This is a genomic window from Streptomyces adustus (genome assembly GCF_009377175.1).
Lineage (GTDB): Bacteria > Actinomycetota > Actinomycetes > Streptomycetales > Streptomycetaceae > Streptomyces > Streptomyces adustus.
In genome coordinates, this window is sequence record NZ_VJZD01000020.1 from 1 (window position 1) to 56,130 (window position 56,130).

Annotated in this window: 48 protein-coding genes and 8 pseudogenes (1 of these 56 only partly in view); 34 read left to right on the top strand and 22 right to left on the bottom strand. The window is 68.9% G+C overall.

Annotated features, from left to right (window positions below; genetic code table 11):
- Positions 1–138: 138 nt before the first annotated feature.
- From FNH09_RS07360 to FNH09_RS48255, 3 genes and pseudogenes are all read left to right on the top strand, one after another.
- A complete protein-coding gene (locus FNH09_RS07360; protein ID WP_152885951.1) occupies positions 139–597 on the top strand; it encodes a hypothetical protein in 459 nt (152 codons plus the stop codon).
- A gap of 25 nt (positions 598–622) precedes the next feature.
- A complete protein-coding gene (locus tag FNH09_RS07365; protein WP_202919612.1) occupies positions 623–1,966 on the top strand; it encodes an NsdA family TPR-like regulatory protein in 1,344 nt (447 codons plus the stop codon).
- Between the two features lie 91 nt (positions 1,967–2,057).
- Positions 2,058–2,174: pseudogene (locus FNH09_RS48255) on the top strand (IS5/IS1182 family transposase); the annotation flags it as partial.
- A 137-nt stretch (positions 2,175–2,311) separates the two neighbouring features.
- Here the strand turns inward: FNH09_RS48255 and FNH09_RS47015 are convergent.
- Positions 2,312–2,524: a hypothetical protein gene (locus tag FNH09_RS47015; RefSeq protein WP_162468232.1), complete on the bottom strand. Its 213-nt coding sequence runs from the start codon at positions 2,522–2,524 to the stop codon at positions 2,312–2,314.
- Between the two features lie 852 nt (positions 2,525–3,376).
- Between FNH09_RS47015 and FNH09_RS07380 the strand changes: the two genes are divergently transcribed.
- Positions 3,377–3,784 carry a lamin tail domain-containing protein gene (locus FNH09_RS07380; protein ID WP_375984934.1) on the top strand — a complete coding sequence of 136 codons (408 nt, stop codon included), beginning with the start codon at positions 3,377–3,379 and terminating at the stop codon, positions 3,782–3,784.
- 231 nt (positions 3,785–4,015) lie between these two features.
- Here FNH09_RS07380 and FNH09_RS07385 read toward each other — a convergent pair.
- Positions 4,016–4,557: pseudogene (locus FNH09_RS07385) on the bottom strand (IS701 family transposase); the annotation flags it as partial.
- 592 nt (positions 4,558–5,149) lie between these two features.
- Here FNH09_RS07385 and FNH09_RS07390 point away from each other — a divergent pair.
- Entirely contained in the window at positions 5,150–6,763 is a 1,614-nt protein-coding gene (locus tag FNH09_RS07390) for a peptidoglycan-binding protein (RefSeq protein WP_152885953.1), read from the top strand.
- A 312-nt stretch (positions 6,764–7,075) separates the two neighbouring features.
- On the opposite strand, the gene FNH09_RS07395 is transcribed toward FNH09_RS07390, so the two are convergent.
- The 5 genes and pseudogenes from FNH09_RS07395 to FNH09_RS07415 all read right to left on the bottom strand — a co-directional run bounded on the left by FNH09_RS07395 (position 7,076) and on the right by FNH09_RS07415 (position 11,887).
- On the bottom strand, positions 7,076–8,692 hold the full coding sequence (locus tag FNH09_RS07395) for a multicopper oxidase family protein (protein WP_152885954.1): 1,617 nt from the start codon (positions 8,690–8,692) through the stop codon (positions 7,076–7,078).
- Positions 8,693–8,768: 76 nt separating this feature from the next.
- A complete protein-coding gene (locus tag FNH09_RS07400) occupies positions 8,769–9,212 on the bottom strand; it encodes a hypothetical protein (RefSeq protein WP_152885955.1) in 444 nt (147 codons plus the stop codon).
- A 404-nt stretch (positions 9,213–9,616) separates the two neighbouring features.
- Positions 9,617–10,387, bottom strand: a complete 771-nt coding sequence (locus FNH09_RS07405; protein ID WP_152885956.1) for a methyltransferase domain-containing protein — start codon at positions 10,385–10,387, stop codon at positions 9,617–9,619.
- A 29-nt stretch (positions 10,388–10,416) separates the two neighbouring features.
- Positions 10,417–11,223: pseudogene (locus tag FNH09_RS07410) on the bottom strand (IS5 family transposase).
- A gap of 85 nt (positions 11,224–11,308) precedes the next feature.
- Positions 11,309–11,887 (bottom strand): hypothetical protein, encoded by a 579-nt coding sequence (locus FNH09_RS07415; protein ID WP_152885957.1) that lies wholly within the window; start codon positions 11,885–11,887, stop codon positions 11,309–11,311.
- 116 nt (positions 11,888–12,003) lie between these two features.
- On the opposite strand from FNH09_RS07415, the pseudogene FNH09_RS07420 reads away from it, so the two are divergent.
- Positions 12,004–12,532, top strand: a pseudogene (locus FNH09_RS07420) (ATP-binding protein); the annotation flags it as partial.
- Between the two features lie 11 nt (positions 12,533–12,543).
- On the opposite strand, the gene FNH09_RS07425 reads toward FNH09_RS07420, so the two are convergent.
- The 3 genes and pseudogenes from FNH09_RS07425 to FNH09_RS07435 all read right to left on the bottom strand — a co-directional run bounded on the left by FNH09_RS07425 (position 12,544) and on the right by FNH09_RS07435 (position 14,046).
- Positions 12,544–12,900 carry a hypothetical protein gene (locus FNH09_RS07425; protein WP_152885958.1) on the bottom strand — a complete coding sequence of 119 codons (357 nt, stop codon included), beginning with the start codon at positions 12,898–12,900 and terminating at the stop codon, positions 12,544–12,546.
- Between the two features lie 150 nt (positions 12,901–13,050).
- Positions 13,051–13,420: pseudogene (locus FNH09_RS07430) on the bottom strand (transposase); the annotation flags it as partial.
- Between the two features lie 101 nt (positions 13,421–13,521).
- Positions 13,522–14,046, bottom strand: coding sequence for a squamosa promoter-binding protein 15 (locus tag FNH09_RS07435; protein ID WP_238426519.1), 525 nt, complete (start codon positions 14,044–14,046; stop codon positions 13,522–13,524).
- 232 nt (positions 14,047–14,278) lie between these two features.
- On the opposite strand from FNH09_RS07435, the gene FNH09_RS07440 reads away from it, so the two are divergent.
- The 3 genes from FNH09_RS07440 to FNH09_RS07450 all read left to right on the top strand — a co-directional run bounded on the left by FNH09_RS07440 (position 14,279) and on the right by FNH09_RS07450 (position 16,706).
- Entirely contained in the window at positions 14,279–14,521 is a 243-nt protein-coding gene (locus FNH09_RS07440; protein WP_152885959.1) for a hypothetical protein, read from the top strand.
- A gap of 64 nt (positions 14,522–14,585) precedes the next feature.
- Positions 14,586–15,527 carry a DUF6000 family protein gene (locus FNH09_RS07445; RefSeq protein ID WP_152885960.1) on the top strand — a complete coding sequence of 314 codons (942 nt, stop codon included), beginning with the start codon at positions 14,586–14,588 and terminating at the stop codon, positions 15,525–15,527.
- A gap of 528 nt (positions 15,528–16,055) precedes the next feature.
- Positions 16,056–16,706, top strand: coding sequence for a hypothetical protein (locus FNH09_RS07450; RefSeq protein ID WP_152885961.1), 651 nt, complete (start codon positions 16,056–16,058; stop codon positions 16,704–16,706).
- A gap of 31 nt (positions 16,707–16,737) precedes the next feature.
- On the opposite strand, the gene FNH09_RS47560 is transcribed toward FNH09_RS07450, so the two are convergent.
- Entirely contained in the window at positions 16,738–16,950 is a 213-nt protein-coding gene (locus tag FNH09_RS47560; protein ID WP_420802744.1) for a transposase, read from the bottom strand.
- 587 nt (positions 16,951–17,537) lie between these two features.
- Complete coding sequence (locus tag FNH09_RS07465) at positions 17,538–18,044, bottom strand: hypothetical protein (RefSeq protein ID WP_162468234.1); 507 nt, start codon at positions 18,042–18,044, stop codon at positions 17,538–17,540.
- A gap of 539 nt (positions 18,045–18,583) precedes the next feature.
- Here FNH09_RS07465 and FNH09_RS07470 point away from each other — a divergent pair.
- The 3 genes and pseudogenes from FNH09_RS07470 to FNH09_RS50060 all read left to right on the top strand — a co-directional run.
- Positions 18,584–18,820 carry a hypothetical protein gene (locus FNH09_RS07470; protein WP_152885962.1) on the top strand — a complete coding sequence of 79 codons (237 nt, stop codon included), beginning with the start codon at positions 18,584–18,586 and terminating at the stop codon, positions 18,818–18,820.
- Positions 18,820–19,092: a hypothetical protein gene (locus FNH09_RS07475; RefSeq protein WP_152885963.1), complete on the top strand. Its 273-nt coding sequence runs from the start codon at positions 18,820–18,822 to the stop codon at positions 19,090–19,092. The genes FNH09_RS07470 and FNH09_RS07475 overlap by 1 nt, the downstream gene beginning before the upstream one ends.
- 393 nt (positions 19,093–19,485) lie before the next feature.
- Positions 19,486–19,569: pseudogene (locus tag FNH09_RS50060) on the top strand (hypothetical protein); the annotation flags it as partial.
- 63 nt (positions 19,570–19,632) lie between these two features.
- Here FNH09_RS50060 and FNH09_RS07485 read toward each other — a convergent pair.
- On the bottom strand, positions 19,633–22,011 hold the full coding sequence (locus FNH09_RS07485; RefSeq protein ID WP_238426521.1) for a SpoIIE family protein phosphatase: 2,379 nt from the start codon (positions 22,009–22,011) through the stop codon (positions 19,633–19,635).
- Between the two features lie 881 nt (positions 22,012–22,892).
- Here FNH09_RS07485 and FNH09_RS07495 point away from each other — a divergent pair.
- The 4 genes from FNH09_RS07495 (at position 22,893) to FNH09_RS07510 (ending at position 24,296) form a co-directional block, all read left to right on the top strand.
- A complete protein-coding gene (locus FNH09_RS07495; RefSeq protein ID WP_152885964.1) occupies positions 22,893–23,096 on the top strand; it encodes a hypothetical protein in 204 nt (67 codons plus the stop codon).
- Positions 23,097–23,147: 51 nt separating this feature from the next.
- Complete coding sequence (locus FNH09_RS07500) at positions 23,148–23,348, top strand: hypothetical protein (protein WP_152885965.1); 201 nt, start codon at positions 23,148–23,150, stop codon at positions 23,346–23,348.
- Positions 23,349–23,474: 126 nt separating this feature from the next.
- Positions 23,475–23,897: an SsgA family sporulation/cell division regulator gene (locus FNH09_RS07505; protein ID WP_152885966.1), complete on the top strand. Its 423-nt coding sequence runs from the start codon at positions 23,475–23,477 to the stop codon at positions 23,895–23,897.
- A 69-nt stretch (positions 23,898–23,966) separates the two neighbouring features.
- Positions 23,967–24,296, top strand: coding sequence for an NIPSNAP family protein (locus FNH09_RS07510; protein WP_152885967.1), 330 nt, complete (start codon positions 23,967–23,969; stop codon positions 24,294–24,296).
- A gap of 927 nt (positions 24,297–25,223) precedes the next feature.
- Here the strand turns inward: FNH09_RS07510 and FNH09_RS07515 are convergent.
- On the bottom strand, positions 25,224–25,937 hold the full coding sequence (locus FNH09_RS07515) for a TetR/AcrR family transcriptional regulator (RefSeq protein ID WP_338017504.1): 714 nt from the start codon (positions 25,935–25,937) through the stop codon (positions 25,224–25,226).
- 245 nt (positions 25,938–26,182) lie between these two features.
- On the opposite strand from FNH09_RS07515, the gene FNH09_RS07520 reads away from it, so the two are divergent.
- The 3 genes from FNH09_RS07520 (at position 26,183) to FNH09_RS07530 (ending at position 31,531) form a co-directional block, all read left to right on the top strand.
- Positions 26,183–29,398 (top strand): bifunctional cytochrome P450/NADPH--P450 reductase, encoded by a 3,216-nt coding sequence (locus FNH09_RS07520; RefSeq protein ID WP_152885968.1) that lies wholly within the window; start codon positions 26,183–26,185, stop codon positions 29,396–29,398.
- 133 nt (positions 29,399–29,531) lie between these two features.
- The gene (locus FNH09_RS07525) at positions 29,532–30,578 is read left to right on the top strand and encodes a zinc-binding dehydrogenase (protein ID WP_152885969.1); all 1,047 of its coding nucleotides are present in this window, start codon (positions 29,532–29,534) and stop codon (positions 30,576–30,578) included.
- Positions 30,579–30,841: 263 nt separating this feature from the next.
- Complete coding sequence (locus tag FNH09_RS07530; RefSeq protein ID WP_202919614.1) at positions 30,842–31,531, top strand: TetR/AcrR family transcriptional regulator; 690 nt, start codon at positions 30,842–30,844, stop codon at positions 31,529–31,531.
- Positions 31,532–31,567: 36 nt separating this feature from the next.
- Here FNH09_RS07530 and FNH09_RS07535 read toward each other — a convergent pair whose 3' ends face one another.
- A complete protein-coding gene (locus FNH09_RS07535) occupies positions 31,568–32,218 on the bottom strand; it encodes a TetR/AcrR family transcriptional regulator (protein WP_152885970.1) in 651 nt (216 codons plus the stop codon).
- Positions 32,219–32,680: 462 nt separating this feature from the next.
- Positions 32,681–33,316, bottom strand: a complete 636-nt coding sequence (locus tag FNH09_RS07540) for a TetR/AcrR family transcriptional regulator (RefSeq protein ID WP_152885971.1) — start codon at positions 33,314–33,316, stop codon at positions 32,681–32,683.
- 137 nt (positions 33,317–33,453) lie between these two features.
- On the opposite strand from FNH09_RS07540, the gene FNH09_RS07545 reads away from it, so the two are divergent.
- The 6 genes from FNH09_RS07545 (at position 33,454) to FNH09_RS07570 (ending at position 41,196) form a co-directional block, all read left to right on the top strand.
- Positions 33,454–34,599, top strand: coding sequence for a VOC family protein (locus FNH09_RS07545; protein WP_152885972.1), 1,146 nt, complete (start codon positions 33,454–33,456; stop codon positions 34,597–34,599).
- Complete coding sequence (locus FNH09_RS07550) at positions 34,596–35,534, top strand: fumarylacetoacetate hydrolase family protein (protein WP_152885973.1); 939 nt, start codon at positions 34,596–34,598, stop codon at positions 35,532–35,534. Before FNH09_RS07545 ends, FNH09_RS07550 begins: the two co-directional genes overlap by 4 nt.
- Positions 35,531–37,189: a bifunctional 3-(3-hydroxy-phenyl)propionate/3-hydroxycinnamic acid hydroxylase MhpA gene (gene mhpA, locus FNH09_RS07555; RefSeq protein ID WP_152885974.1), complete on the top strand. Its 1,659-nt coding sequence runs from the start codon at positions 35,531–35,533 to the stop codon at positions 37,187–37,189. The genes FNH09_RS07550 and mhpA overlap by 4 nt, the downstream gene beginning before the upstream one ends.
- On the top strand, positions 37,170–39,218 hold the full coding sequence (locus FNH09_RS07560; RefSeq protein ID WP_152885975.1) for an acetoacetate--CoA ligase: 2,049 nt from the start codon (positions 37,170–37,172) through the stop codon (positions 39,216–39,218). The genes mhpA and FNH09_RS07560 overlap by 20 nt, the downstream gene beginning before the upstream one ends.
- Before the next feature lie 113 nt (positions 39,219–39,331).
- Entirely contained in the window at positions 39,332–39,949 is a 618-nt protein-coding gene (locus FNH09_RS07565; RefSeq protein WP_152885976.1) for a malonic semialdehyde reductase, read from the top strand.
- A gap of 539 nt (positions 39,950–40,488) precedes the next feature.
- On the top strand, positions 40,489–41,196 hold the full coding sequence (locus FNH09_RS07570; RefSeq protein ID WP_152885977.1) for a hypothetical protein: 708 nt from the start codon (positions 40,489–40,491) through the stop codon (positions 41,194–41,196).
- Positions 41,197–41,240: 44 nt separating this feature from the next.
- On the opposite strand, the gene FNH09_RS07575 is transcribed toward FNH09_RS07570, so the two are convergent.
- The 5 genes and pseudogenes from FNH09_RS07575 to FNH09_RS07600 all read right to left on the bottom strand — a co-directional run bounded on the left by FNH09_RS07575 (position 41,241) and on the right by FNH09_RS07600 (position 45,888).
- Positions 41,241–41,468 carry a hypothetical protein gene (locus tag FNH09_RS07575; RefSeq protein ID WP_152885978.1) on the bottom strand — a complete coding sequence of 76 codons (228 nt, stop codon included), beginning with the start codon at positions 41,466–41,468 and terminating at the stop codon, positions 41,241–41,243.
- Between the two features lie 177 nt (positions 41,469–41,645).
- A complete protein-coding gene (locus tag FNH09_RS07580) occupies positions 41,646–42,059 on the bottom strand; it encodes an SRPBCC family protein (protein WP_152885979.1) in 414 nt (137 codons plus the stop codon).
- 151 nt (positions 42,060–42,210) lie between these two features.
- Positions 42,211–42,657 carry a hypothetical protein gene (locus FNH09_RS07585; RefSeq protein ID WP_152885980.1) on the bottom strand — a complete coding sequence of 149 codons (447 nt, stop codon included), beginning with the start codon at positions 42,655–42,657 and terminating at the stop codon, positions 42,211–42,213.
- 95 nt (positions 42,658–42,752) lie between these two features.
- A pseudogene (locus FNH09_RS50065) lies at positions 42,753–43,815 on the bottom strand (IS630 family transposase).
- A 309-nt stretch (positions 43,816–44,124) separates the two neighbouring features.
- Entirely contained in the window at positions 44,125–45,888 is a 1,764-nt protein-coding gene (locus tag FNH09_RS07600; RefSeq protein WP_152886000.1) for a S8 family peptidase, read from the bottom strand.
- A gap of 277 nt (positions 45,889–46,165) precedes the next feature.
- Between FNH09_RS07600 and FNH09_RS07605 the strand changes: the two are divergent.
- The 8 genes and pseudogenes from FNH09_RS07605 to FNH09_RS07640 all read left to right on the top strand — a co-directional run.
- A pseudogene (locus FNH09_RS07605) lies at positions 46,166–46,665 on the top strand (radical SAM protein); the annotation flags it as partial.
- A 269-nt stretch (positions 46,666–46,934) separates the two neighbouring features.
- Entirely contained in the window at positions 46,935–47,564 is a 630-nt protein-coding gene (locus tag FNH09_RS07610) for a DoxX family membrane protein (RefSeq protein WP_152885981.1), read from the top strand.
- A 149-nt stretch (positions 47,565–47,713) separates the two neighbouring features.
- Positions 47,714–48,619 (top strand): universal stress protein, encoded by a 906-nt coding sequence (locus FNH09_RS07615; protein ID WP_152886001.1) that lies wholly within the window; start codon positions 47,714–47,716, stop codon positions 48,617–48,619.
- Positions 48,620–48,658: 39 nt separating this feature from the next.
- A complete protein-coding gene (locus FNH09_RS07620; RefSeq protein ID WP_152885982.1) occupies positions 48,659–49,681 on the top strand; it encodes a zinc-dependent alcohol dehydrogenase in 1,023 nt (340 codons plus the stop codon).
- Between the two features lie 5 nt (positions 49,682–49,686).
- Positions 49,687–50,559 (top strand): universal stress protein, encoded by an 873-nt coding sequence (locus FNH09_RS07625; RefSeq protein WP_152886002.1) that lies wholly within the window; start codon positions 49,687–49,689, stop codon positions 50,557–50,559.
- Between the two features lie 184 nt (positions 50,560–50,743).
- On the top strand, positions 50,744–51,757 hold the full coding sequence (gene gap, locus FNH09_RS07630) for a type I glyceraldehyde-3-phosphate dehydrogenase (RefSeq protein ID WP_152885983.1): 1,014 nt from the start codon (positions 50,744–50,746) through the stop codon (positions 51,755–51,757).
- Between the two features lie 151 nt (positions 51,758–51,908).
- Positions 51,909–54,620: a bifunctional acetate--CoA ligase family protein/GNAT family N-acetyltransferase gene (locus FNH09_RS07635; RefSeq protein ID WP_152885984.1), complete on the top strand. Its 2,712-nt coding sequence runs from the start codon at positions 51,909–51,911 to the stop codon at positions 54,618–54,620.
- 12 nt (positions 54,621–54,632) lie between these two features.
- A complete protein-coding gene (locus FNH09_RS07640; RefSeq protein ID WP_152885985.1) occupies positions 54,633–55,370 on the top strand; it encodes a CBS domain-containing protein in 738 nt (245 codons plus the stop codon).
- Between the two features lie 315 nt (positions 55,371–55,685).
- On the opposite strand, the gene FNH09_RS07645 is transcribed toward FNH09_RS07640, so the two are convergent.
- Positions 55,686–55,946 (bottom strand): hypothetical protein, encoded by a 261-nt coding sequence (locus tag FNH09_RS07645; RefSeq protein WP_152885986.1) that lies wholly within the window; start codon positions 55,944–55,946, stop codon positions 55,686–55,688.
- A 34-nt stretch (positions 55,947–55,980) separates the two neighbouring features.
- On the opposite strand from FNH09_RS07645, the gene FNH09_RS07650 reads away from it, so the two are divergent.
- On the top strand, positions 55,981–56,130 hold the beginning of the coding sequence (locus tag FNH09_RS07650; protein ID WP_152885987.1) for a universal stress protein. Its footprint extends 681 nt past the window's final position; the window shows 150 of its 831 coding nt (coding positions 1–150); the start codon lies at positions 55,981–55,983; its stop codon lies beyond the right edge, outside the window.

Consider the following 56,130-nt stretch of genomic DNA (forward strand, 5'->3'; position numbering starts at 1 on the left):
GCTGTGATGCGCTGCGGGTGGTGTGGGTGCTGCATCCTGGTGGGCCGGGGCGGTGTTGGCGGTCATCGCGTCCATGACTCGATCTCACCGCAGACACGTCGCGGGCGGGATCTGACAATCTGTGACACGGAGTTGATCATGCCTGTAGTGGTGGCGATTACCGGCACGCGGCAGACCGCGCACCGCAAGCCCGCCCGGTTTCAGGAGCGGTTCGACGTCTACCTGCGACCCTGGGCGGTCGACGGCGCGCACTTCTACCTCGGTGGCGCGGTCGGCATCGACAGCCTGTGCCTGCTCTGGCTTGCCGAGCATTCCAGGGCAGGGATCACGGTCGTGGTGCCCGGGACGGTTGCCCAGCAGCCCGATGCGGCACGGCAGGCGATCGAGCACTGCCAAGAACGGATCGGAGAGATAGTCGAGCTGGGGGCCGGCGAACTCGACACGTCCGCGTATCACGCCCGCAACAGGTACATGGTCGACCGGGCGCAGATGGTGATCGGGTTCCCGCGCGAAGGGCCGGAGACCGCCTCGGGTACGTGGCAGACCCTCAACTACGCTGCCGGTCATGACAAACCGAGGCTGATCGTGCCCGTGTGAGACGGCCAAGAGGCATGATGGGGGTATGAGCGTGCACGACAGCCGCCTGGGGGCTGCCACTCTCAAACGCCTGCGCCTGGCCCACGGCCTCTCCCTCGCCGCCACCGCCCGGGCCCTCATCGACACGGCTGCCCGGCTGGGACAACCGCTGCAGGCGAGTACCGCGAGCGTGCAACGCTCCGTGGCACGGTGGGAATCCAGTAGCGCCCCCATCCTGCCCGGCGAGCGCTACCAGCTGCTGCTGGCACACCTGTACGCACGCGGTAGCGACGGCCGCACGTCCCTCGGCGCGGGATCCGACTTCGCCGAACTCCTCGACGCCTTGGGCCAGCTTGGCGAAAGCGAACAACGCCGGCAGGAACTGCGCACCCTCCTGGTGCGCACCACGACCAGCACCGGCAGCGGCCTGCTCGCCCTCCTCAGTCCCTCGACACAGCACGCCCTGTCCGCCGCCCTCGCCGACCCGGCGCTCCTGGACGAAGAACTGCTGGCAGCGATGCGCACCGCCGTCAGCGACGTCAACCGGCAGGTCGGCAGCATCCCCTTCGTACGGCTGCAGCTCATGCTCGCCCCCCTCGTCGAGTCATGCCGCCAGCTCCTACATGCAGACGTCCCCGCGCCGCTCCTGGCCGACCTGCAGGCCATCGCCGCACAGACCTACACCCTCGCCGGACGAGCCGCCTTCGAAACCCGCGACGACGACGCCTCCCGCGCACTGTATGCCCAGGCCACCGCGGCAGCAGGCAACACCGGCCTGCCCTGGCAACGCGCGGTCGTCCACATCAGCCACGCCCTGGTCACCCTCTACTCGGCGCCCGGCCTCGAACAGGCCAGACTCCTTGCCGACGCCGCCGTACGTGATGCCCAGGCCGGCCAGAGCCCCACCGTCCGGGCCCGCGCGCACGCTCTGCAAGCCGAGATCGCAGCCCGGTCCGGGGCAGCCAAACACGCCAAAGCAGCCCTCGACCTCGCCTGGTACGACATCACCTCCGACCGGGACGGCGACCCGGCCGGCCAGTCCTTCTCACCCGCCCACCTGCACGGCTTCGAAGGCGTCACCTCGCTCTACACCGGCGACCCCGCCCAGGCCCACGACTACTTCGCCCACGCAGCTCAGGCACTGAACACACCACGCGAGCGTGTGCAGCAAGCGATCGTCACCACCGACCAGGCGCTGGCCCGCATCCGCCTCAACGACCCTCAGGCAGCCGCCCAGCTACTGCACGAATGCATTGACGCAGCTGCCTCAACCTCAGGACGCGTTGCCGCCATACGTGTGCGCCGCGCCCGTAGCGGCCTACGCCCCTGGCGCCGTGAGAACTGGTTCGCCGAACTCGACGACCACCTCATCGACTCCCTCGGCGCCTAGCGTGTGTCTCCTTGGTGGGTTGGTCAGTTGATCGTATGTGTCCGCTCCATTTGTGATCACTGATGTGATGTAGGGCCGGACCGAGCCGCTGATGCCGGCCGATCCGGCCCGTGGGCGATGGTGGGCCGACCGCCGTCGGACTTGTGAGACCACCGCCTGGAACTACGGCACCTGCTCGCCCTGGCGGGACCTGCCAGCTGAACGGGGTCCGTTGTGCTCAGTGGAGTGCTGTGGTGTGTCGAGGAACGGCTTGAACCAGGACGGGGGCTTCTTGTGTCATTTCACCGTGCCGGTGGAGATCGCGGCTTCAGAGTCGTCGTCCGGTGAGACCTCGACCTGCAAGAACTACTCGTTCTTGGGGAGTTCGCACGCCCAGGGGACAGAGAGGGAGCGGCCGTCGAGGATGCGGATGCCGGGGAGGCCGTCGAAGCCGTCGTCGTAGATGGCCTCGCCTCCCTTGCCTTCGTCGCCGTATGCGCAACTGACGCTCATTTGGCTGGCGTCGATCTTGCTGCCCGAGTTGTTGTTGATTTTGATGGTGAACTTGGCGTGGGGCATGTTCTCGGGTGCTGCGTAGGCCGTGTTTTGAAAGTGGTGCGCGATGGGTCGACCGCGTACTGATGGAGAGAAGTCTCGTGGTTGACCTCGTGCTCAAGCATGCTCTGCGCCATCTCCGCTCTGTGAAATCGCAGCAGCCATCCGGTGCGGATTCCGTTGATCTCGCTGACTGGCGGGGGAGGATCGCTGCGGCCTTGGACGCATTGGCCTGTGTGCTGGTCTTCGAGGAGGACCGGGCCAGGGCGAGAGCAGAGGCAGCAGCAGCGCGGGAGCGGGCGGTCTGCCGACGCGGTCGCCGCGTTCGTGGCCGCGGAGCGTGCCTGACGCCCGTGTTGAAACCGTGGTGCAGCAGACACCCGCTCCGCAAACCCGGGTGACGGCTGTTACCCACTTTCGGGTGACCGCGGTGGCGGGGCCGGGTTGCTGCGGCCCTGCGGGATGAGTTCATGTGCGCGGTATGGGGCGGAAGTTGGAGATGCGGAGGCGTCAACCGCGCGCCCTTCGGCGGTGGATGGGTGATGCATCCGACAGTCACGTAAATGTGGGCAAGTTGTAACACGAGCTCTGCATCCCTCGTGACTTTCCGGGTCCGCTTGCAGGGTGTGGGTGTGCGGCCGGCCGGTCGCACACCCACACCAGACACTTCGTGTGGCCTGCGGCTTTCAGTCCGTGGTGTCTTCGAGTGTGTGGTACGCCTTCGCGAAGGAGGACCTTGTGTCTGCTTCCCTTTCCGCAACCGCCCGTCGTCTCAGTGCTGTCACAGCCGTGGCGGCCGCCTGTGTGGGGGCGGCGGCGCTGCCGGCGTCGGCCGCCGAACACCACCAGTCGGGGCGCGGTGACCGTGCCCGGTTGGTGATTTCGGACGTGCAGTACGACGCGCCGGGCCGTGACGACTGTTCCAACCGTTCGCTGAACAGGGAGTGGGTGGAGATCACCAATACCAGCCGCCGGGCGGTCGACCTGGACGGCTATACGCTGTCGGACGAGGACGGCCACACCTACACCTTCGGCGACTTGTGGCTCGGCGGGCGGGACACGGTCCGCGTCCACACCGGCGTCGGCCGCGACACCGACACCGACGTCTACCAGGACCGGCGCAACTACATCTGGGACAACGACGAGGACACCGCGACCCTGTACAACGACCGGGGCCGGTACGTCGACGACGAGTCCTGGGGCCGCTACCACCGTCACGGTGAAGGGCACGGCCACCAGCGCGACGGCGGCTGGTACGGCCACCGCGGCGACCACCGCCGCTGATACGGCCTGGTTCTTCCTTTCTCCCGGCGCTCCCTTCAGGTGGTGCGCTCCTTCCCGGTGAGGAGCGCACCACCGCTTTCGTGTCCCGGCACGGCCGACGACGCTGCACGATCCGCAGACTGCGCCGGCTGCGGGCCACGGCACCGGCCACATGGCCGAGATGCGGCAGTGGGTCGGGGAGTGGGAGGGTGCCGTAGCCCTGGCCCGGCGGGCCGCCGATCACAGGAATATCTACGTCCTGGGCCGCCTGGCGGAGATCCGGGAGGGGGCCGGGGACCGGGAGGGTGCCGAAGCTCTGGCCCGGCAGGCGTGGGCGGCCATGGCCAGGGTCATGTGGCGGTGTCAGCCGGGATAGCGGCGGACCTGGTAGTCGTCCAGGCCGCATTCCTGCTTCGCCGTCTGGAAGCATTCCTCCACCGCCCATCGGCTGCCCGCGATGCGGATCAGCTCGTCCAGCGTGGTGTCGGCGGGACAGAAGGCGATGTAGTAGGAGATCTGCTCGGGCCTGCTGACGCTGCGGCGGGCGAGAACCCAGTGCCGGCGGTCCTCGCGGTGCCAGGGCCGCACCTCGAAGCGGCCCAGTCGTAGATCCGCCGGCCGTGGGCTCCCTCGCCGCAGGAACGGCGTTTCCACTTCTGCCGGGGCAGGCCGGGGAACAGGTCGTGGACGGGGTGGTCGATCGACCAGCGGGTGACGACGATGTCGTGCCGGATGGTGGCCATGACGTGGAAGACGTCCGCCTGTTCCAGCTCGAACCGCCAGCCCTTGCTGAATCAGAGGGCCTGTGCGCGCCCTCTTTCGACACCTGCACGCCCCCTTGGCTCAGCGGCCGGCCGGAGTCCGGGGTGGGGGAGGGCGTCGGCCGGTTCAGGGTGTGGGAAACCGGGAGGGCCGGCGGGGACGATGGCGTCCCCGCCGGCCTCATGGCGGAAGATGGCCCCTCAAACCGGACCACTTGCCCTCCGGTGCTGTGAGAACAGCCCCAGCCTCCCGGGAACGCCCGCTCGCGGATCGGCGATCGCCCTTGCGCGCACCGAAGTGGCAATGAAATCAAGCCAGTTGTACCGCCTGGCATTGCGCGAAGGGGCGCGAGCTGTCACCGTCATGCGCGGAATGAAAATTGGATCATGACATTCCGCAACCCCGGCTTTATGGTTCCGGCTCCACGGGTGGGCAAACCTTGCTCGCCCCATGTCGGAACGGTCAGAAGGGCCGGTTCCCTCATGACATGCCGGTTCCGGGCCCAGGACGGACGTCTGCCGTCGGGCCTGCGGCATCCTCCGCGAACGACGAAACCCGGCGGTGTGCGACGCGTTTCGACCGACCGGTCATCCGCATATCCGCCGAAGGAGACATTTCCCCCTTATGAAGACCATATCCAAGGATTCTTCCGTGAAGCCGGGCCGACGGGCCCGGACCGCCGTGGTGGCGGTGGCCGCGGCCGTCCTGTCGGCGGCCTCCCTGCTCACCGCCGCCCCCGCGATGGCGGCGGCTCCGGCGGCGATCAAGCTGACCTCCGCCTCCTGCCCCACCGAGATCCTGCAGGGTCAGTCGAGCGGCTGCGTCACCGAGCTGCAGAACCTGCTCAACGCCCACGGCGCCGGGCTGACGGTGGACGGCAGCTTCGGCGCCGCCACCCTGTACGCGGTCCGCGTGTACCAGTCCTCCGTCGCCATCGCCGTGGACGGGCGGGTGGGCCCCGGCACCAAGGTCAAGCTCTACGCCACCGGCGGCTCGGCACCCTCCCCGATCACCCTGACGTCCGCCGCCTGTCCCACCGAGATCCTCCAGGGCAACAAGAGCGGCTGCGTCACCGAACTGCAGCAGCTGCTCCGTCACTTCGGCTACGACGTCGGCGTGGACGGCGAGTTCGGGGCGGGGACCCTGGCGGCGGTGAAGTCCTTCCAGTCCGCGAACGGCCTGACCGCCGACGGCCGGGTCGGCCCGGGCACCAAGGCCGAGCTCTACAACACCGACGAGTCCGGGTCGACGGCTCTGGACCTGCGCTCGGCGGCCTGCCCGACGACCATCACGGAGGACCAGAGCGGCGGTTGCGTCCTGACCCTGCAGGCCCTGCTCAACGGTCAGGGGCAGCACGTGGCCGTCGACGGCCAGTTCGGCGCCGAGACCTTCGTGGCCGTGCAGGCGTTCCAGACCGCGCACGGCCTGGAGCCCGACGGCGACGTCGGCCCGGCCACCAAGGCCGCCCTGTACACCAACATCAGCGGTGGCGGCGGCAACGGCGCCCCGTCGCCGATCAACCTGACCTCGGCGTCCTGCCCGAACGAGATCATCAAGGGCCAGAAGAGCGGCTGTGTCACCGAGCTGCAGAGCCTGCTCAACCACCACGGCGCCGACCTGGCCGTCGACGGCGACTTCGGCGCGCTGACCGACAGCGCGGTGCGTGACTTCCAGGCAGAGGCGGGCCTCACGGTCGACGGCAGGGTCGGCCCCGGCACCAAGTCCGCCCTGTACGGCGTGGTCACCCCGCCGGCCACGACCCCGCCCGGCGGCGGGTACGCCAGGATGCTGGAGGTGGCCGAGGCCGAGGTCGGCACGGTCCAGGGCAGCGCCCGGGCGAACAGCTACGGCTCCGCCGTGGGCATGTCCAAGTCGACCAACAAGTACGCCTGGTGTGCGACCTTCGTGAGCTGGGTGGCCAAGCAGACGGGGGCCACCACCTTCAACGACACCTACGTCTCGGGCTGGGTCAACAAGGCGCGGGCCGGCCAGCGGCACCTCTCGGTGACGACCGACCCGCAGCCCGGCGACATCGTGGCCTATGACTGGAACGGCGGCAGCGACTTCACCGGCGGCGAGGAGCACATAGGCATCGTCCGCACGGTGAGCGGCGGTTCCTCCTTCACCGCCGTCGAGGGCAACACCAAGGACGACGACGGCAACGGGCCGTACGCCGTCTACATCAGGCACCGCACCACAGCGAGCTTCTACGACGTGGTCTTCATCCGCGTCCGCTGACCGGGTACCGGACCGAGGCGCCGTTTCCTCCGGGCACGTGATCCCGTGGCACCGGCAGACGGTCGCCCCGTCGACACGATGTCGGCCCGTGATCCGTCCGGCACGACCGGACGGATCACGGCCTAGGCGACACCCCAGAAGGGTTCAAGATCATCCCGTTGCCCCTGTGGCGCGCATCTCGGTCACACCCCAAGAACAGTTTGTGTTGTCGCGGATGCGGATCGCTGCCGGGTCGATGAAACAGCGGTTGCGGTCGCCGCCGTGAACGGTTCGGGCGCACCCGGTCGGAACCCGGTGCGCCCGTTCAGACCGTCAGGCCTTGTAGGCCACGTTCGCCATCATTCCCGTCTCGCCGTGGTACGCGTTGTGGCAGTGCAGCATCCACTGGCCGGGGTTGTCGGCGTCGAGGAACACGGACACTGTCCTCTTGGGCAGCACGATCACGGTGTCCTTGCGCGGGCCGGAGTTGCCGAGCTGGTAGGTGTGGCCGTGCAGGTGCATCGGGTGCCACATTTCGGTGGTGTTGACGAAGTCGAGCCGTACACGCTGGCCCTCCTCGATGACGATCGGGTTCGCCTCGGGCTTCGCCATGTCGAAGGCGCGGCCGTTGATGGACCAGTCGTACTTCATCATGTTGCCGGTCAGCTTGATCTGGTGCGTGACGTCGGTCTTGGCGGACTTGAGCCGTACACCGTCGGCGGCCCGCAGCTGGGACGCTGTCATGATCATGCCGTTGAGTTCCTTCGGGCGGACGGTCGCGGACGGCTTGTTCCCGGACCCCGTGCGCACCAGGGCGAGGCCGTTGGCGTTCTTGCCCTCGGCCAGGGCGACGAGCGGGAAGACGCCGTCGTCGAGGGTGACGAGGACGTCGTAGCGTTCGCCCATGCCTACCAGCAGGGCGTCCACCTCCTGATGCTGCACCGGGAAGCCGTCGGTGTGGGTGATGGTCAGCTTGTGGCCGCCGAGGGCGACGCGGTAGGCGGTGTCCGCGCCGGCGTTGATGATCCGCAGCCGGACCTTCTTGCCGGGCTTGCCGGTGTAGACGTCCGGATCGGCCGCCACGCGGCCGTTGATCAGGTGGTGCGGGTACTTCACGTCGCCGGCGTCGCCGCCGAGCAGCGTGCTGGTGGCGCCGTTGAGCATGAACCTCTTCGACATGCCGCCGGATGAGGAGGCGGAAGCGGAGCTGCCCATGTCCATCCCGCCCATGTCCCCCATGTCGTGGTCCGAGCTGCTGGTGCTCGGGTCGCTGCCCATGTCCATGCCGCTCATGTCCCCCATGTCGGCCATGCCGCGCTTGAGTTCGGTGAAGGCTTCGTCGGGGGTGCCGGTGACACCGTCGAGCCAGTCGTCGAGGAGGACGGCCCATTCGTCGTCGTACGACAGCGGCTCCCGGGGGTCCTCGACGATCAGCGGGGCGTACAGGCCACGGTCGAGCTGGACGCCGACGTGCGGGTGGAAGAAGTACGTGCCGGGGTCGGGGGCGATGAAGCTGTAGGTGAAGGTGGAGCCGGCCCGGACGGCGGACTGGACCGCAGGCGGTACACCGTCCATGTCGTTGCGCAGCGCGATGCCGTGCCAGTGGATCGCCGTGGTGGTCCTGTCCGGGAGCTGGTTGGAGAGTTCGGCGACGAGAGTGTCACCGGCGGAGAGCCGGACTTCCCTGCCCGGGGTGCGGCCTTCGAAGGCCCAGGTCTTGGGCATGACGCCGCCGCCCAGGTCGATCATCGCGGGTGCCGCGGTCAGGGTGATGTTCTTCCGCCGTCCCGTGGCTTTGCGCTTTATGTCGGCGGCGCGGACGGCCGAGGCGGTGGGGCTGACCAGAGCGTTGCCGCCGGCGGCGCCCCCGCTGCTGCAGGCGGCGAGCGCGCCCGCGCCGGCGACTCCGAGGCCTGCGAGCAGGACGGAGCGGCGATTGATGCTGTCCATGACGTTGTTGTCCTCTGTGTTGTAACTGCCGATGCGGTCACGGAGGGACGGCACATCGCGCGCCGTCCGGCGCGGCCTAAATGCGCAGTTGCGAGAGGACGGACAGGTCGGGCGGGGCTCGGCCGACCACACCGGCGGGCGCACGTCCCGCTGCGGCCTCACGAAGATCCGTGAAGGGAGAGGACTCGCTGTCAGCGGGGACGGCAAGCTGCACGGTGGCGACGCTTGCCGCCGCGCAGTGCTGCATGCCGGGCCCGTCACAGCCACAGGTGTCGTAGGCGTTCGGGAAGGAAGGTTCCCAGGCATTCGGCGTGTCCGCGCCCGACACGACGTGGCCGGCTTGGGTGGGGCCCACCATGGATGAGGTGCTCATCACGGACGAGGTGCCCGTCATGGGCGAGGTGCTCATCACAGTGGTCTCGTGATGGACCAGCACGGCCAGCGCGGCGCACAGAGCGATGAACACCCCGTACACCCAGCGGACGGTCGTACCGCCGCTGTGAGCTGTGCGTATCGCCATGCGGTCACCTGTCGGATGTGTTCACCGGAGATGGCCACTATACCCCCAGCGGGTATTTGTCGCCCGGCTGCCTGATGTTGTTCTCCCTTGGCCGGCAGGCCTCCGTACGAGTGCAGACCGGTGATGAAGCGGGCACGCCGCCACCGCTCGTCGAACGGCTCGGCGTCGCCGGCTGTGTGCCCTGGTGGTGGCTCGCCGCGATCGACCTCAACACCATCGGCGACATCGTCGTCGTGACCTTCCAGGTGATATGGATCGGTGCCGTCGCGGTGTGGAAACGGCGCCGCTGCGACGAGCAGTACCCCACTCACATCGACTCGGACCCGAGCCTGTGTCCGCCTGGTCCGCCGGCCGGGCGCCGAGCCGGAGCCCGGGAGAAGGTCTCTCGTACGGCCGTCCACCACTCAGCAGGAAGCGGTGGCCGAGGCTACGAAGAGAGGCAGGGCGAGGAAGAGCCTGTCGGCTTCTGCGCGGGCCCGCTGCTTGGCGAGCCAGGCATCGGCACGGTCGTCGGGTACTGCCCCGGACAACCGGGCTCCCTCGGCCAGCCCCGTGAGCAGCGGCAGTGCGGCTGTCCCCGTGAAGATCCCGGTCCGGACCTGAACGGCCACGTCGATGAAGCCGGTATCCAGCAGCAGATTGCGGTAGCGGCGCGCGGCCCGGGGAGCGGCGACTTGATCGGCTCGGGCGTGAACGATGGCACGAGTCAGGGCCGGATCATCGGAATCGACGACGACCGTGTCCCAGTCCTGCCCGATCAACGCAATCCGGCCGCCACGAACGAGGACCCGCCGCGCTTCCTTCAGTGCCCGCCTTGGAGCGGGCAACTCGTGGAAGACCTTGTCCGCGCGATATCCGCTCATCGATCCGTCCGCAAAAGGCAGTTCGTTCGCGCCCGCCACTCGGAAGTCTGCTTCGGACCACCGTCTGCGAGCGATGGCGATCATCTGCTCGGCAGGGTCGATACCCACAGCCTTCACACCCAGGTCGCGCAGTTCCGCCACCGCACGCCCGGTACCGCATCCGACATCCACGGCAGATGCGCCGGGCTCCATCCGCAACAGCTGGTAGGAGTACTGACGGAGCTCCATGGCTCCGGGGGTCTGTTCCGCCGCATCGAGGACCGCGACGAACTCGTCCACGGATTGTCGATCCTGCTCTGATTTCCTGGTCATGAGCGCCACACTGGGACTTACTGATCGTTTCAGAATGATCTCCGGAGTCGGCGGAGGCAGATGATGCTGGCCGCCAGTTCCAGCAGTCCCTGATGGAGGTCGGCTCTGCGCGCGTAGCGGGTGAGGAGCCGTTTGAATTGGTGGAGCCAGGCGAAGGTGCGCTCGACCACCCAGCGTGTCCTGCCGAGCCCGGAGCCATGCGGCGTGCCGCGACGCGCGATCTGCGGCTTGATCCCTCGGTTCCACAGCAAGCGGCGGTACTTGTCGAAGTCGTAGCCGCGGTCCGCAAACAGCCGCTCGGGTCTGCTGCGCGGCCGTCCACGCAGGCCCCGGATAGGTGGAATGGCGTCCAGGAGCGGGAACAGCTGCGTGACGTCGTGGCGGTTTCCGCCGGTGAGCGACACGGCCAGTGGGGTGCCGTGCCGGTCTACGATCACGTGGTGCTTGGAGCCCGGACGTGCGCGGTCCACTGGTGAGGGACCCACATGGCCCCCCCTTCAGCGCCCCGACGTGGGAGCCGTCAACCGCGCAATCATCCATGTCCAGGACGCCGTTGCCCCTCAGCTCGGTGAGCAGTATCTCGTGCAGGCGGCGCCAGACACCGGCCTCGGTCCAGTCCCGCAGACGTCGCCAGGCTGTCACCCCCGAGCAACCCACGACCTGGGTGGGCACGTCTCACGGGCGACTCCCTTGCGCAACACGTAGACGATGTCCGCCAGTGCCACGCGGTCCGATATTGGCAGCCGTCCCGGGTTCCGATGGCGTCGAGCCGGCCTTGTGGGAAGAAGCGGAGCTATGCGCTCCCAGAGGTCATCAGGAACCAGGTCAGCGGACATGGTCGCAGAGTCTGCCGAGACCAGTCGTCAAACACCAACAGAGCCGTCAAAATCGGCACGTTGAATGATCGGGTAGCTGTCCCCCTCAACGCCAGCCGCCGTGCCGCGGTTCCGGGTACTCGCCGAACGGCGGGCCGAAGAGGTCCCCATCGCCGGTCACCACGTATTCAGGCTCGGTCCTTGAGGCTGCCGCATGCAGGCGGATGACTAGGTCAGAGACAGGAAGGACACGCAGAGACAGAGCCGCAGCCACGCGAGCGCGCTCTTCGGCGATCTCCGGGTTGGCCCTGATCAGACGGGTCTCAAGATGCTGGGCAGAAGTCTGCATGACCTCCAGATCGCCGCCGCCGGAGAAGCCAAGGCAGTCCTGCCATGCCAACCCGATGATGACCTCCAGAGCGCCCGCCAAGTCGTCGGCGATCAGCCCGCCCGCCCCTTCAGAGCTCGCGAACACCACTGCGCGCCGACCGCCTTTCTCGGCGCACAGGAAGTACGCCCCGCCGGTGAAATCTCCAGCGATCGGCTCCAGCGGCTCGCCCGAGGCAAGCCCCAAGCCATCACCGCACCCCTTCCGCTCGATGTCGAACTCGAAGGACGCACGCAGCAGCCCATGGATGTCCGGCATGCTCCGGATGAGATCGAGCAGGTGATCGCTTGAGGCCATGACATCGACGATAGCCAGGGCCGCTGACGTGCTGGGACCTCGGCTACCCCCGGGTGACTGCAGCCGACAGGGCTCGGCGACCACCGCCGCTCAGGTCATTCTGAAACGATCAGTTAGAGCCCGAGCTCGACCCCCGCAAGGTCAAAGACCTCGCCACTCTCTCGTTCGTCGAGGCCAAGGCCAACGCTGCTCTCCTCGGGCCGCCCGGGGTGGGCAAGACACACATCGCCGTCGCTCTTGCGGTCGCGGCCTGGGCCGGTTACTCCATCTACTTCAACAGCCTCGACGACATGGTCCGCAACCTCACCGCCGCCGAAGCCGCGGGACGCCTGACCAATAAGCTCGGCACGTACTTGCGGCCTGCGGTCCTCGTGCTGGACGAGGTCGGCTACCAGCCCCTCGCTCGCGCGGAGGCCAACCTGGTCTTCCAGGTGATCTCCAAGCGCTACGAAAAGGGCTCGATCATCCTGACCTCGAACAAGACCTTCAGCGAATGGGGACAGGTGTTTCGGTGGCGAGGTTCTCGCCACCGCCATCCTCGACCGCCCCCTGCACCACTGCGGAGTAATCTCCATCAACGGCCCCAGTTACCGGCTCAAGAACCGGCTCGCCGCCATCGAACGAGAACGAGACGACGCAGCCTGACCGCCAGGTCTTCACAGGTCAGGCCAGAGGTGTCCTTCGGAGTAGTCGTGCCAGCCCCGGAAGAACCAGCTGGTCAGATCGCTGATTCGTTCAATGCAGTCCTCGTAGTAGGACTCGGGGGTTGGCCTTGGGAAGTTCGGATGTGAGGTCCACGTCGGGACCCACGTCGCGACCTCATAGAACCCCTCGGCCAGCCAGCGATCGAGCTTCTGGTCGCCTTGAGACTGCTCGCACGCAGTCCGCATCGCCCTTTCAAGGCGAGTGAAGGCAGCTCGATCCCACTCCAGATCCCCACGCAACCGCAGCAGGAAGCTTCCCTCCTCTGCGTCGAACTGCCGCTTGAGAGTCTTCTCGATGGCCTCGTCCATGAACGAGATCATGTCAGCCCCTGAACGGAACTTCGGCACGGCCCTCGACGGGCAGTCAACCCCGCCACCTACCAGGTGGTGCACGCAGATCTCTACTTCGTGGAGCACTCAGAGAAGTACGCCGACACCTACCACCCTCGGCCGAGCAGGCGGCTTGACCTCTTGGCCCCTTGAGATGTCTTTGAGGGCCCTGACGTGGAGCTGTCGATCGCGCAGTCGTCCATCTCCAGCAGGTCGGCCTTGCGTAGTTCGGCAAGGAGCTCGGTGTGCAGCCGGGGCCAGACGTCGGCTTCGGTCCAGTCCCGCAGCCGACGCCAGGCCGTAACTCCCGAACAGCCCACAATCTCCGCGGGCACGTCCCGCCGGGCCACACCGGTCCGCAGCACATACAGCGCACCCGCGAACGCCGCCCGGTCGGGAACGCGCAACCGCCCCGGAGGCGGCGCTGCCGCTCAGGAGCAGGAGGCAGCAGCGGAGCAACCCGCTCCCACAGGTCGTCAGGAACAAGATCCGCACGCACCCTCGACACCTTGCTGACCAAGATCGCTGAATGCAAGGCCCACAGCGCAAGACGGCCGGAGACGTTCAGTGAGAACACTGGCCTGACGCCGCTGGCCCAGCTCACCCGTTCAGGTAGAAACCCGCGTCCTCGAAGAAGCCCTCGTCCTCCTCGTTCGGCTGCAGCGGCGCGAACTGCCGCAGTTCGTTGCCTCGGATCATCCATATGCGGAAGAAGCTTTCCTCCTGATCCATCACCAAGAGCTGGACCATGTTGGGCTCGCGCCATGGCGTCTCGAACACTCGCTGCTTGAGGGCGTCGAGGTCGGCATGGTTCAAGACGCCCGCCCACACTGCGCACTCAGGGTTCTTCCAGCCGCCCCATTGATTGGTCTCAGTGCTGGTAAGCAGGTTCAGGAAACCCACCCCGCGGGCCTCTGGTTGAGTACGCCGAGGGGCTTCTGTCCGCAACCACTCGCTCAACGTCTTCACACTCGCGTTGTCGGCCATGTCAACCGAGATCATCACGTTCGCCACCCAACTCATGGCGATAGTTGTAGTGGAACGGCCAGCGGTCCCGCTGACATTTTCCGAGCAGGAGGCGTCAAAGAGACCGAGATGCATCGCCTGCCTGCCTGCGAATTTCATTCTGAAACGATCAGCAAGTGGGATGGACTCGCGCGACTGTCGTGCGCGTTGGCTGCGCAGCCAACGCGCAACTCGATGTGCAAGGCTGCGACCTGCGATGGTCGGACCCATGATCAGGGTCCGAACGGCCCCCACAGGCTCCGTCCGGGGCCGACCATCGAAGTACTGCCCGGCTGCGTACCGCAGTCGGGCGTGGGAGGTCCGCTCCGCGTAGGGCCATGGGGAGCGGCCCGTGACGGTCGGCGGCCACCCCCGCCCTGAGGTGGTGGAACGGACGACGACCCGTACCCGCACCGTCACCGTTCCTGCGCCGCGCCCGGCGGTCAGGAGCCTGATCGAGATCGGCCAAGGCCAGCAACGCGGATGGCCGCGCGAGGTCGAGCAACACACCGCCATCATCGCCCGGATCAAGGAACTCCTGGCCGAACTCGCCGCGCCCACCGAAGAATTCACCGACACCGAAACCTGCAGCTGAGCCGCCAAGTGACTCACCGCTAATCCAGTCGACACTCACTCGGCGGCGCCCCGAAGATGCTCGAATGGATGACCTGCCCGCTCCGGCCGCGCTTGGCGCAACTATCCGACGCTATGTCTCCGTCGACCGCCGTCATCTCGAACTGCTCCACGGCAACATGCAGCGGCGGCGGACGGGGCCGGTGGACCGCACCGCATTCCTTCGCGAGCTGATCGCGGACTCCGAGCGGGTCGACGACCAGGAGCTCGCCGCGCTCCTGGGGCACGGCTCCGGCTGGCGCGAACGCCTCGTCGCCGCGTGGATGGCCGGCATCGGAGGCCACACACGGCAACGCCAGCGAATCGGCGAGTTGCTTATCGAGAGTCGCCAGACCTACGCCGGTCAGGGCTACTGCTTCGCGCTGGCCTGCTTCGGCACACCGGCAGACGCTCAGGTCCTCTGCGACTACCTCGACCAGTATCTGCGCCGGCCAGATCTCTATTACGACCAGCACTGGGCCATCGGGGCGCTGCTCGACATTGACACGCAGCTCGGCAGCGACTACGCCGAACGCTTCACCGTCCCGGACGTGCTCTGGCAGCAGTGGACGCGCGACAGGTCCCCTGAATACCTCGAAGCCCAGAAGGACCAATTTGCCGAGCTCCGCGCCCTTGTCGAGGAAGCACGTCAGACCGACCCAGCGGGCACGGACCAGCGGACTGTCCGCCTGCCAGCTGGATGGGTCCCCATCCCGGAACACGACCGTGCCGTCTTCGAGGCCGAAGTCGTCACGGGGGTCTCAGCCGACCTCAAGCAGAGCCACCCGTTGGCGGGGCGTCCGCTGATGGCGGTCGCGCACTGCAGCCAGCGAGACTACGTGCTCTTTGAAGTCGCCGAGGAGCCGATCCGCTGGGCACTGGTCGAGTTGAGTTGGTCGGGAAAGCCGGAGCCCGGCATCCAACCTCACTGGCACTTCTTCGCCTCGCCCGAGACCGCGGCAGCCGGACTCCGGGAGCACATGCGATAGCTCGAAGGCCGTCCAAGCAACTGGACCGGGAGAACCCTGGCGGTGTCGGTCTGCCCTGAGGCTGCCGCCGGTACGCCGATCACCTGCCGCTACAGCTCCGGCAACTGGCGCTGGACCTACTGACCCACCCCATCCCTGCGGCCGCGCCCGACCTCATCGGGCGCGCCTGCCCGGGTATGGGGTGTGTCTGAAAGATCGTTACGCCTTGGGCATGGAACTGGACGACCCCGAATTCGGCCCTCAGAACCTGATCGTTCTCACCGATAGCCACGGTTCCATTGATCCCCGGGGCCGTCCTCGTCGAGCCCGGGTGCGTCCGGGGCGCGCAGCGGCCTGAGGCCGCCGCCAGCCGAGCGACGTCTTCGTCGCGGATCTCGTGGCCCTCGGCGCGAAGTTGGGCGATGGAGGCGTCGATGAGCGGAGCCCAACGGCCGACTATGCCCCGACCCCGATCTCCAAGATCCCCGGCAGCGTCGATCTTGTGATGTGGGGCAGATACAGTTGCCCTGCGGACTGAGAGGTGTGACGGTGAGCTCAACAGGGTTGTGGGTGGTCGGCGTCATCCCTGACGAGGAGGCCCGCGCACTACCGGATCGCTACATCCACCTCATACGGCCAGGCGACTGGGAAAGGCCGCCAGGTTTTGGTGAGACCCTTGCGTGGTGGTCGAACGGCGGCGACCAAGAGCCTTTCTTCGAGCTTCCCGCAGGGCCTTCAGAACCCTTGGCACCCACGCCGGCCGCCCAGCGATTCGCGGGCTTCGTTGAGGACGCCAACGCGCCTACCGAGGCGGCGGAGGCCATGCGGGACGCGAGCATGACGCTCATGCCCAAGACGGAGGGCGCCGGCCTCTTTGTCGCGACTGCCAGCAAGGCAAACCCGGTCGCGGCCCTGTGCTACGGACTTGGCGCACAGCGATCAGCGTTGCTCCCCGGCTGGTTTGGGGACTTCCTGCTGTCCGCCGAGGAGGTCCGGACCGCCCTGCCCCGGGCCGAGGAAGCCCTCCTCCTCTCCAGCACACAGCGAAGCGCGGCCCTCACTCGGATCACCGCCTGGATGACCTCGATGGGTGACGCCCCCGATTTCGATGCGGTGGAACTCATCGAGGCGCCGCTGCGGGTTATTCGACACGCCACAGAGGCCGGAACCGGCGCTGCTGCGTTCAGCCGCTGGTACTGACCTCAGTTTCCTGCCGTTCAGAAGCAGGCACTCACGGGCTGCTGAGAATGCGCCGCCGAAGGAGGTCAATGTTCGCGCGGCCGTAGCCCATGCGTTTGATGAGCTTGGTCCTGGTGACCTGGCCTTCGACCTGGCCTGAGCTCCATCGGGTCGAGAGCACGGCGGTGACCGCATCCAGCTCCCGCTTCATGCCGTTGACCAGGGAGTGCAGGGCGGGCATGTCATCGGCCAGGACGCGCTCCACCCAGGCGGCCGCGAAGCTGCGCAAGGAGCGGGTGAACCAGATCCTGGACGGCAAGTGGGCTCTCTCCGACCCCTACGAGGAGATGGCCGAGGCGATCGAGGACTCGGTCCGCTGCCCCCGCGGCGCCAGGGGCGGCTGCGGCGCCGCCAAACTCGGGTCCGAACTGGCCGACCTGTTCGGACCCGACCGGGAGGACGTCGAGGAGATCATGGAACGGATCGACGAATCGTGGAAGCGCAAGAACACGAAGCGCTCGGCGAGCGAATTCGGCTTCTCCGACCCTGCGGAGTTCCAGTTGGCCCTCACCCTGGCCGTCATGGGACATGACGTCATGTCCCGCAACGACGACCAGAAGGCGCCCCACGCGGGAGACGCCTGGGTCGACGACAAGCGGGCCGAGTTCAAGGTGCCGCAGGGCCTGAACACCAACCAACTCGCCAAGTACCTGAAGAAGGCCGACAGGGAAGGGCGGGAGCATGTCGGTGCAGGCGGACCGTCTGGCCCCGAGACACGCAGTCATCGTGAGCCGTGTGCACGCAGCCGTGCCCGGCCGCTCCGAGGAGGGGCCGGGCACGGGGTTCTTGGGATCAGGACGATGCCGAGGAGGTGGGCTCTGCGGTGGCCTCGGACTCGTGTTGCTCGAGCCAGGCAGCCAAGACCTTCTTCGGGACGTTTGGGCGCAGGCCGTCTTCCTTGGTGTAAGCCAGCCCCCGGGTGTAGCCGCCGCCACCGCAGTTGTCGGACTGGTGAAGGAGCCTCACGTCGACGGAGTCGTCGATGAGGGGCTTGGCTGCGCCGACGCGGGTGACGCGGAAGCGGACCGGGGCGGTATCGGGGTCGACATCGTCCGGCAGCGTGAGGCTCGCGTCTGTGACGGGCTCCTGCTCGAACTCGCCCCTGACGCACTTGCCGCGCGTGCACAGCTCCCAGGAAGCGCCCGCGAGATCGTCGTAGCCTTTCTGCACGACGTACACGCCGACTTGGGACACCACGCCGACCCCGGCGCAGGCTCCCGTGTCGGCGCACCCGGACAGACCGGCGATGAGGGCGGCGACACCGCCGATCACGCGCGCGTACCTGATCGGTGTCACCACTTCTTCACTCCTCCGGGAAGTGCCTTCTCCGCCAGGGAGATGTCGGTGAAGATTACGCGGCACTTGCCGTCCCAGGCGTCACTGCACTCGCCGTCGTCGAAAAAGGTAACGGGGGGGACACGTGGTCGCCGGCCTTCCTGAAGCGCAGGGTTGCGACGCTGTTGTGCGGGGCGTCTGATGACCTCGATCACCTGACGCTGCCGGGCGTGGAGACGAGCGCGCTGCTGCCGGACTGGCGGGACACCTCCGCTCGCGCGGTGCCGACGACCGGCTGATGAACAATGCGCTGCCCGCCGACGGACACCTCCGCTCGAGCGGAGGTGTCACGCACCCGGCCATGCGGAAAACCCGCGTGCACCTGTTCTCTCCGCGCGAGCGGAGGTGTCCCGCAGCGCGGGGCGCAGCTGGCGGCCGAGGCGGAGTTCCCTCCGCGCGGGCGTCGGTACCCGATGCCCGCGCAGATATCAACAGGCCATCCCCGTTCCGCGTACACAGCGATAACGTGAAGGCATACGCCTATACCGCGCCTGGAGGCCCCAATGAACGAACAGCCGGCCCCCGCCGACGGAGCCGCCCGGCAGCAGCTGGAGCCCGCGGCTGCCGACGCGGTCCGCGCGTATGCGGCTCGCACCCGCGAGCAGGCCGATCAGTTCGCCGCCGTCCTTGAGGACATCGCCGAAAACGGCCTGCCCTCACCCGAGGACTGCACGCCGTGGGAAGACCTGCGGGAGGCGCACCTGGCCCGCCTCGCCGCGCAGCGGCCGGCTGTCGCCTGATGCCTCAAGGACACGGGCCGCGCCGCGCCCGGATCGCCTTCTCCGATGCCGCCGCCAAACAGCTGGAGAACATCACCAGCGAGGCGGACATCCACGCCCTGGACCGCGCCCTGGTCGTCATCTCCGTCGACCCCGACATCGGCACACCGATCCCCGGCGACATCACCAGCCCCCATCTGCGCCAGTACACCGACGACATCGAAGCCGTCCGCATCCTGTATTTCGTCACCGTCCTGCGCACCGTGGTCGTCGTCGCCTACATCGAAGTCTGAACCACGCCCACGCCTGGCCCCCTTCGAGGGCACCTCTCGAGCACGAGCTGGTGGGCAGCAACTGACACGCAGACTCATCCGCAACGGGCCTCGCAGCACCTGGACAAAGAAGCCTTGACCTCCGTCCTCGACAGGGAACGCCCTGTCAGCCTGCCGAGTGCACCCGAGTGAAGTCCTCGGCAAGCATGTTCATCATGATCAGATCATGGTGTCGGCCACCGAAGAACACGCGATCGCGAAGCCGGCCTTCCTCAACGAACCCGACTGGCCGGTGGACACCGATGCGGTCGCCACGCTGAACCGCGACAGTGCCGATCGGGGCGTCTTCACGGTGCGGGGAAGCTGGCGGCGCGCGATCCCAGGTTCGGAAACCCCGCGGCGTTCCTCTCCGGCGTGGACAAGACCAACTTCTACGCGTTCATGGCCACGATCACGGGTGACCGGGCGTTCCATGACCACATGGAGGCCAAGACCGGCTCGGAGGGCCGCACGGGCGGCATGCTTTCGGCCGTCGACTCGAACTGGAAGCTCAACCTTCTTTCAGGGGGAATCCTGGATGATTTGCTCGGACCAGATCGTTTTGCCGTTCTGGCCATGGCGGCAGCCCCATCGTCCGCCGAGTTGAGAGACGAGGAACAGGCCGCGTCCTCCCTCGTCGGTTGTGCGGGCACGCCGCAGGCGGGGTTGGGTGCTGCTGGAGTCGGTGACCTCGCACACCAGGACGTTGTGGCGAATCAGACGGAGTTCCATCGGCGGACGACCGTAGCGGATGGCGTTGGTGATCAGTTCGCTGACGATGAGTTCGGTGGTGAAGAGGAGGTCGTCCAGGCCCCACATGGTGAGTTGGCGCGCTATCCACTCTCGAGCTTGGGAGACGGCGGCCGGATCAGCAGGGATCTCCCAGTGAGCGGTGTCCGCCGCTGGGACGGCGCGGGTGCGGGCCAGCAGCAGGACCGCGTCGTCGCGCGGGGCCTGGTCTGCCAGGTCGGCGAGAAGAGCCCGGCCGGTTTCGTCCAGGGCACGTTCCGGGCGGCAGTGCGCGGTGAGGGCTTCCATCAGGCGCGGCAGGCCTTGGCCGATGTCGGGATCGCCCCGTTCGACCAAGCCGTCGGTGTAGAGAGCGAGGACACTGCCCGGCTCGACGTCGATCACGGTGGTCTCGTACGGCATGCCGCTGAGGGCAAGTGGTGGCCCCGGGGACATCTTTACTGCTTCGGCAGTCCCGTCGGGCCGGACCAGGACGGGTGGCGGGTGTCCGGCACTGGCCATCGCGCAGCGCCCGGTGACCGGGTCGTAGACCGCGTACAGGCATGTGCCGCCGACGATGTCGCGGTCGCCGGACGGGGCTTCGGCCGCGAGGCGCTGGATCAGGTCCGCGAGCCGGGTGAGCAGCTCGTCCGGTTCGAGTTCCAGGTCCGCAAGCGTCTGGATGGCGGCGCGCAGGCGGCCCATGGTGGCGCTTGCGGGCATGCCGTGGCCGACCACGTCTCCGGCGACTAGGGCCAGCCGCAGAGAGGGCAGGGCAATGGCGTCGTACCAGTCGCCGCTGCTGCCCGCTCCGCCGCCTGCGGGCATGTAGATGCCGGCGGTCTCGGCTGCCGGAGTGTCGGTCGTGGCCGGGGGAAGGAGGCTCTGCTGAAGCGCCACGGCCGCCCTGTGCTCGCGCGTGTAACGGCGGGCATTGTCGATGGCGAGCGCACCCCGTGAGGCGATCTGCTTCATGAGATCGGCCTCGTCCTGGGTGAAGGGGTCCGATCGGCCGCAGCGCCAAGCCGATATGGCGCCGAGCGTGAGCCCGCGGGCGTGCAACGGTGCCACCATCACAGAATGGGCGTCCTTCGGGACGAGATACTCGACCAGCTGCGGGTCTTTGAGCATGGCGATGAAGTCGTCAAGGCTGAAGACGACTGGCTCGTCATGGCGGAAGCTGCGCCGCAGGGGGTGGTCGCGAAGGGGCGGGACGGGCTTGCCGCGCTCGATGCCGGCCGGCCACTCTGCGCTGGCCGGCGCAAGGGCCGCGCTGCCCATGTCTCCACTGCCCAGCTGCTTCGAGGGTTCTTCCCCGTCGAAAACGGAGTACGCAAGGTCGACTGCGACGAGATCACCGAACGCAGGCGCGAGAACGTCTGCAAGGTCCTGCGCAGTCCGCCCGATCTCCAGGGATTTTCCTACTCGCTCGGCCACCTCCCGGGCGAGATCCAGATGGCGGCGGGCGCGCATCTGGTCGGCGTTGTCGAAGTACAGGGCTGCGACCCCCGTGGGGTGTCCTCGTGCGTCCTCCAGACGGAAGGCGGACAGCGACAGCGCGTGCTGTCGCGCCGGATCGTGCCGCCAGCTCACTTGCTGGTTTCTGCGGACCACTGGCGCACCCGTCTCGAGTACCTGGCGCAGTACTGCCTGGAGGTTCTCGGCGTCCTTGGCGCACAGCACGTCGCTCAGCCGAGTTCCGGGCTGTACTGGACGGCCGTCGACAGTGCCTGGCGTGGCGTTCGTTTGCACAGTGGTGAGTTCCGTGTCGTGCACAGCGATCGTGATCCGGTTCTGTGCGGACAGTGCGCGCAGGAGTGCTGCGCCCTGCTCGTGGTCGGCGACGTGGTGTGTTGGGGCCGCCAGGACGAGGACCTCCGCCGAGCCCCCCACCTTGGTGGTTCGGAAGGTGACATCGATGGTGTCGCCGCACTGGTGCCACAGCCGTACTCGGCCGGACGCCGGCATCTCTGTGGCGCAGCGCAGGTCGTCCGGGAGATCTGCCACCAGTTCCTGCACGGGGCGGCCGCAGACATCCTCGGCGCGGAAGCCCGTCAGGTCCTCTGCTGTCCCGGTCCACCGCACCACCGCGCCTCGATGGTCGAGCACGGCGGCTGCCGGACCGTCGAAGGCGTACAACCTGTCGCTGGGACCGGAACCGGAGACGTCCATCGATCCTTGGGAGGCGCCTGCCGGGCAGGCGTTCCTGACATTCTCAGTTTCCATCTCGGCTTCCTTTACGAGAGCCTGCGGCTCGAGGGATCCGCATGCTGTGGCGGCCGTCGGCCGCCCGGTCGGCAAGCACGCCACACCGCAACGGCTTCGAGGGCAGATCTTGTTCGGCCCAGACGACCTTGCCGTCCGTCGAGCGGGAGCCCCACCCGCGTCCGGCGCGTTCGACAGTTCCCAGGAGGCGACCTGGGCCGGTTCATCCTTGCGATTCCTCTCATGGGGTCACGGAGTACGAGCGCGACGGCCGAGCGGCCACAAGCGCGGCATCTCGCAGGCTGGGGCATTTTGGCCCAATTTCTGATGAAATCATCAATGACGATTACTTATACGTCAAGACCGCCAAGACTGATCGAGTTATCAGATGCGTACGCAGGCCCGGCATCCTGGGCACCCCAACCCCCTGACCGGCGCAAGGTGCAAACCCGGGCGACGCTGGTGGCGACGTCGCGCACCGCAATCCCCCCCGGGGGTGGTTCGTCGTGGGCGGCGTCCCGGACATTGAGCCAAGGCCGCGCCCGGGTTCCGGTGGCGATCAACAGTCGGTCGCACGGTAGCGACGCTCCGTCGTCGAGCATCACGCGTTTCGAGAGAAGGCCACGCCGATGGCGCGCACTGCCAGTTGCCAGTTGCCAGTCGGCATCCGGGCCCCCTGTATTGGCAGCCCGGTGGTGTCCGCCGGTGACTGGGAGGCACCTGCTTGGACAGCGGCGGCTGGCCGTAGGGCGGGTGCGGCTCATCCGGCGACTACAGCCAGTGAGCCGGTGAAACCCTCTTCACGCAGAGCCTCGGCACCCCTCAACCCCGCCAGGGAGGCGCCGACGATGACGATGGACGCCGAGCTGTTCATGCCGCTGCCGACAGAGGGCCTCTTTCGCCGCCTCGACAGTTCCATACATCGTATGGTAATCCTGATGGGCACTTCCGTACGCCGTATGGAAGATTCGCTCGGAGCGCGCCAGTCGCCGCTCATCGCCTGCATGCAGCCGGTGGCGCAGATTGCTCTGATCGGGAAGGAGAAACCATGAACAAGATCACGAGGCGCGTTGCCGCCGCCGCTTCCTCCGTGGCGGTCGCGGGTGTCGCCGTCCTTCGGTGCCGGGGGCACGGCCTCGGCCGCGACTTCTGCATCCGCGGACGTCCAGCACCCGGCCGTCAGCGTCGACGCCAGCGACTACCGCTGGGACCACGGTGTCGGCTACCTGATCGAACTGGGCTACGCCTGGGACGAGATCTATGGCTGGCACCACGACTGCCGGGATGAGATCAACGGTCGCTGACCGCCGCCCAGGCGGCCGATGCCCCAGCGCCCGGGCCTTGCCGTAACGCCTCTCCCTTCATTGCTCTTCGCTCCCAGTCCGGCGGCGGGGCGCAGTCGAGGCAAAGACACCTTGGAGTGAAAGTCGATGGAGTCTTTCAAGACTGTGACGCAGGAAGTGGCGGTGCAGCTTGTCATCTCGCGCACCTATTCGCTGTCCATGTGCATGAGCCTGCGTTACGAGCCCACTGATCCCTACGTCGTCCGTGCCACCTTTTTCACCGACACTGACGAGCCGGTCGAATGGGTCCTGGGGCGTGATCTTCTGGCCGATGGCCTGAGGGGTTCCGCAGGCTGTGGGGACATCCGGATCTGGCCGGCCATCGGCCGTGGTGACCAGGCGATGTACCTCGTCCTCAGGTCTCCAGCGGGCACCGCCTTGCTCGAGATTCCTGTGCAGGAGGACGTCAGAGCCTTCCTGGAGAACACGGAGGGGCTGGTGCCACGGGGTACGGAGGCCGGGCACATTGACTGGAACCTCGAACTGGCGAACCTGTTCGCGAAAGGTTGAGAGAGCCTCCCAATCGCCGTCCGGATGAGGATCTTTGTCCCGGCATCAAGAGAGAAGGAAAGAGAGTTCATGTCCCAGTACCAACTTCGTGCCTACACACTGCGCAGCCCTGAGGCGCTCATCGCCTACGAGAACATCTGGTCCAAGCACATTCCCGGTCTGGCCAAGCACCGGATCACCACACACGGCGTCTGGACAGTGCCCGCGGGCCCCGGGAGTGGGGCGCCCCAGCTGTACGCCCTCGTGTCCTACCGGGACGCCGACGACGTGCAGGAGCGGCTACAGGCGTACCTGGCCAGCCCTGAGTTCCGCACCGACATGGAAGGCTTCGACATCAGCCAGATCGTTGATGTCGCTGAGCCCGTGCTGACACCCACCGCCGGCTCACCCTTGCGGTGACAGGGATCGAGCCGCTCGGAGTGACCCACGCAGTCGAAGGTCGATCCGCATGCTGCGGTCAGTCGTGATCAAGTCGCCCGTCCGGCTAAAGTGGCGCGCTGAGAAACCGCCTGGCGACAGTTGTGGTCTCCTGATCTTCGCTCCGGTTCTCTCGCCACCCTGAAGACGATGTTGCCCGGGGCGCTGCAGCGTCCCGGGCAATGTGCGTGAGGGCTTGTTCGACGCTGAAGTATTCGACTTCGAACTGCGACGTGGGCAGGCGCAAGAACGGTCCGGGTCAACGGGCACAGGCCGGGGCGCAAGCCGCGCACAAGCGACGATCCCGGGGTCAAGATGACCCTGATGGACACGACGAGCGTCCACGTCGCAACGCCTGTGCCGCGCCATCCGTCGCCGGAGCACGCCAGAGCGCCCGGGACTTCCGCGAAAGCCTCGTGCATCCGATCGCAGCCGAGGCTGGCAACAGCGTGGTCCTGGTCGTCTCGGAGTTCGTCACCAACGCCCCGCGCCACGGCGGCGACACCTGGATCCTGGCCTGAGCGCTCACCCGACTGGCATCGAGGTGGTCGTTTACGACGGCAGCCCGGCCTAACGCCCGCTGGAGTCGACTCACTTCGAGATCCAACACCGGCAATGACAGCAACTGACTGTAGCCGGCGGCGAACGTGACGACGACGCTGCCCTGAGCGCCGATCCGGGTGGCCTCGCGCACGAGCTTGTGAGCAGCGCCAAGGAGGGCTGTCACAGCGCCTCCGAGCGCAGTGCTGCGGGTGGTGGCTGCGGTCGCCACCCCACCCGCTCACACAGATGCCGAGCAACTCACAGGCCAGGGCGCGGGCAGTGTAGGGCAGGTTGTGTCCGTGGAGCGCGCACGTGGATCCGCCGACGTGTACACCATCAGATCGACGCGGCCCGCGGCCGGCAGGGTCAGACTGGGTCCGGCCATCGTGAGCCGGACCCTGATGGCTGCCTTGGGCCAAAGCTCGGCTCGCTCGTCCAGGAGCCGGCCTCGGTCGCAAGGCTTCGGTCGGCGCCCTGGGCGTCACCATCGGTGATGAGTCGGCTCTCCAGGCCGGTGATGATCGTGTCCAGCACCAGGCGGAACATCCGGTCCTCCTCCGGGCCTGCGTCCGCGGGGCCCTCTTCGCCGTCCGCGGGGACGATGGGCTCGAGGTTCGACCACTGGTGAAGCGCGCCGTTGAGTTCGGCGGTGAGGACACCGATGACGACCGCGCACATGAGTGCGGCGATCGGCCGGATCTCTGAGTGCGGCACCCCTGCGGCGTCCAGTGTCGCGGTGAGCGCAGCCCAGAACGGGTCTTCGGGCTGGATGAAGTCCGGCTGGCTGAACGAGTAGGCCATGAGGTTGGGGTGGCGGTGTGCCAGCGTCCGGAAATCTGTGGCGAGCAGGCGGATGCGCTCCTGCCAGGCAGCGTTCTCGAGGGTCACGGTGCGGAACTGGGCGCCGACCGCCCTCGCCACGCCGCGCAGCAGAGCGTCCCTGTTCGGCACGTGGTGGTACAGCGACATCGGGTTCGCATCCAGCGCGGTCGCGAGTTTGCGCATGGTGAGTGCGTCGACCCCGTCTGCGTCGATGAGCCGTAGGGCGGCTGCATAGATCCCGGTCTCGGTCAGAGGCACGTCTCTCTTCCTTGTTCCCCGCGGGGGAAGTTTCGCCTTTGTCATACGCCGTACGGTAGCGGTTTCGTACGGCGTATGGAAATGAGCTGGACCATGCAGTGACGGCGCAGGCACTTTCATGACCGGGGTTGCGTTCGGTGTTCCATACGGCGTATGGTTTTTTTCCATACGGCGTATGGAACTGTGGTGCACCGCGGCAGCGACCGGCACCCTTGCGCATCCCTCTCCGCACAAAGGAGCAAGCCATGACCACGTCGAGCGACCTTCGCCCCATTCGGTCCCCGCGCGGGATCCCGCTGCTCGGCCACACGCCGCAGATCCCCAGCACCAACCCGGTGGAGTACTTCGGCGAGCTGTCCAAGCAGTTCCCCGAGGGCATCTACGGCATGGACATCGCCGGCATCGAACAGGTCTTCGTGTACGACCCGGACCTGGTGGCCGAGGTCTGCGACGAGACGCGGTTCTTCAAGCAGATCGAGAAGACGCCGCTGCATCACGTCCGGGACTTCGCGGGGGCGGGGCTGTTCACGGCCCACCAGCACGAAGAGGAATGGGGCATGGCGCACCGTGTCCTCATGCCGGCGTTCAGCCAGCGGGCCATGAAGGCCTACTTCGGTCAGATGGTGGAGATCGCCCAGAACCTGGTGGGCAAGTGGGAGAGCCGCGAGGGTCAGCCCGTCAACATCACCGACGACTACACCCGGCTCACCCTGGACACGATCGCCCTGTCGGGGTTCGGCTACCGGTTCCAGTCCTTCGACAAGGAGGAGCTGCACCCCTTCCTCAACGCGCTGCTGGGTGCGCTGGTGGAGTCGCTGCGGCGCTCGCAGGAGCTGCCGATGATGACCAAGTTCCGCAAGGCGGACGACAAGAAGTACCGCGAGAACATCCGGCAGATGCAGGAACTGGTCGAGAGCGTGATCAAGGAGCGCCGCCAGGGGGAGGGCGGCGGTGAGGAGGACCTTCTGGGGCTGATGCTGGAGGCCACCGACCCGGAGACCGGCAAGCTGCTGGCCGACGACAACGTCCGCGACCAGGTGCTGACGTTCCTGATCGCGGGTCACGAGACCACCAGCGGCCTGCTGTCGTTCGCCACCTACTCGCTGATGCGCAACCCGCACGTCCTGGCCCAGGCCTACGCGGAGGTGGACCGGCTGCTGCCCGGCGACACCGTGCCGGACTACGACACGATCATGAAGCTGGACGTCATCCCGCGCGTCCTGGACGAGACCCTGCGCCTGTGGGCTCCCATCCCGGCATTCGGCAAGGCCCCGCTGGAGGACACCGTCATTGGTGGCCGCTACCAGCTGAAGAAGGGAACGCGGGTCAACATCCTCGAGGGACCGCTGCACACCCACCCCAAGGCGTGGGAGCGGCCGGAGGAGTTCGACATCGACCGGTGGCTGCCGGAGAACCGCGCCCAGCAGCACCCGCACGCCTACAAGCCGTTCGGCAACGGCTTGCGTGCCTGCATCGGCCGGCAGTTCGCGCTCACCGAGGCCCGCCTGGCCCTCGCGCTGGTGCTGCAGAAGCTCAAGTTCTCCGACACCGGCGACTACAAGATGGACGTCAAGGAGGCGCTGACGCGCAAGCCCAGCGACTTCCAGCTGGTTGTCCGGCGCCGTCAGGAACACCAGCGGACCGTCTTCGGCGCCGTGGACCTGCAGACCGACCACACGCAGGCGCAGGCAGCGGTCAGCGGTGTCGGTGTGAACCTGACCGTCGCCTACGGCTCGAGCCTGGGCTCGTGCGAGGACCTGGCGCGCACCATCGCCGACCGCGGTGAGCGCTCCGGGTTCGGCACCACGCTGACGAGCCTGGACGAGCTGGGCGACAACCTGCCCACCGAGGGTCTGCTCGTCGTCGTCGCCGCCAGCTACAACGGCAAGGCGCCCGACAACGCCCAGCGTTTCGACGACCTGATCGCCGCCGGGCTGCCCAAGGGCTCGCTGTCGAACGTGCGGTTCGCGCTGCTGGGCGCGGGCAACACCCAGTGGGTGGCCACCTACCAGGCCTTCCCCAAGCGGATCGACGAAGCTCTGCTGGCCGCCGGCGCCACCCCCATCATCGAGCGCGGTATCGCCGACGCCGCCGGTGACTTCGATGGCATGGCCACTCGCTGGATGGACACCCTGTGGACCACCCTGGCCGAGGAGTACGCCGCCGACACCTCCGACGCGAGCGGCCCGCGCTACCAGGTCCAGCTGCTCACCGAGGCGGACGTGCGCCCCGCGATCGTCTCCGAGCAGGCCTACCCCCTCACGGTGGTAGCCAACGAGGAACTCGTCGCCGACGCGACCGGCCTGTGGGACTTCAGCCTCGAGCCGCCGCGCCCGTCGGCGAAGTCCATCACCATCGAGCTTCCCGAGGGTGTCACCTACGACACCGGCAACCACCTGGCCGTCTTCGCCAAGAACGAGCCGACGCTGGTCAACCGTGCCCTCGCCCGCCTCGGCGTCGACCGCGATCAGGTCCTGCGGCTGGACCAGCCGGCCGGCGGCCGCACCCACCTGCCGGTAGGCACCCCCGTCACCGCAGGCCTGCTCCTCACCGAGTTCCTGGAGCTGCAGGACGTGGCGACCCGTACCCAGGTGCGCATCCTGGCCGAGCACACCGCGTGCCCGTGGACCCGGCCGCAGTTGCAGGCCTACACCGCCGACACCGAGGAAGGCGAGGAGCGCTACCAGAACGAGATCCTCGGCAAGCGCATCTCCGTGCTGGGCCTGCTGGAGCGCTTCCCCGCGGTCGAACTGCCGCTGGCCGCTTTCCTGGAGATGACGGGGCCGATCCGTCCCCGCTTCTACTCCATTTCCTCCGCCCCGCTGGCCAACCCGCGCCACGTGCGCCTGACTGTGGGCCTGCTGGAAGGCCCGGCCCTGTCCGGTGACGGCCAGTACCGCGGCACTTGCTCCTCCTACATCTCCCGACTCGAGCCCGGAGACGTCTTCTACGGCTACGTGCGCGTGCCCTCCCCGACCTTCGCCCCGCCGGCCGACCCCGCCACGCCGCTGATCCTCATCGGCCCCGGCACCGGCATCGCGCCGCTGCGCGGATTCCTGGAGGAGCGCGCCTCGCAGCACGAGAACGGTACCGAGGTGGGCCTGTCGCAGGTCTTCGTCGGCTGCCGTCACCCGGAGCACGACTACTTCTACCGCCAGGAGATGCAGGCCTGGGAGCAGTCCGGGATCGCGCAGGTCCACACCGCCTTCTCTGCGGTGAGCGGCCACCCGGCCCGGTTCGTGCAGAACGCCATCGCAGGCGCTGCCGACACGGTGTGGCAGGCCATCGAAGACGGCGCGTACATCTACGTCTGCGGTGACGGCCGCCGTATGGCACCCGCCGTCCGCGAGGCCCTCGCCGCGATTCACCGCCAGCGGACCGGCAGCGACGACGAAACCGCCCAACAGTGGCTCGCCCAGCTCGAAGCCGACGAGCGCTACCAGCAGGACGTCTTCGCCTGACCCCCGGACGCCGGGAGGCGTGCGGCCGTCCAGCCACCCCGCACGCCTCCCGGCCACCACAGGCCCGCCCGACACCACACGGCACCGATCGGCCCGAATCGCCGGAGTTGCCACTCACAGAAGGAAGATCACCATGGACACCATGCTTGCCGGACGCTTCCACCTGGACAGCAAGAAGTTCGTCGTGGAGGAGGTCTCCGTCCCCGTGCCGGGTCCGGGCGAGATCCTCATCGAGGTGAAGGCCGCAGGCGTCTGCCTTTCGGACGTCCACCTGATCGACGGCTCCCTCGTCCCGCTGTTCGCCACCTCAGACGTGGTCACCGTCGGCCACGAGGTTTCGGGCGTGGTCCACACCCTCGGCCCCGACCTCAAGCGCGGCCTGACCGTCGGCACCCGCGTCACCCTGGAGGCCGGCAAGACCTGCGGCCAGTGCGTCGGCTGCGTGCGCCGCCGCCCCTGCACCCAGATGCTCACCGCCGGCATCGACTACGACGGCGGCTGGGCCCAGTACACCCTCGCCCGCGTGGACACCCTCATCCCCATCCCCGACAACCTTCCCTTCGACCAAGCCGCGATCATCCCCGATGCGGTCTCGACCCCCTACGCCGCCGTCGTCGCCACCGCCGGAGTACGCCCCGCCCAGTCCGTCGGCGTGTGGGGTGTGGGCGGAGTCGGCGCACACAACGTACGCCTCGCCCGCCTGGTCGGCGCCGCACCGATCATCGCCATCGACCCGCTGCCCAGTGCCCGGGAACGTGCCCTGGCCTTCGGCGCGGACATCGCACTCGACCCGACCGCCGACGACTTCGCCGACCAGGTACGCGCCGCCACCGCCGGACGGGGCCTCGACTTCGCCTTCGACTGCGCCGGCGTGCCCGCCGTCCGCGAGCAGGCCGCCTCCGCACTCGGCCTGGGCGGCTCCCTCATCCTGGTCGGCATCACGCCCAGGCCCCTCACCATCACCGAGGGCCTGACCTTCAACTACATGCAGAAGCAGGTGCGCGGCCACTACGGCGGCTACCCCGAGTCCGTCACCGAACTCGTGCAGCTGACCGCCGCCGGCCGCCTCGACCTCGCCCCCTCCATCACGGACCACATCCCGCTCGCCGACGCCGCCGACGCGATCCACCGACTGGAGAACAAGATCGGCGACCCGATCCGTCTCATCCTCGTCCCCTGACACGTCCAGCAGGACATCAAAGCCACCTCGGGCAGGGGTGAGTGGGCGCCGGCGCTTGAGGGAGCACCGGCGCCCACGGCTTTCCGGGATCTGCTGGCCGGGCACGCGCCGACTCCGGGCCAGGTGCGGTCGGGCAAGGGCGCGGCGCCGAGCTGACTCTTCCCTCCCAAGGCCGCGTAACCCCGCTGCCGCCGACTCGTGGCCGGGCGCCAGAACCCGGCGTCATCCGTAGCGGCGCACATGATCCGAAGGAGATGGGAATCATGCAGATGGCCGACGCTCTGGGCCGTACTCCGCAGCGCAGTATTGCCCGCTCAAACCGCACACGGATTCTCGCGACCGCTCGGCAGAAACTGCGGGACAACCCCGACGCGAGTCTCGACAGCATCGCTCACGCGGCCGGCGTCGCGCGGCGCACCGTCTACGGACACTTCTCCAGCCGGCAAGCGCTGGTCGCCGCACTGACGCAGGAAGCAGGCCACGCGCTTCAACAGGCGTTCGCCACGGCCCGTATTCCAGGTGCCGACCCGCTGGAGGCGACGGCACGGATGGCTTTGGCGGCATGGGCGGTGGGCGACCAGTACCGCATGCTCATCTCCTTGGGCCGCCGCGATCTGGGCGACGAGGCGATCCGAGCCACCCTGGCACCGGCGCGTGAAGAGGCCACCGCGACCGTGCGACGTGGTCAGGACGAAGGGGTGTTCGCGGACCATGTTCCCGCGCCTGTCCTCGCCCTGACGCTGGAAGCACTGATGCTGGCCCTCGCCGCGGAGAACGCGGCGTCCACCTGGGCGGATCCTGCTGGTGAAGCTGCGGCGACCGCGCTCCTGGTCGCCGCCGGCGTAGCACCACAGGTGGCTGCGCTTCGCGTGCGGGAGGTTCTGCGTGAGTCGGAGGGGCATGAACGGCGTTCTGACGTCCGCCGCTTCGGCGCCTCAGCTCGCAGTCGCTGAGGCGCCGAAGAAGTGTGCGTCAGTCGCTCCGCTTCGTCACGGCTTCTTGCGGGTTCGTGCGATGTGGCTCTCCAAGCCGACGATCGTCGCGTCCAGCGCACAGTTGAACATCGCGTCGATCACGTCCTTCGCGGGTGAGGTGGAGTCTTCCCCGTCGGGGTCGGCTGGTGCCGGCGGCAGGGTGGTCCACCGCTGCAGCGCTCCGGTCAGTTCGCTGACCAGCAGCCCCGTGAAGACCGCGCACAAGGAGGCAGCGACGCGCGGGATCTCCGAGGCCGGCAGTTCCGCGGCGGGCAGGATGTTGATGAGCCCCTGCCAAAAGGGGTCCTCCGGCTGGACGTAGTCGGCTCGCGCGAAGGAGTACGCCATCAGTTTCGGATGGCTGTTCGATGCTTTACGGAAGTCCAGAGCCAGTTGGCGCAGGCGATCCTGCCAGGGGAGGTCCTCCCGCGCCCCCGCGTGGAACTGCGAGCCGACGCGCTCGGCCAGGCCGCGCAGCACCGCATCCTTGTTCGGCACGTGGTGGTACAGCGACATGGGGTTCGCATCCAGCGCGGTCGCGAGTTTGCGCATGCTGAGCGCCTCGACCCCGTCGGCCTCGATGAGCTGCAGCGCCATGGCGTAGATGCCGTCCTTGGTGAGCGGGACGTCCCTCTTCCTGGTTCCCCGGGGAGCCTTCTTTTCCATACGCTGTATGGTATCAGCTGCGGCATATGGAGATCTGGGGCGCCGCTGCAACGGCAGCTTCGCGCCCCGCTCTTTCTCGCCGCACACGGGCACGCCGATGATCGTCTAGTCCGAGCCCTGGCCTCCGCACGGCATTCCGACCCTCGGCCACACGCCGCAGATCCCGCTACCAGCCCGGTCGCGTACTTCGGCGAGCTGCCCAGGCGGTTCCCGGCGGGCATCCCGACCCTCCACTGCATACGCAAGCGGTTGTGCGGCCGCTACGGCGGCGCCCCCGAGTGCGTCACCGAGCTCGGGCAACTGACCGCCGCCAGCCGCCTCGACCTCACCCCTCCATCGCCGGCCGCATGCCCCTCGCCGACGCCGCCTGCGCAATGCGCCAGCCAACAGGCAAGATCGGTGACCCGGTCCGCCGCGGCCTCGCTCTGACGAGTCGTCCGCAGGTCGCCTCGGGCGGGGGATTCAGGTGAGGTCGGGCAGGGCGCGCCGGGTGACCTCACGGGCGTCGTCGGCGGGGACGCCCAGCATGCGCAGGGCCATCTCGGCCAGGTCCGAGGCGGCCTCGTCGCCGTCGAGGTCGGGGCGGGCCAGCCTCAGCCCCACGAGGGACAGCAGGGTCCCGCCGAGGGCGGACAGGGCGATGGTCGGGTTGGTGCAGGTGAAGCGGCCCGTGGCAATGCCAATCCCCAGGTCGCGGAAGGCTCGTGGGGACAGGCCGCTCTGGGCGTGAATGTGAGCCAGGCCGCGATCACGCAGGATCCGCATGAGTTCCGGATGGGAGTCGGCCATCCGTGCGGTGAGCCGGAAGCCCGCCGCGACGAGTTCGGCCGGGTCCTCGATCCCTTCGACACGCTGGTCGATGGCCTGACCGAACTCCTCCAGGGCGTCCGCTACCGCGGCGTCGAACAGCTCCGTCTTGGACTCGAAGTGGTTGTAGAAGGAGCCGAAACCGACGTCCGCTCGCTCGGCGATGGTCTGGATGCTGGCGCTGGTGTCCCCGGTCTCCGCGAGGATCTGCCGGGCCGCACGGACGAGCGCCTGGCGGGTCTCGGCGCGGCGCCGCTCGAAGCGGTTCTTGGGCGGGGCTGACGTCGGCATGCCGCGAGTGTAACAACCGCCGCGATGAGGCTGCCATTACTGATGAGATCATCAATTATTTGGGTCCACCCTATTGACGATGAGTAACGCCAATGTTGATGATTTCCTCATTAAAGCAGTGTTGCTTGGAGGACACCATGTCCCACACCCCCGTCAACAGGCCCGATCCTCAGACGCCCCACCAAGACCTCCACAGCGAGCAGGGCGCCCTGCGCGCAGAGCACCCCGGACGTTCCCGGAATCCCGTGATCAAGGCGGCGGACCTGGCCTGGCTCGAGTTCGAGAAGCCGGACCTGGACCGGGCCGAGGTCTTCGCGCGTGACTTCGGGTTCGCGGTCGCCGCCCGCACCGCGGGGGAGCTGTGGCTGCGCGGCACCTTTGCGGGCTCACCCTGCATGGTCATCCGGCGGGGGCGTGCGTCCCGGTTCATCGGGCCGGCGTTCCGTGCGGCCGAGCGGGCCGACCTGGACCGGCTGGCCCGCGCCACCGGCAGTACCGTCCGGGACATCGGCGTACCGGGCGGCGGGCAGTCCGTCGCCCTGCTCGATCCCTCGGGCCTGCCGGTCCGGGTCGTGCACTGCGCCGAGCAGCTGCCCGCGCTGGCCGAGCAGGAGCCGCTGATCCTCAACTTCGGTACCGATCAACGTCGTACGAACGCCACCCAGCGTCCGCCCCGTGAGCCGTCCCGTATCCAGCGGCTGGGCCATGTGGTGCTGGAGACCCGGGTGTTCGCCCGCACCCTGGACTGGTACCTGGACACCCTCGGGATGATCGTGTCCGACTTCCTGTTCCTGGACGGGCAGCGCGGGCGCGGGCCGACGATGGCGTTCATCCGGTGCGACCAGGGGAGCGTGGCCGTCGATCACCACACGCTGGCCCTGCACCTGGGGCCCGGGACCGGGTACGTCCACTCGGCCTACCAGGTCACCGACCTCGACGCGATCGCCGCCGGTGGGGAGTACCTGGCCGAGCGCGGCTACAAGCGCAGCTGGGGCATCGGCCGGCACATCCAGGGCAGCCAGCTGTTCGACTACTGGCGCGACCCCGACCACTTCATGCTGGAGCACTTCGCCGACGGTGACCTCTTCTCCTGCGACCTGGAGCCCGGCTGGGCGCCGATGTCGGCGAGCGGCCTGGCCCAGTGGGGTCCGCCGGTCACCCGCGACTTCCTGGGCACCAGCCCTTCCCCCGCCAAGCTGCGCGAGGTCATGACGGCCTTGCGCGGCGACAACGAACTCGACCCCGCACGCCTGCTGGGCCTGATGAAAGCGATGAGTTCATGAGCACCAACGTTCTGCGTACCACCGACGGCTGGTGGGTCGTCCGGCACGAACGCGCCGTCCGCATCGACACCAAGGCCGTCACCACCGCCGAACTGCTCGCCGACCGCGACGCGGTCCGCGAGGCCGCCGCCTCCGCCGAGAGCGGCATGCCCGTCGCCGACCTGGTGGCCCTGCCTCCGGTCACCACCCCGTGCCGGGTGGTCGCCCAGATGGTCAACTACCGAAGCCACGCCAAGGATTCGGGCTTCACCGGCGACATCCCGCCCACCTTCTTCCGCAAGGCGTCCGGCTCGGTCAGCGGCCCCCATGACACGATCATCCGTCCCGCACACGTGAAGTTCCTCGACTACGAGGTGGAACTCGGCCTCGTCATGGGCGCGCCCCTGCCCGTGGGCACCATCGTCGAGGAGCAGGACCTGCCGCGCTACGTCGCCGGCCTTGTCCTGACCAACGACGTCAGCGCCCGCGACGTCCAGCTGACCAAGACCCAGTTCTACGAGAGCAAGTCCTATCCGACCTTCACACCGACGGGTCCGTACCTGGCGCTGCTGGAGCCCGAGGACTTCACCCATCTGCTGAACCTGCGGCTGCGGCTGTCGGTCAACGGCGTGCCACGCCAGGACCGCACGCTGACCGACATGATCGTGCGGCCCGCACAGGCGCTCACCCTGCTCGCCCGCTTCCAGACCCTCGCCCCGGGCGACCTGCTGCTGACCGGGACTCCCGGCGGCACGGCCCTGAAGGCCCCGCCCAAGGCGGCCGAGAAGATCGCTGCGCTGCTGCCGCCCGCACTGAAGTGGAAGGCGTTCTTCAAGGGTCAGGCCAAGAACCCCAAGTACCTGCGCAACGGTGACCTCGTCACCGCCACGATCGCCACCCCGGACGGACGGATCGACCTCGGCGAGCAGCGCACCCCCATTGCGGACGCATCATGAAAGCCGCATCCCGTAGACCTGTGGTGATCATCGGTGCGGGACCCGTCGGGGTCATGGCCGCCCTGCTGCTCGCCCGGCACGGAGTGCGCAGCCTGGTCCTCGAACGGCACCGGGACGTCTACCCCCTGCCGCGGGCCGTCGTCGTGGACGACGAGATCCGCCGGATCCTGCAGAGCGCCGGTGTCCACGAGGAGTTTGCCGCCCTCGCCCGCCCGGCGCCCGGACTGCGGCTGCTGGACGCCCAGCGCCGTGTGATCGCCGAATTTCCGCGGTCCATGCACGGACACCACGGCTTCCCGCAGACCAGCATGTTCGACCAGCCCGAACTGGAACGCCTGCTGCGTGACGCCCTGACGCGCCGCCCGGAGTGCGAGCTGTGGAGCGGGGTGGAGGTCGTGTCCGTCACCCAGTCCGTCGCACGGGACACCGGCGGACCGAACGATCCGACGGGTCCGGTCCGGGTCACCCTTCGGCGCGACGGCACCGACGAGGACGAGCACCTGTGGGCCGATGCCGTCCTCGGCTGCGACGGTGCGGGCAGTCTCACCCGCGACGCCATCGGCGCCCTGTGGGAGGACCTGCACTTCGAGGAGAGCTGGCGGGTCATCGACGTGCGCACCAGCCGCCCGGTACGCACCTGGGAAGGCGCCGAGCAGATCTGCTCCCCAACCCAGCCGGCCACCTTCATGCGCGTCAGCGAGGACCGCTACCGCTGGGAGTTCCGGCTGGCCGACGACCCAAACCTGGATGGCCCCGACGGATGGGAGCGCCTGCGCGAGCTGGTCGCCCCCTGGGTGGACCTGCCGCCCGACGCCTCGCCGGACGCCGACTTCGAGGTGATCCGGCAGGCGCAGTACACCTTCCGGGCCCGCCTCGCCGACCGGTGGCGCCGAGGGCGTGTCTTCCTGCTGGGCGACGCCGCCCACCTCACCCCGCCCTTCGTCGGGCAGGGCCTGTGCGCGGGCCTGCGCGACGCCCAAAACCTCACCTGGAAGCTCGCCCAGGTGCTCCAGCGGGGCGCACACGAGGGGCTGCTGGACACCTACGAACGCGAGCGCAAGCCGCACGCCCGCCATGTCATCCGCGTGGCGGTCGCCGTCGGCTGGGCCATGACCGGCGGACAGGACCGCGCTGCGGCGTTCCGCCGGGCCGTCGTGGGCACGGCCTGTCGCATCCCCGGTGTGACCGCGGCGGTGAGCCGTGACCTCAGTCCCGCCCTGACCGCCGGTCCACTCGTACGGCGCCGCCCCAGGCTGACCGGCCGGGTGTTGGCCGGCACCTTCGGCCCGCAACCCTGGGTACGGCACGACGGCAGGCGAGTGCGCCTCGATGACGTCCTCGGGGACTCCTTCGCCGTCGTGACCGCTGTGCCGCCCACTGCGCAGATGACAGCCGTGGCCACGGCACTCGGCGCCCCGACGATCCGCGTCGACGAACTGGGCGACGACGGCACCCTGGCCGGCTGGCTGGCACGCGGCCGTGCGGACGCCGTCCTGCTGCGCCCCGACCGCGTCGTGATGGACACCGTCCCGGCCGGCAGCGGCGACTTCACGGACACCGCCGCCTGGGCCCCCCTGCTGCATACGGCCCGCCATCCCGCCGATGCCCGGCCCGCCCGACGAGGAGCTCCACACCATGACCACCCCGCCCCCTGAGCCGTATGCGGAACCCTTCTTCACTCCCGACCCGAAGTCGGCCGCCCACAGCCGCATCACGGATTTCGCCCGATGGGCGACCCGGCACCGGAGAGCCGAAGGGATCCAGGACCCCACGGACTACCAGGCCCTGTACCAGTGGTCCGTGACCGACCTCGAAGGATTCTGGGCCGCGGTGTGGGAGTACTTCGACATCGACGCGACCACTCCCTACGAGCGGGTGCTGGCCGAGGAGACCATGCCCGGCGCCCGCTGGTTCCCCGGCGCCACCCTCAACTACGCCCACCATGCCCTGCGCAACCTGCACCCGGACGCCCCCGCGATCACCGCGCTGGACGAGACCGGCGCCGGCTACGAGATCACAGGCCAGCAGGTGCGCGCCCGGGTCGCCTCCATGGCAGCCACTCTGCGCGACTTGGGCGTGGCACAGGGCGACCGGGTGGTCGGCTACCTGCCCAACACCCCCCACGCCGTCATCGCCTTCCTCGCCACCGCAAGCCTGGGTGCGGTGTGGTCGGTGTGCGGCCAGGACTACGCACCCAAGGCCGCAGCCGACCGTTTCGCCCAGCTCCAGCCGACGGTGCTCATCACCGCTGACGGCTACCTCTTCAACGGCGCCACCCACGACCGCCGCGCCGCCTCGCTCGAACTCGCCGCCGCCCTGCCGACGCTGAACGCCACAGTGCTCGTGGACCACGTGGGCCTTGCGTGGCCCGAGAGTGGGGACTCGGGGCTGACGGTTCCCTGGGAGGACGCGGTCAGCCGTGCCGAGTACCTCACCATCGCCCCGGTGCCGTTCGACCACCCCCTGTGGGTCGTCTTCTCCTCCGGCACCACCGGACTGCCCAAGGGCATCGTCCACGGGCACGGCGGGGTCCTGCTCGAGCACCTCAAGACCCTCGGCCTGCACACCGACCTGGGCACCGGGGACCGCCTGCTGTGGTACACGACCACCCACTGGATGATGTGGAACCTGGTCGTCTCCACCCTGCTGACCGGTGCCACCACCTGCACCTACGACGGCAGCCCGGTACCACAGGCGCGTCCGGATGTCTTGTGGGAGCTGGCTGCCCGTCACAAGGTCACCGTCTTCGGCACCAGTCCTCAGTACCTGCTGACCATGGCCAAGCTGGGCATCGAACCCTCCGTGCACGACCTGTCGGCCATCCGCGTCGTCGGCTGCACCGGCTCCGCTCTGCCCGCCTCCGCCTACCCCTGGGTCCGCGACCACGTGGGCGCAGGCGTCCAGCTGGCCTCCACCAGCGGCGGCACAGACATCGTCTCCGGCTTCGCCGGCAGCGCCTCCACGACCCCCGTCTGGGCGGGAGAGCTGTCCGCCCCCAGCCTCGGCGTGACCCTGGCCGCCTACGGCGCCGACGCCACCCCTGTCATCGACCAGGTCGGCGAACTGGTCGTCACCCGGCCCATGCCGTCCATGCCGCTGTACTTCTGGAACGACCCCGACGGCAGCCGCTACCGAGACGCCTACTTCGGCGCCTACCCCGGCGTGTGGAAGCACGGCGACTGGATCACACTCACCTCGCGCGGCTCGGTGATCGTCCACGGCCGCTCCGACGCAACCCTCAACCGCAACGGAGTGCGCCTGGGCAGTGCCGACATCCACGACGTCGTCGAACGCCTCCCCGAGATCACCGAGGCCCTCGTCATCGGTGCGGAGGAACCCGATGGTGGCTACTGGATGCCGCTCTTCGTGGTCCTCGCCGACGGGGTCGCCCTGGACGACTCCCTGCGCGTGCGGATCCGCGACGCGATCCGCACCGGCGCCTCACCCCGCCACGTCCCCGACGAGATCCTCGCCGTACAGGCTCTTCCGCACACGAAGACCGGCAAGAAGCTCGAGGTTCCCGTCAAGCGCCTGCTCCAAGGCGCCCCTGCCGAGCAGGTCCTGAACCCCTCGGCGGTCGACAATCCCGACCTGATCGCCTACTTCGCCCGCCTGGGCGCGGAGCGGAACAAGCGGTCAGCGCACGACACAGGACGTCGGCCAGGGGACCACATGCGCCCGTGACAGCACTGGGTCCTTGTGCCCTGCCCGGCTCCGTACCCCCCAGGGGGTGGTGCCGGGGCGGTCAACCCGCCCCGGCACCACACACAACCGAAGTAAAGAGAGAAATGATGAGCATGACCGACCGCGAACCGCAGGCCCTCGATGTCCTCGACGACGTCGGACGAAAGGTGCTGTTCACCGAGGCCCGCACCGCGAACACCTTCGCCGAGGTGGCCGTTGCCGACGACGAACTGGACATGATCTGGGAACTCGCCCGCTGGTCGCCGAGCGCCGCCAACGGTCAGCCTCTGCGCGTGCTCTTCGTGCGGACCCGAGAGGGCAAGGAGCGACTCGTCCGGCATCTCGACGAGGGCAACAGGGGCAAGACACTCAGTGCGCCGGCCGTGGCGGTCCTGGCGTACGACCTCGACTTCCACGAGCAGATGCCGACCGTCTTCCCGGCCCGCGGGGACATGCTGCGAGCGGCGTTCGCCGACCAGACCGACGCGCGCGAGAGCATCGCGGCCTACAACTCGGCACTGCAGACCGGGGTCTTCCTGCTCGCGGTCCGTGCGGCGGGGTTCGCGGCCGGTCCCATGGCGGGCTTCGACAAGGCTGGTGTGGACGAGGAGTTCTTCGCCGGTACCAGCTGGCGCTCGCATCTGGTGGTCAACATCGGTCACCCCGGTGCCGACCCGTGGTTCCCGCGGCTGCCCCGCGTGCCCGTCGAGCACGCCCTCGCCTGGGCCTGACGGCACTGCAGCCGCCTGGTCGCGCGGGATCCTAAGTCCGATCAGGCCGGGAGTGGTCGGCGTAGAAGTGAGAGGCGCCATGCCGTGGTCGCCGGGCTCTCCTGAGTACCGGCGACCACGACTACCGCCGGGATCGTGGTGACGGCCACCGCCGGGACCAGGGCACCAAGGTCTCGTAGCGCCATCGCGGAAGGGACTGCGACGGCGGGAGCCACCACAACCACGACCGGCAGTGGCCGCTGCCACGAACATGTCTCTTTCCAGGCAACCAAGGTGCCTGCCTCCCTGTGATGCCCCCGGCGGTCAGCGGTGGTTTGGTCGCTCCTGCCGACCGGCCGGACACCCTGGCGACAGCGCGAGATGTAGCTCCCGCGAGCGCTCTCGTGCCGTCCGCCACCGGTTCTGCCGCAACCATCCCCATACGGCTCGAGGCGTCAGGAGCGAGCCGATGCGCCGTTGCAGGCCGAGACCGCTCTACCAGCTGCCTGTACCCGTAGCGACGTTTAGCGTGACCATCCTGAGGCTGGCACACTGAATGTGTGTCCCTGTTGATGACCGCTGCTGATCAGAATGCGTTCTCATCGATTAGCGGCGCCGCCGTCGTGTCGGTCTGCGCATTGGTCTTCACGGTCTCCTCATTCTGGTGGATCAATGTCAGACAAGGGCGCCTGAAGACATGGGAACCTCACTCCTTTGCAGCGATTTTCAACTACTCTCTGGTTCGCCTGCGGCTTCCGCTCGTCCTTCACAACACCGGCGCCAAGCCGATAGTTGTGCAGGATCTCAGGCTCACCTTCCCTGATGAGCCTGCCTCTCATCTACCACTCCTGTGGATGAGTACGCCGTCTCGCCTCCAACCCGGACCGGACGAGGAACTGAAGCTGCCGGCCGGATTCGTTGTGGCCGGCAGAGAGGCTAAACAACTTTTCATAGAGCTCGAGGCACCGTTTACCGGGCTCCTTCCGGAGGCCCGTGACTACAAGGCACAAATTCAAGTGAGGGTTGGCCACCGCAAGGGGTGGCGCCCGCTTCTGACGTTCACGTTGAGGACCACCAACATCATTGATCCCGACCAGTACGCCGTCTACAACAACGCACCTCTTGAACTGACGAAGGAGGATCAGCAAAAGGCTGACGCTGCGCTCCTGGAGCTCTTGGACACCCAGGGGAAGGACGCTTCCGCTCAGGATGGGACCACGCAGCGGGACTCTTCGAGCGACGACGGCAACGCCGGTACCGACCTGTAGACCGGGAAGATGGTCATGCGATCGGCAAGGGCGGGCGCGTTGGTTCAATGCACGTACGGCACGTCCTGACCGTTGCGCCCGTCCGGCGCCGCCGCCCGCCCGGGCTTCTTCCACCGCGCGGCCTCCACCGGTCGGGTGAGGTCCACACCGGTTACCCCCGCCTCGCCGCCCGTCGGACTGGGCGACGACTCGGCCACCTCGTCGTTGCTGATCAACGGCCCCGGGGCCCGTACCGCCGCTGACAGCCCGACCTCGACGTCGGCTGCCATCATCGCTGACACCGTTAACCTGGCCGGCAACGACTCTTCCAGCAGTCCCTCTCCCATCCACCGGTGCAACGACCCGAACATCTCGGGGCACTGGCGTCCTGCCTCGCGCCACCGGCCCCCAAGGGACCGAGAAGGGGTGAGCGATCGCTTGCCGCGACCGTATTCGCTGCGTGTCGGTGTTCAGCGTTCAGTTTCTTCTACCGCCTGCTTAATACCGCGCAGCGCCTCGTCGAGGCCGTGGTGGATCTGCTCGCCTTCCGTGTGCTCGGTATGTAGCTCCACGGTAAGGCGGCAGGCATCGGCGGTCTCACCTGGGCCCACGTGCAGCTGCCCGTGATAGTCGTGCGGCCCCGGCACACCCCATTTCAGGCTCTTGCCGTCCTCGACCACTGTCACCCACGCCTCACTGGTCACGTCCTGTTCCGGCGCATCAACGGGTTTGACGTGGGCGGTGACGGTGACCTTGTCGCCGTCGTGAGGGCGCGCCGCCCTGAGCTGCGGCATGTACGAATGCAGATGCTGCACATCGGACAGGTAGGCAAAAAGCCGGTCCGCGGGCACGTGCACGGTGATGCTGTCACTGAAGTCACCCATAGTTCGAACGGGTCCCACGAGCGTTCTGTGACGAAACGGAACAGAGCATCGATCGCCCGGTTGGTTCACGCAGAGAAGGTACTGAACTTGAATGGGTGATGTCGGGGACGTGGACTGGTCAGTTGCTAGTGAGTGCCATGCTCCCGCCGGCCTAACCGAACAGGTCGTTGGAGAAGCCTGCGGCCTGCAGCAGTGCGTCCTCGGACATCCACAGCGACACAGTGTCGATCGCGAGCGCCCGGTCGATGAAGCAGTCGCTCGGGATCTCCAGCAGATCGTCGAAGCGAACCTCCTGCCGGGTTCGCTCCGGGCTCCGCGGACCTCGCGTCACGGTCTGGAAGAACTCGGCTTCGGTGTGCACGATGGCCCAGCGTGTTGGCCCGATGGCAAGGTTGAGGGCGTTTTCGGGGATGTCGGCGCCGCGCCACACAGAGACGCCGACCAGGCAATCGGCCCTGGCCGCACGGTAGATCTGCGCGGCTCGGTCAGCGTGCGCAACGACTTCGGCGACGCTGGTGACCCGGTATCCGATCTCCACCTGGTCGGCCGGCTGCCAGTACCGGAGGTAGAAGGCTCTTGCGGCTCCTTGCTCGGTCATGCCGCCCTCCGTTCAAGACTCGGGCTTCCCAGGAGGGACCGCTCCGGCCGTGCGCGGTTATTGAAGCACGACTCCGTGCAGACAAGACCAGCAGGTCAGGGGTCCGGCATCAGGCCGGTGCCCGTCAGACAGCCGTCGATGACATCCGGACGGTCCTGGAGGGTGTTGAGCTTGCGTTTCACGGCGCGGGTGACCTCGCCGAGGTTCGCTGCGGCGAGGTTGCCGATGTCGCGCTTGACGAGTGACCAGACACCTTCGGTCGGGTTGAGGTCGGGCGCGTAGGTGGGCAGCTGGAAGACAGTGAGCCAGTCAGCGTTCGCATCGATGAACTCGCGAAGCTGCTTGGTCAGGTGCAGGCGGACGTTGTCCCAGACCAGCACGATGGGACCGCCGAGTTGGATGCGGGCGCGGACCATCAGGTCGCGGAAGTCGCGCCAGCCGAAGCCCTTCGGCTGGTCCTTACGTCCGGTGTACTCCCGGACTGCGTAGAACAGCCGGGACCGCTGGCCGGGCTTGTAGCAGGTCATGCCGACCATCGACACTCGCCCGGAGCCTCGCCCGCGTACTCGAATGACCGGTGTGCAGCCCCGACGGCCCCAGGTTCTCGCGCGCGGCGGAGTCAGTGACTGTCCGGCTTCGTTTTCGAAGACCAGCCAGGCGCCGCGCTCCGCCGCGATGCTCTTACCCGCGGCCAGGTCTCCTTCTTCCACACCTCAATCGCGCTGTGGTCGCGCTCGATCGCCCGGCGGGCCGGCTGCTGCCAACTCCAGCCGTGCCGCCTCAGCAGCTGCCAGGTGCCCTCCACCGTGTAGGAGACGTGGCACAGTCGGCCGATCAGCGTCTTGATCCGGCCAGTGTCCACCGCTGGTCCGCCCAACCGTGTGCCAGTGGGCCGCGCTCCAACTCCCTTTCCAGCCTAGCGATCTGGATTTCACTGAGCCGAGGTCTTCCCGGCGAGCCTTTCGACAGGACCCCGGCCTCGCCGCCCTCGCGCCAGGCCCGGCGCCAACGCTCGACCGACCGCACGCTGATGCGCCGGACAGCGGCAACCTCCACGTTTTTCTGCCCGCACTCGAAGCGCTCCACAGCCTGGAGCCGCAACCGCTCCTGCGCAGTTCTCTCCGAGTCTGTCAGCCCGACGCCCTGTGCGTACCTCACACCCTCAGGGCTACCGGCACCGAACGCTCGCTGTCAGACGAACGCCACCGACATCACCCGATCAACTTCAGTACCGTGCTGCGCCGTTGCGAAGCTGCAGGTCAGTGGCCGCCGATGGTGACAACTATCGTGCTTCGGCACGATGGGATCCGGCTGACCGGAGTTCGTGCCTGCGTTGAGGAACGCGGCGGCCCATCACCGTGACGAGATCCGCCGCCTGAAGAGCGTCGCGTTCGCGTACCCGGACCACCGCACGCCCGCCAGGCCCTCCAGGTCGTGCGCTGGAGAGGGGACCTGGCGGGCTCTGCGTTAGAAGGTCAGGTTCCAGGCGTCGATTTTGCCTGTGTCGGAGGCGGCGTTGTCGTTGACGCGCAGCTTCCAGGTGCCGTTCGCGACCTCCGAGGAGGCGTTGACGGTGTAGGTCTGGGCGATGTTGTCGGTGCTGCCGCCGGCGTGGTTGTGCAGCGTGTAGACGGTGCCGTCCGGGGCGACCAGGTCGACCTTCAGGTCACCGATGTAGGTGTGCTTGATGTCCACACCCACCTTGAGGGTGGCCGGGGCGTTGCCGGTCACGCCGGTTACGGCGATGGGGCTTTCCACGGTCGCGTTGTCGTTGATGGCGAAGTCCGCGAGGTTTTCGAAGTACGTGCCGGGCGGCGGGGTGGTCCCGACGGCCTTGAGGGCGTCGACTTGTCCTTCGCCGAAGAACGAATTGTTGGCCGTCGTGCCCGTGCAGCGGCTGTCCGAGGGGCAGGCGATGTCGTTGGCCTGGGCGGCCAGTTTGGCGCGGAGCTGCGCCGGGGTGATGCCCGGGTTGGCGCTGGCGATGAGTGCCGCTACGCCGACCACGTGCGGGGTGGCCATCGAGGTGCCGCTCTTGCTGCCGTAGCCACCGCCGGGGACGGTGGAGTACACATTGCTGCCCGGCGCCGCGACGTCGATGACGTTCTGCCCGTAGTTGGAGAACGAGGCCTTGGTGACACCCGTGCCGTTGGCCGCGACCGTGACCACGCCCGGCAGCTCGGTCGGGATGTCGAGGCAGGCGTTGGTGATCGTGCGGGTGACCGGGGTCGAGTCGTTCGGGCTCGCGGAGTCGGTCGTCTTGTGGGCGAGGTCGTAGTTCTCGTTGCCCGCGGCGGCGATCTGGAGGGAACCCTTGCTCTCGGCGTACTCCTGGGCGCGCTTGACGCCCTCGATGATGGCGGCCTGGTCGATGTTGTCCGGGCAGTTGAACTGCCACGGGTCCGTGTAGTAGCTGTTGTTGGTGACCTTGAAGCCGTGGTCACCGGCCCAGACGAAGCCGCAGATGGTGTTCTCGGCGAAGAAGAAGGAGTTGCCCGGCTCGGCGACCCGGACCGCGGCGATCTTCACCCCGGGGGCCACGCCGACGACGCCCTTGCCGTTCTTGGCCGCGGCTATGGTGCCCGCTACGTGGGTGCCGTGCGTGTCGACGTCCCGCCAGGCGCCGACACGGGTGTCGGGCTTGCCGTAGGCGCAGGAGACCGAGTCGGCCGCGTCGAAGTTGGGCGCCAGGTCCTGGTGCTGGTCGTCCACACCGGTGTCCAGGATGCCGACCGTGACGGAAGCGGAGCCCGGGTTCACGGCCCAGGCCTGATCGGCCTTGATCTGACTCATGTCGGCCCGGACCGGTTCCCCTGCCGGGGTCGAAGCCTGGGCCGGATTGGCCGGGAGCGCCGGGTTGTAGGCGTCGGCCGGCACGTCCGAGGTACGCGTTGCGCCGACCTGCTGCACACCGGCGACGCCCCGCATGGTGGCGGCGAATGTGCTGGACGCCGAGTGGGCGACGATCACGCCGATCGCGTCGAAGTTCGAGAAGACGGTGCCTGCGTTGGCCGCGATCGCGGAGCGGACCGCCGAACTGTCACCGGGGGCGGTGATCACGAGGTAGGCACGCGTGCCGGCCACCCAGGCCGCACTCGGGGAAGCCGGCACGGCGGCTGGAGCATGGGCCTTGGCGGCCGGCGCGGGGGAGGGGCCGACGGGGAGCGTGCCCGCGAGGGCGCCCGGGGCGCCGAACACGAGGGCGGCACCGAGCGTCGCCGCCAAGGCCAGCGTGCGTCTAGTCCGGCTCGATATGTGGGGTATCAATGCGTCCTCCGGAGACGGCCCGGCCGTGCTGAGTGCACCGGCGGGGCCGTACGAAACGAGTGGTGGATGCAAGATGTCAGGCGCGTGCTCCTGTACGGAAGTACCTTTCCGTACAGGGGCGTTATAGGGGAATGGCTGAAAAAGACGTCCTTAGGGCATCGGGGGTCGCGATCCACCGGGAGCTCTGCGACGTCGATGGCACCCTGGCATACGCCGCCGACCTGGTGCTGGCCATCGACGGGAACTGCTGCTCCGGTCCGCCTTCACGGGCGAGGTGCTGAGCTGTTGCGAGGAGGCCGGACTGTACGCGGCCGTGGACACCTCCGGCTTCCTCGGCGCCCGCGCCACCGACGCATTCCTCGCCGACACCGATCTGGTCCTGCTCGGCATCAAGTCCTTCGACATCGGCACCTACCGGAAACCGACCGGCGGCGCACTCGCCCCCACCCTCGGCTTCGCCACCCGCCTGGACCGCCTCGGCGTCCCGACGTGGATCCGGTACGTCCTCGCGTCGGCTGGACCGACGCGCCCCGGGCCGTGGACGTCCTGGTCCGCTTCATCGCCGGGCTCGGCACGGTCCGGCGGGTTGACGTACTGCCCTTGCACGAACTGGGCGCTCCCAAGTACGAGTACGAGGCCCTTGGCATCCCCTTCCCGCTGCGCGCGACGCCGGTTCCCTACATGGCCCTGACCGAGAGGGTCCGTGCGCGCTTCCGGGAACAGGGCGTGCCCGTCTACTGACGGTTCGAGCCGCGTGGGTACGCGCCACGGCCGTCGGCATCCTCCGGGCCGGCTCCTGGCGGTCGTGCTCCACCCCCGCCCCGGTGAGCGGCATCCGCTGGAGGCACTCGAGGGCGGTGTGGCCGCCCCGCCGCGCCCAACGGCCCCGAGACGCAGGGACGTTCGGCCCCAAGGCCGCAGACCTTCGGCATCCGGTGCCGGCCGACGACGACGGCCAGAGTGGGTGATGTCAGGCGATGCCCCGACCGTCCCCGAAGGGAATCACGACCATGGCCCTGCACGAGCACCCGCAACGGGGCTCCGGCTTCCACCTGCCGTCGCTGCGCGGGAACCGGACCGCTTCCGCATCCGAGTCGGCCGTGTCGGCGGACGCCGGCACGCACACCGCGCAGGCCTACGCCTTCGCCACCCTTCGCCTGCTCACGGGGTTCGTCTTCCTGTGGGCCTTCCTCGACAAGACCTTCGGGCTCGGCTACGCCACCCCGTCGGGCAAGGGCTGGATCGACGGCGGATCGCCGACGAAGGGGTTCCTCGGCTCCGTCGCCGCCGGCCCGATGCGATCCACCTTCCACTCCTGGGCCGGCGCCCCGTGGGCGGACTGGCTGTTCATGCTCGGCCTGCTCGGGATCGGCCTGGCCCTGACCGTCGGGCTCGCGCTGCGGATCGCCGCCGTCGCGGGCACGGCGATGATGGCGCTGATGTGGGTCGCCGAGTGGCCGCCGACCAGGCACCTCGCGGACGGTTCGGCGAGCATGTCGGCGAACCCGTTCGCCGACTACCACCTGATCTACGCCGTCGCCCTGATCGCTCTGGCCGCCGCCGCGGCCGGCGACACCCTGGGCGCGGGCCGGTACTGGGCCGGGCTGCCCCTCGTCCGCGACCACCGCTGGCTGCGGTGAACACCGCCGGTGCGGTGGCCCGCGAGCGGGCCACCGCACCGGGCCGTGCAGGCGGCCGGTCGGCCCCGATCCGGGACCAGTGGCCCCTGCCCGAGGAGCTCCCCGAAGACGACTGTGGAATCGGATCCCTCACCCAGGAGGCAGAGACCATGCTCCGCACCATCACCGTGGGAATTGACGGCTCGCGCGAGAGCCGGGCCGCCACCGAATGGGCGGCTCGCGAAGCACAGCTGCGCGACCTGCCGCTGAAGATCGTGCACGTCTGGCAGCCGGTGCCCGACCCCATGGCCCAGGACCCGCTCCTGGGCGCCGAGACCCAGCAGCACTGGACCGAGCGGATCCCACGGGAAGCCGCCGCAGGCATCAGCCGGCGCCACCCCGGAGTCGAGGTGATCACGGAGCAGCTCTCCGGACACCCGGGGGACGTGCTCGCCGGGGCGGCGAAGAGCGCCGAACTGCTCGTCCTGGGCTCCCGAGGTCTGGGCGGGCTCGGCGGGCTCGTGGTCGGTTCCATCGGTCTGTCCGCCGTCGCGCACGCGGAGCGCCCCGTGGTGCTGGTGCGCGCGCCGGCCACGGCCGCCGACGAGCACGAGCCGGACCCGTCCGGCATCCCCTCGGCCGCGACACCGTTCCGGCCCGTGGTCCTCGGGCTCGACGTCGAGCACCCGGACGAGACCCTGATCGAGTTCGCCTTCGACGCCGCCGGACGGCGTGCCACGTCCTTGCGGGTCGTCCACGGCTGGAACCCGCCGCCCTACTACGCATACGGCACCCCCGCCAACCCCGTGCTGCACGAGGCGCTGGCCCTGAGGGAGGCCGAAGTCCTGGCCGAGGTGCTGCGGCCGTGGCGGAAGAAGCACCCAGACGTGGAGATCGTCGAGGAGTCCCGCTACGGCAGCGCGGCCGTCCACGTCGTGGAAGCCTCCCGCGAGGCCTCCCTCGTCGTCGTGGGCCGGCGGATCCGACGCAGCCCGTTCGGCGCGCACATCGGCCATGTCACGCACGCCGTCCTGCACCACTCCACCGCCCCCGTCGCCGTCGTCCCCCACGCCTGATCCGGCACCGCTGGTCCACCGTTCGAGGAGAAGAGACCCATGAAGGCAGCTGTCGTGCGAGCGTTCGGCGAGCCCCTGGTCATCGAGGAACGCCCCGACATCGAGCCCGGACCCGGTCAGGTCCGCGTCAGGGTGGAAGCCTCCGGGCTCTGCCACACCGACATCCACGCCGCCCGCGGCGACTGGCCCGTGAAGCCGGACCCGCCGTTCGTGCCGGGCCACGAGGGCGTCGGCCTGGTCGAGGCACTCGGCGTCGGCGTCACCCACCTGTCCGTCGGGCAGCGGGTGGCCGTGCCCTGGCTCGGCAAGGCGTGCGGGCGGTGCGAGCACTGCCTCTCCGGCTGGGAGACGCTGTGCGAGCAGCAGGTCAACACCGGCTACGGCTGCGACGGCGGCCACGCCGAGAAGATGCTGGCCTGGGCCGATTTCGCCCAGCCCGTGCCCGACGGCGTCAGCCCCTTCGACGCCGCCCCGCTGACCTGCGCGGGCGTCACGACGTACAAGGCGCTCAAGGTCGCCGACGTCAAGCCCGCCCAGCTCGTCGCCGTCTCCGGCGTCGGCGGCCTCGGTCACCTCGCCGTGCAGTACGCGAAGATCGCCGGCGCCACGGTCGCCGCGATCGACGTCACCGACGAGAAGCTCCGACTGGCCGCCGAACTCGGTGCGGACATCGTCATCGATGCCCGCAAGGAGAACGTCGGCGAGGTCCTCAAGCGGCACGGCGGCGCCCACGCGGCGATCGCTCTCGCCGTGAACGACGCGGCCTTCGAGGCGGCGAACTCCGGTCTGCGGCGCGGTGGCAAGCTCGTCATGGTGGCCCTGCCCGCCCACGGCACGGTCCGCCTTCCGATCTTCGACACCGTCCTCAACGGCACCTCCGTCATCGGCTCGATCGTCGGCACCCGGCAGGACCTCGCCGAGGTCTTCCGGCTGCACGCCGCCGGCCGAACCCGGGTCGTCAGCGAGATCCGCCCGCTGGAGAGTGTCAACGAATCCATCGACGCAGTGCTGCGCGGCGAGGTCGAGGCCCGCATCGTCTTCGACCTCGGGTCGGGGCGGTGAGCGACATGGCCCTCCCGATCGTCGTCGGTGTGGACGGCTCCGAACCCAGCCTGCGAGCCGTGGACTGGGCGGCCGACGAGGCCGCCCTGCGCGGAGTGCCGCTGCGGGTGGTGTACGCCTCCCTCTGGGAGCGCTACGAGGGCGCGTCCCTCGCGGACGACCTCGGCAAGCCGTCCGACCAGGTCATGGCCGAGGACATCGTGCGGACCGCCGCCCGGCGGGCTCAGCTGTGCCGGCCCGGCATCGAGGTCTCCACCGACGTGCTGCCGGAGGAACCCGAGTACGCCCTCGTCCGCGAGGGACGCCGGGCCCATGCCCTCGTGCTCGGCACCCGCGGCCGCAGCGGGCTCGTCGAGATGCTGCTCGGCTCGGTCAGCCTGGCCGTCGCCGCCCACTCCACCTGCCCGGTGATCGTGCTGGGCGGTGGCCAGGACAACCGACCGAGCGCCGGGGATCACGGCCGCGTCGTGGTGGGCGTCGGCGACAAGGGCACGGATTCGGCCGCCCTGAGCTTCGCGGCCGAGGAGGCGAGGCTGCGCCACGCGGCCCTGGACGCCGTACGGGCATGGCGGTGCCCGGCACACGAGAGCACCGACCACCCCCTGCTCGCCGGGGAACCCGCGCGACTGCACGAGCAGCACGCCTCCGAGGTGCTGGAGAAGGCACTGGAGCAGGTGCCGACCGACGTGGAGGTGAACCGCCGCACGGTGGAGGGCCCCGCCCGCAGGGTCCTCCTGGCCGCCTCGCACGAGGCCGACCTGCTGGTGGTCGGCGCCCGGCGCAATCCCGGGCACCTGGGTCTCCAGCTGGGACGCGTCGCCCACGGCGTGCTGCACCACGCCGCCTGCGCCGTCGCGGTCGTACCTGAGCGGACATGAGGGAAACGGTCGGCCGCCCGTTCGATCGCGCCGGCCGCGTCCCGACGCCCGAAGACCTTCGCCGACCCCCGAAGCCCTTCGCCCGGACCCCTCGTGCCGCCTCCATCGCACCATGAACTTCCCCGAGGCCGCCGACCGGACCTGGGACGCCTGACCGCCGCTCACTTGCCGAAGGAGCACTGCCATGACCGTTCGTGTCGGAATCAACGGCTTCGGCCGCATCGGCCGCACCTACCTGCGCGCCGCTCTCGACCGGGCCGAGCAAGGTACTCAGCACGTCGAGGTGGTCGCGATCAACGACATCACCTCACCCGCCACCCTGGCCCATCTGCTGGAGTACGACTCGACGTTCGGCCGCATCGGGCGCGAGGTCCTCCACGACGACAGCTCGATCACCGTCGACGGACACCGCATCACCGTCACCGCCGAACGCGACCCGGCCGCCCTGCGATGGTCCGACCACGGCGCCGACATCGTCGTCGAGTCGACCGGGCGTTTCCGCGACCGCGACCTTGCGGCCCTGCACCTGAAGGGCGGAGCGCACACCGTGCTGCTGTCGGCACCCGGCAAGGGGGTGGACGCCACCATCGTGATGGGCGTCAACGACCGGACCTACGACCGGCACCGTGACCGCATCGTCTCCGCCGCCTCCTGCACCACGAACTGTGTCGCCCCGATGGTGAAGGTGCTCGACGACGCCTTCGGTGTCGAGCGCGGCGTCATGACGACCATCCACGGTTACACCAACGACCAGTCCCTCCTGGACGGCCCCCACAAGGACCTGCGCCGGGCCCGCTCGGCCGCGCTCAGCATCATCCCCACCAGCACCGGAGCCGCCCGTGCGGTCGGCCTGGTGGTGCCGGAGCTGGCCGGGGCGCTGGACGGGATCGCGGTCCGGGTGCCCGTGGCGGACGGCTCGCTCACCGACCTCGCCGTCGTCCTCGCCCGGGAGGCGAGCGTGGAAGAGATCAACGCCGCGTTCGAGGTGGCCGCCGACGGCCCGCTCCACGGCATCCTGCGCGTCTCCAAGGCCCCGATCGTCTCCCGCGACGTCATCGGCGACCCCTCGTCCTGCGTCTTCGACCCCGCCCTGACCCAGGCCCACGGCACCCTGGCCAAGATCTTCGGCTGGTACGACAACGAGTGGGGTTACACCAACCGTCTCCTGGATCTGACAGCGCTGGTGGCGGACGACTGACGCCTTCCGGCCGTACGCCTCCCGGTGGGGGCGGGGCCGGCCGGTGCCCCTGCGGGGCCGACCGGCCCAGGCACGACCCCGTACAGCCCATGGCCTCCTGGTGCGCTCCGCCGGACGATCGAAGTACCGAAAGCGATGGAGGAGATCTGTGATGACGGACGACCTGCTCGACCGGCCCTCGGTCCACGCCCTGCTCTCGGACGGCACCACCGTGTGCATCCGGCCGGTACTGCCGGGTGACCGCGGACAACTCCACGGGTTCTACGAGGAGATGTCTCCCGAGAACCTCCGCCTGCGCTTCTTCGCGCCGAGCCAGCGTTGTGCCGCGATGGCCGCCGACCGGGCCTGCGCCCCGGCCCGCCCGGGCTACCGGGCTCTGCTGGCGGAGGTCGAGGGACGAGTGATCGGACTCGCCGAGTACGACACCGGCGGGGACGGCGAGCACGGCGCGGACAAGCAGGGGGCGGAGATCTCCATCGCCGTCGCCGACGGCCTGCACCACCGGGGTGTGGGCACCCTCCTCGCCGAGCACCTGGTCTCGGCGGCGCGGGCGGCGGGCATCACCACGTTCACCGCCGACGCGCTCAGCGAGAACCACGAGGTGCTCCGGCTCTTCGCCGATCTCGGCCTGCGCTCCAGCCGCCACTTCGAGGGACCGGAGGTGCGCTGCACCATCCACCTCGACCAGGACGAAACCTACCTGTCGGCCGTCGAGGCCCGGGGCCGCGCCGCCGACGTGGCCAGCCTGCTGCCGCTGCTGCGGCCGTCCTGCGTCGCCGTGGCCGGGGCGGGACGCACCCCCGGATCGGTGGGCCGGGCCGTGCTGCACCATCTGCGCACGGGCGGCTTCACCGGTCTCCTGTTCGCGGTGAACCCGAAGGTCTCCTCCGTGCTCGGCGTGCCGTGCCACCCTTCTGTGGCGGCGCTGCCGAAGACGCCCGATCTGGTGATCGTGGCCGTTCCGGCCGGCGCGGTACCGACCGTCGCCGAGGAGTGCGGCAGGGCCGGGGTACGCGCCCTCGTCGTAGTCACCGCCGGCCTCGATCACACCCAGGCCGAGACCCTGTTGTCCGCCTGCCGCACATACGGCATGCGCCTCGTCGGACCCAACTGCCTCGGCATCTGCCACACCGACGCAGGGCTGAACCTCGACGCGACCTTCGCCGCCGGGCATCCCAGTCCCGGGACGGCCGGGGTGGCCGTGCAGTCCGGCGGGATCGGTATCGCGCTGCTCGACGGACTGTCCCGGCTGGGTATCGGAGTGTCGTCCTTCGTCTCGCTCGGTGACAAGTACGACGTCAGCGGCAACGACCTGCTCCAGTGGTGGGAGGGCGACGGCCGCACCAATCTGGCCCTGCTGCACCTGGAGTCCTTCGGCAACCCACGCGCCTTCTCCCGCACCGCCCGCCGGGTCACGCGCCGAATCCCCGTGCTCACGGTCGACGCCGGCCGTACCGACGCGGGCCGCAAGGCCGCGGCCTCCCACACCGCAGCCGCCGCCACCCGCACCATGACACGAGGCGCGCTGTTCACCCAGGCCGGCATCACCGCGACCCGCTCGGTCGGCGAACTCCTCGAAACAGCAGCCCTCTTCCACGCCCAGCCGCCGCCGGAGGGCAGCCGCGTCGCGATCGTCACCAACGCGGGCGGCGCTGGCGTGCTCACCGCCGACGCCTGCGCGGAGGCGGGCCTCGCCCTTCCCCCGCTCACTCCCGCGATGGCCGACGAACTGCTCGCGGTGCTGCCGGACGGCGCGGCCGTCGGAAACCCCGTCGACGCCACCGCCGCGGTCTCCGAGGAGCAGCTCACCGAATGCGTGGACCGCCTCACCCGGTACCCCGGCATCGACGCGGTGATCGTGGCCCTCGTGCCCACGGCGGTCGCCGCGGCCACCGGTGACGACCTGGTACGGGCCGTCACCGCGGCCCCCGGCCGCCGGGCGCGGCCCGTGATCGCCGTACGCCTGGAGCAGGATCAGTCGGTGCGGCTGCTGCCCGCCGCCGACGGCGGCACGATCCCCTCCTACGCCGAACCCCAGGCCGCGGCTCGCGCGCTGGCCCACGCCGCCGGACGCGCCGCCTGGCTCGCCCGGCCCGCCGGTGCCGTCCCCGAACTCGATCACGTCGAGCCCGAGCGGGCCCGCACGGTCGTCGAGGACTACCTGGCACGGGAGCCCGACGGCGGCTGGCTCGACCCGCGCACCTGCGCCGACCTGCTGGCCTCCTACGGCATCCCACAGATTTCGTGGGCCTGGGCCGAGAGCGAGGACGAGGCCGTGCGCGCCGCCGCCCGGCTGCGCGGCTTCGACGGCCGCGTGGTGATGAAGGCCCACTGGCCCGGCCTCCTGCACAAGTCCGAGCAGCGCGCCGTCCACCTCGACCTGCGCGGAGACTCCCAGATCCGGGCCGCCTTCCGCGACCTGGAGACCCGCTTCGCCGGGCTCATGACCGGTGTGGTCCTGCAACCCCTCGCCGCCCGCGGCACCGAACTCCTCGCGGGCGTCGTCCAGGACGAGGTCTTCGGCCCGCTCGTCCTGTTCGGGCTCGGTGGTACCGCGACCGAGGTCCTCGCCGACCACGCGGCCCGCCTCGCCCCCCTCACCGACCGCGACGTCCACGAACTGATCACCTCGCCGCGGTGCGCCCCGCTCCTGCTGGGCGCGAACGGAAACACCCCCGTCGACCTGGGGGAACTGGAGCAGTTGCTGCTGCGACTGTCCCGGATGGCGGCCGACCTGCCGCAGCTCGCCGAGGCCGACTTCAACCCCGTCCTGGCGACACCGGGCGGCGTCACCGTGCTCGACGCACGGATACGTCTGCTGCCGCGCCGCCCCCAGGACCCCTATCTGCGCCGACTGCGCTGAGGAGGAACGGCCATGAGGCACAACAAGGTCGGCTCCGTGATGACCACGGACGTCGTCCGCGCCGAGTACGGCACACCGTTCAAGGAGGTCGCCCGGCTGCTCGAGACCCACCGGATCAGTGGACTGCCGGTCGTGGACGAGGACGACAAGGTCATCGGTGTTCTGTCCGAGACGGACCTGATGATGCGCCAGGCGACCGCTGCCGAGCCCTACGAGCCCAAGCACCGCGCGAGGCTCACCGAGCTGACGCCCGGTGCCAAGCGCCAGGCCGCCAAGGGCAGCGCCCGCACCGCGGGCCAGCTGATGACGGCACCGCCTGTCACCGTGCACGCGGACGACAGCATCGTGCAGGCCGCCCGCACCATGGCCCAGAAGCACGTCGAACGGCTCCCCGTCCTCGACGAGGAGGACCGGCTCGTCGGGATCGTCACCCGTCGCGACCTCCTCCAGGTCTTCCTGCGGGCCGACCAGGAGATCCGCGACGAGGTGATCGAGGAAGTCCTGGTACGTGCCCTCTGGCTGGCGCCGCGCAGCGTCGAGGTCGCCGTGACGGAGGGCGTGGTCACCCTCACGGGGCACATGGAACGCAAGAGCGAGACCGAGATCGCCGTGTCCATGACCCGCCGGATCGACGGCGTGGTCGACGTGGTGGACGGACTCACCTACCGACTCGATGACGCACACCTGAGGACCGGCGCACAGGACGGGGCGATGCACGGCGTTGCCGACGACTGGCTGCGCCGCTTGTGAAGGGAGGGGACCACCACGACCGGCGCCACGGCCGGCACCGTGTCGGTCACCCACAAAACGACGAACGGCTCCACTGCGCAGATCGCCGAAGCCGTCGCCGACTACCTGCGCAGGGACGGGCTGAACGTCGAGGAAGGCGGCAAGCAGTGGGCGGCCTGCACGGTCCTCCGCTCCGGAAAGGGAGGCGAGTTCGGCGACTTCGGTGCGGTCGAGAAATGGGCCAAGGACGCCGCCGACGCACCGACGCACGGCGAGGAGGGATACGGCAGGGCTCCAGGCCGATGTCTGGCCCGTAGCCCCGGATCCGGCGTGCTGTCAGCCGGTCTTGTGACCCCAGTCGGGTCCCACCCGGTCCCATTCGCTGCCCCATCCGTCGATGCGGCGTCGGTCGAGCCGACAGTGGACGACCGCTCCGCCACCGAACACCAGGCCGGCGAGGGTGGCGGCCGCCGCCGTGCCCAGGGCGCCGGACTCGATGGCCGCCTCCGTGGAACTCGGCGGCGCGGCGGTGAGGCGGCCCCGGCCGTCCTCCCAGACCGGGTGGGCCCCGGCGCGTCCGTCGGGCGCCGCGTCCACCACACCTCACTTCGGGGAAAGGACAGGCACAGCCATGACTTCGCATCACGTGGTCGTCGGAGTCGACGGCTCGCTCGTTTCCGTCAGAGCGTCGGACTGGGCCGCGGCCGAGGCCGTGCGGCACGGCACCTCCCTGCGCGTGCTGTACGCGGTCCCCGACCGCGACGAGGCCGCACCGGTCCTG

Excerpts from the sequence above, each read along its gene's own strand:
- FNH09_RS07435 (WP_238426519.1), bottom strand. The coding sequence starts at position 14,046 with ATGAAATTCGCAGGCAGGCAGGCGATGCATCTCGGTCTCTTTGACGCC.
- mhpA (WP_152885974.1), top strand. The coding sequence starts at position 35,531 with ATGAAAGCCGCATCCCGTAGACCTGTGGTGATCATCGGTGCGGGACCC.
- FNH09_RS07445 (WP_152885960.1), top strand. The coding sequence starts at position 14,586 with ATGGATGACCTGCCCGCTCCGGCCGCGCTTGGCGCAACTATCCGACGC.
- FNH09_RS07540 (WP_152885971.1), bottom strand. The coding sequence starts at position 33,316 with ATGCCGACGTCAGCCCCGCCCAAGAACCGCTTCGAGCGGCGCCGCGCC.
- FNH09_RS07475 (WP_152885963.1), top strand. The coding sequence starts at position 18,820 with ATGCCTCAAGGACACGGGCCGCGCCGCGCCCGGATCGCCTTCTCCGAT.
- FNH09_RS07640 (WP_152885985.1), top strand. The coding sequence starts at position 54,633 with ATGAGGCACAACAAGGTCGGCTCCGTGATGACCACGGACGTCGTCCGC.
- FNH09_RS07560 (WP_152885975.1), top strand. The coding sequence starts at position 37,170 with ATGACCACCCCGCCCCCTGAGCCGTATGCGGAACCCTTCTTCACTCCC.
- FNH09_RS07405 (WP_152885956.1), bottom strand. The coding sequence starts at position 10,387 with ATGACCAGGAAATCAGAGCAGGATCGACAATCCGTGGACGAGTTCGTC.
- FNH09_RS07575 (WP_152885978.1), bottom strand. The coding sequence starts at position 41,468 with ATGATGGCAGCCGACGTCGAGGTCGGGCTGTCAGCGGCGGTACGGGCC.
- FNH09_RS07400 (WP_152885955.1), bottom strand. The coding sequence starts at position 9,212 with ATGGCGATACGCACAGCTCACAGCGGCGGTACGACCGTCCGCTGGGTG.
- FNH09_RS07535 (WP_152885970.1), bottom strand. The coding sequence starts at position 32,218 with ATGGAAAAGAAGGCTCCCCGGGGAACCAGGAAGAGGGACGTCCCGCTC.
- FNH09_RS07625 (WP_152886002.1), top strand. The coding sequence starts at position 49,687 with ATGGCCCTCCCGATCGTCGTCGGTGTGGACGGCTCCGAACCCAGCCTG.
- FNH09_RS07470 (WP_152885962.1), top strand. The coding sequence starts at position 18,584 with ATGAACGAACAGCCGGCCCCCGCCGACGGAGCCGCCCGGCAGCAGCTG.
- FNH09_RS07510 (WP_152885967.1), top strand. The coding sequence starts at position 23,967 with ATGTCCCAGTACCAACTTCGTGCCTACACACTGCGCAGCCCTGAGGCG.
- FNH09_RS07525 (WP_152885969.1), top strand. The coding sequence starts at position 29,532 with ATGGACACCATGCTTGCCGGACGCTTCCACCTGGACAGCAAGAAGTTC.
- FNH09_RS07580 (WP_152885979.1), bottom strand. The coding sequence starts at position 42,059 with ATGGGTGACTTCAGTGACAGCATCACCGTGCACGTGCCCGCGGACCGG.
- FNH09_RS07425 (WP_152885958.1), bottom strand. The coding sequence starts at position 12,900 with ATGGACGAGGCCATCGAGAAGACTCTCAAGCGGCAGTTCGACGCAGAG.
- FNH09_RS07530 (WP_202919614.1), top strand. The coding sequence starts at position 30,842 with ATGCAGATGGCCGACGCTCTGGGCCGTACTCCGCAGCGCAGTATTGCC.
- FNH09_RS07360 (WP_152885951.1), top strand. The coding sequence starts at position 139 with ATGCCTGTAGTGGTGGCGATTACCGGCACGCGGCAGACCGCGCACCGC.
- FNH09_RS07390 (WP_152885953.1), top strand. The coding sequence starts at position 5,150 with ATGAAGACCATATCCAAGGATTCTTCCGTGAAGCCGGGCCGACGGGCC.
- FNH09_RS07365 (WP_202919612.1), top strand. The coding sequence starts at position 623 with ATGAGCGTGCACGACAGCCGCCTGGGGGCTGCCACTCTCAAACGCCTG.
- FNH09_RS07610 (WP_152885981.1), top strand. The coding sequence starts at position 46,935 with ATGGCCCTGCACGAGCACCCGCAACGGGGCTCCGGCTTCCACCTGCCG.
- gap (WP_152885983.1), top strand. The coding sequence starts at position 50,744 with ATGACCGTTCGTGTCGGAATCAACGGCTTCGGCCGCATCGGCCGCACC.
- FNH09_RS07620 (WP_152885982.1), top strand. The coding sequence starts at position 48,659 with ATGAAGGCAGCTGTCGTGCGAGCGTTCGGCGAGCCCCTGGTCATCGAG.
- FNH09_RS07520 (WP_152885968.1), top strand. The coding sequence starts at position 26,183 with ATGACCACGTCGAGCGACCTTCGCCCCATTCGGTCCCCGCGCGGGATC.
- FNH09_RS07550 (WP_152885973.1), top strand. The coding sequence starts at position 34,596 with ATGAGCACCAACGTTCTGCGTACCACCGACGGCTGGTGGGTCGTCCGG.
- FNH09_RS47015 (WP_162468232.1), bottom strand. The coding sequence starts at position 2,524 with ATGCCCCACGCCAAGTTCACCATCAAAATCAACAACAACTCGGGCAGC.
- FNH09_RS07585 (WP_152885980.1), bottom strand. The coding sequence starts at position 42,657 with ATGACCGAGCAAGGAGCCGCAAGAGCCTTCTACCTCCGGTACTGGCAG.
- FNH09_RS07415 (WP_152885957.1), bottom strand. The coding sequence starts at position 11,887 with ATGGCCTCAAGCGATCACCTGCTCGATCTCATCCGGAGCATGCCGGAC.
- FNH09_RS07615 (WP_152886001.1), top strand. The coding sequence starts at position 47,714 with ATGCTCCGCACCATCACCGTGGGAATTGACGGCTCGCGCGAGAGCCGG.
- FNH09_RS07505 (WP_152885966.1), top strand. The coding sequence starts at position 23,475 with ATGGAGTCTTTCAAGACTGTGACGCAGGAAGTGGCGGTGCAGCTTGTC.
- FNH09_RS07495 (WP_152885964.1), top strand. The coding sequence starts at position 22,893 with ATGACGATGGACGCCGAGCTGTTCATGCCGCTGCCGACAGAGGGCCTC.
- FNH09_RS07395 (WP_152885954.1), bottom strand. The coding sequence starts at position 8,692 with ATGGACAGCATCAATCGCCGCTCCGTCCTGCTCGCAGGCCTCGGAGTC.
- FNH09_RS07565 (WP_152885976.1), top strand. The coding sequence starts at position 39,332 with ATGACCGACCGCGAACCGCAGGCCCTCGATGTCCTCGACGACGTCGGA.
- FNH09_RS07485 (WP_238426521.1), bottom strand. The coding sequence starts at position 22,011 with ATGGACGTCTCCGGTTCCGGTCCCAGCGACAGGTTGTACGCCTTCGAC.
- FNH09_RS07545 (WP_152885972.1), top strand. The coding sequence starts at position 33,454 with ATGTCCCACACCCCCGTCAACAGGCCCGATCCTCAGACGCCCCACCAA.
- FNH09_RS07635 (WP_152885984.1), top strand. The coding sequence starts at position 51,909 with ATGACGGACGACCTGCTCGACCGGCCCTCGGTCCACGCCCTGCTCTCG.